General features: G+C 37.8%; 49 protein-coding genes and 1 pseudogene (1 of these 50 running past the window's edge). 28 read left to right on the top strand and 22 right to left on the bottom strand.

Going from position 1 to position 57,671, the window contains the following annotated elements; all coding sequences use genetic code 11:
• Positions 1–98 carry the end of a hypothetical protein gene (locus F6K40_RS04080; RefSeq protein WP_293131744.1) on the top strand. It extends 115 nt beyond the left edge of the window, so 98 of the gene's 213 nt are visible here — the last part of the coding sequence; its start codon lies beyond the left edge, outside the window; its stop codon occupies positions 96–98.
• Between the two features lie 177 nt (positions 99–275).
• On the opposite strand, the gene F6K40_RS04075 is transcribed toward F6K40_RS04080, so the two are convergent.
• The 3 genes from F6K40_RS04075 to F6K40_RS04065 form a co-directional block, all read right to left on the bottom strand.
• Positions 276–455, bottom strand: coding sequence for a hypothetical protein (locus tag F6K40_RS04075; RefSeq protein WP_293131741.1), 180 nt, complete (start codon positions 453–455; stop codon positions 276–278).
• A 92-nt stretch (positions 456–547) separates the two neighbouring features.
• A complete protein-coding gene (locus F6K40_RS04070) occupies positions 548–847 on the bottom strand; it encodes a hypothetical protein (protein ID WP_293131738.1) in 300 nt (99 codons plus the stop codon).
• A complete protein-coding gene (locus tag F6K40_RS04065) occupies positions 847–984 on the bottom strand; it encodes a hypothetical protein (RefSeq protein ID WP_293131735.1) in 138 nt (45 codons plus the stop codon). Before F6K40_RS04065 ends, F6K40_RS04070 begins: the two co-directional genes overlap by 1 nt.
• Before the next feature lie 37 nt (positions 985–1,021).
• Between F6K40_RS04065 and F6K40_RS04060 the strand changes: the two genes are divergently transcribed.
• Both F6K40_RS04060 and F6K40_RS04055 read left to right on the top strand, forming a co-directional pair.
• A complete protein-coding gene (locus F6K40_RS04060; protein WP_293131732.1) occupies positions 1,022–1,273 on the top strand; it encodes a type II toxin-antitoxin system ParD family antitoxin in 252 nt (83 codons plus the stop codon).
• Positions 1,270–1,527 (top strand): type II toxin-antitoxin system RelE/ParE family toxin, encoded by a 258-nt coding sequence (locus F6K40_RS04055; RefSeq protein WP_293131729.1) that lies wholly within the window; start codon positions 1,270–1,272, stop codon positions 1,525–1,527. Before F6K40_RS04060 ends, F6K40_RS04055 begins: the two co-directional genes overlap by 4 nt.
• A gap of 55 nt (positions 1,528–1,582) precedes the next feature.
• On the opposite strand, the gene F6K40_RS04050 is transcribed toward F6K40_RS04055, so the two are convergent.
• Positions 1,583–1,741 carry a hypothetical protein gene (locus tag F6K40_RS04050; protein WP_293131726.1) on the bottom strand — a complete coding sequence of 53 codons (159 nt, stop codon included), beginning with the start codon at positions 1,739–1,741 and terminating at the stop codon, positions 1,583–1,585.
• Between the two features lie 92 nt (positions 1,742–1,833).
• On the opposite strand from F6K40_RS04050, the gene F6K40_RS04045 reads away from it, so the two are divergent.
• Positions 1,834–2,121 (top strand): type II toxin-antitoxin system HicB family antitoxin, encoded by a 288-nt coding sequence (locus F6K40_RS04045; RefSeq protein WP_293131723.1) that lies wholly within the window; start codon positions 1,834–1,836, stop codon positions 2,119–2,121.
• Between the two features lie 10 nt (positions 2,122–2,131).
• Here the strand turns inward: F6K40_RS04045 and F6K40_RS04040 are convergent, their stop codons facing one another.
• From F6K40_RS04040 to glgB, 6 genes and pseudogenes are all read right to left on the bottom strand, one after another.
• Entirely contained in the window at positions 2,132–2,512 is a 381-nt protein-coding gene (locus F6K40_RS04040) for a helix-turn-helix domain-containing protein (RefSeq protein WP_293131720.1), read from the bottom strand.
• Positions 2,502–2,669: pseudogene (locus F6K40_RS40625) on the bottom strand (type II toxin-antitoxin system RelE/ParE family toxin); the annotation flags it as partial. The pseudogene F6K40_RS40625 and the gene F6K40_RS04040, both read right to left, overlap by 11 nt.
• 12 nt (positions 2,670–2,681) lie before the next feature.
• Positions 2,682–2,858: a hypothetical protein gene (locus F6K40_RS04035; RefSeq protein ID WP_293131717.1), complete on the bottom strand. Its 177-nt coding sequence runs from the start codon at positions 2,856–2,858 to the stop codon at positions 2,682–2,684.
• Between the two features lie 236 nt (positions 2,859–3,094).
• Positions 3,095–3,730: a peptidase gene (locus F6K40_RS04030; protein WP_293131714.1), complete on the bottom strand. Its 636-nt coding sequence runs from the start codon at positions 3,728–3,730 to the stop codon at positions 3,095–3,097.
• Entirely contained in the window at positions 3,696–4,322 is a 627-nt protein-coding gene (locus F6K40_RS04025) for a hypothetical protein (protein ID WP_293131711.1), read from the bottom strand. Before F6K40_RS04025 ends, F6K40_RS04030 begins: the two co-directional genes overlap by 35 nt.
• A 186-nt stretch (positions 4,323–4,508) precedes the next feature.
• Entirely contained in the window at positions 4,509–6,839 is a 2,331-nt protein-coding gene (glgB, locus tag F6K40_RS04020) for a 1,4-alpha-glucan branching enzyme (protein ID WP_293131751.1), read from the bottom strand.
• A gap of 1,452 nt (positions 6,840–8,291) precedes the next feature.
• Here glgB and F6K40_RS04015 point away from each other — a divergent pair.
• The 3 genes from F6K40_RS04015 to F6K40_RS04005 all read left to right on the top strand — a co-directional run bounded on the left by F6K40_RS04015 (position 8,292) and on the right by F6K40_RS04005 (position 12,564).
• Positions 8,292–8,864 (top strand): hypothetical protein, encoded by a 573-nt coding sequence (locus F6K40_RS04015; protein ID WP_293131708.1) that lies wholly within the window; start codon positions 8,292–8,294, stop codon positions 8,862–8,864.
• Positions 8,865–9,513: 649 nt separating this feature from the next.
• On the top strand, positions 9,514–11,397 hold the full coding sequence (locus F6K40_RS04010; RefSeq protein WP_293131705.1) for a peptidoglycan D,D-transpeptidase FtsI family protein: 1,884 nt from the start codon (positions 9,514–9,516) through the stop codon (positions 11,395–11,397).
• A 726-nt stretch (positions 11,398–12,123) separates the two neighbouring features.
• Positions 12,124–12,564 carry a riboflavin biosynthesis intermediates N-glycosidase gene (locus F6K40_RS04005; protein ID WP_293131702.1) on the top strand — a complete coding sequence of 147 codons (441 nt, stop codon included), beginning with the start codon at positions 12,124–12,126 and terminating at the stop codon, positions 12,562–12,564.
• Here the strand turns inward: F6K40_RS04005 and F6K40_RS04000 are convergent.
• Together F6K40_RS04000 and F6K40_RS03995 are read right to left on the bottom strand one after the other, a co-directional pair.
• Positions 12,526–12,849, bottom strand: a complete 324-nt coding sequence (locus F6K40_RS04000) for a hypothetical protein (protein WP_293131700.1) — start codon at positions 12,847–12,849, stop codon at positions 12,526–12,528. The genes F6K40_RS04005 and F6K40_RS04000 overlap by 39 nt on opposite strands.
• A gap of 338 nt (positions 12,850–13,187) precedes the next feature.
• Positions 13,188–14,681, bottom strand: a complete 1,494-nt coding sequence (locus F6K40_RS03995; protein ID WP_293131697.1) for a DEAD/DEAH box helicase — start codon at positions 14,679–14,681, stop codon at positions 13,188–13,190.
• A 969-nt stretch (positions 14,682–15,650) separates the two neighbouring features.
• On the opposite strand from F6K40_RS03995, the gene F6K40_RS03990 reads away from it, so the two are divergent.
• Positions 15,651–15,794 (top strand): hypothetical protein, encoded by a 144-nt coding sequence (locus F6K40_RS03990; protein WP_293131694.1) that lies wholly within the window; start codon positions 15,651–15,653, stop codon positions 15,792–15,794.
• Positions 15,795–16,963: 1,169 nt separating this feature from the next.
• Here the strand turns inward: F6K40_RS03990 and F6K40_RS03985 are convergent.
• The 3 genes from F6K40_RS03985 to F6K40_RS03975 all read right to left on the bottom strand — a co-directional run bounded on the left by F6K40_RS03985 (position 16,964) and on the right by F6K40_RS03975 (position 24,311).
• Positions 16,964–17,350 carry a Lin0512 family protein gene (locus tag F6K40_RS03985; RefSeq protein WP_293131691.1) on the bottom strand — a complete coding sequence of 129 codons (387 nt, stop codon included), beginning with the start codon at positions 17,348–17,350 and terminating at the stop codon, positions 16,964–16,966.
• Between the two features lie 1,014 nt (positions 17,351–18,364).
• Positions 18,365–23,596 carry a calcium-binding protein gene (locus tag F6K40_RS03980; protein WP_293131688.1) on the bottom strand — a complete coding sequence of 1,744 codons (5,232 nt, stop codon included), beginning with the start codon at positions 23,594–23,596 and terminating at the stop codon, positions 18,365–18,367.
• Between the two features lie 571 nt (positions 23,597–24,167).
• Entirely contained in the window at positions 24,168–24,311 is a 144-nt protein-coding gene (locus F6K40_RS03975) for a hypothetical protein (RefSeq protein ID WP_293131685.1), read from the bottom strand.
• A 302-nt stretch (positions 24,312–24,613) separates the two neighbouring features.
• On the opposite strand from F6K40_RS03975, the gene F6K40_RS03970 reads away from it, so the two are divergent.
• The 4 genes from F6K40_RS03970 to F6K40_RS03955 all read left to right on the top strand — a co-directional run bounded on the left by F6K40_RS03970 (position 24,614) and on the right by F6K40_RS03955 (position 29,545).
• Positions 24,614–25,501 (top strand): sugar phosphate nucleotidyltransferase, encoded by an 888-nt coding sequence (locus tag F6K40_RS03970; RefSeq protein ID WP_293131682.1) that lies wholly within the window; start codon positions 24,614–24,616, stop codon positions 25,499–25,501.
• A gap of 153 nt (positions 25,502–25,654) precedes the next feature.
• A complete protein-coding gene (locus F6K40_RS03965; protein WP_293131680.1) occupies positions 25,655–26,932 on the top strand; it encodes a glycosyltransferase in 1,278 nt (425 codons plus the stop codon).
• A gap of 16 nt (positions 26,933–26,948) precedes the next feature.
• A complete protein-coding gene (locus F6K40_RS03960) occupies positions 26,949–28,241 on the top strand; it encodes a glycosyltransferase (protein ID WP_293131677.1) in 1,293 nt (430 codons plus the stop codon).
• 17 nt (positions 28,242–28,258) lie between these two features.
• Positions 28,259–29,545: a glycosyltransferase gene (locus tag F6K40_RS03955; protein WP_293131675.1), complete on the top strand. Its 1,287-nt coding sequence runs from the start codon at positions 28,259–28,261 to the stop codon at positions 29,543–29,545.
• A 618-nt stretch (positions 29,546–30,163) separates the two neighbouring features.
• Here F6K40_RS03955 and F6K40_RS03950 read toward each other — a convergent pair.
• Positions 30,164–31,573, bottom strand: coding sequence for a cytochrome P450 (locus F6K40_RS03950; RefSeq protein WP_293131674.1), 1,410 nt, complete (start codon positions 31,571–31,573; stop codon positions 30,164–30,166).
• 257 nt (positions 31,574–31,830) lie between these two features.
• Between F6K40_RS03950 and F6K40_RS03945 the strand changes: the two genes are divergently transcribed.
• Entirely contained in the window at positions 31,831–32,154 is a 324-nt protein-coding gene (locus tag F6K40_RS03945) for a hypothetical protein (RefSeq protein WP_293131673.1), read from the top strand.
• A gap of 83 nt (positions 32,155–32,237) precedes the next feature.
• Here F6K40_RS03945 and F6K40_RS03940 read toward each other — a convergent pair whose 3' ends face one another.
• Positions 32,238–33,374, bottom strand: coding sequence for a sulfotransferase family protein (locus tag F6K40_RS03940; protein ID WP_293131671.1), 1,137 nt, complete (start codon positions 33,372–33,374; stop codon positions 32,238–32,240).
• A 250-nt stretch (positions 33,375–33,624) separates the two neighbouring features.
• Here F6K40_RS03940 and F6K40_RS03935 point away from each other — a divergent pair, with 250 nt between their 5' ends.
• The 3 genes from F6K40_RS03935 to F6K40_RS03925 all read left to right on the top strand — a co-directional run bounded on the left by F6K40_RS03935 (position 33,625) and on the right by F6K40_RS03925 (position 36,789).
• Positions 33,625–34,599 carry a sulfotransferase family protein gene (locus tag F6K40_RS03935; protein ID WP_293131669.1) on the top strand — a complete coding sequence of 325 codons (975 nt, stop codon included), beginning with the start codon at positions 33,625–33,627 and terminating at the stop codon, positions 34,597–34,599.
• A gap of 46 nt (positions 34,600–34,645) precedes the next feature.
• Complete coding sequence (locus tag F6K40_RS03930; protein ID WP_293131667.1) at positions 34,646–34,849, top strand: hypothetical protein; 204 nt, start codon at positions 34,646–34,648, stop codon at positions 34,847–34,849.
• A 317-nt stretch (positions 34,850–35,166) separates the two neighbouring features.
• On the top strand, positions 35,167–36,789 hold the full coding sequence (locus F6K40_RS03925) for an SUMF1/EgtB/PvdO family nonheme iron enzyme (protein ID WP_293131665.1): 1,623 nt from the start codon (positions 35,167–35,169) through the stop codon (positions 36,787–36,789).
• Between the two features lie 305 nt (positions 36,790–37,094).
• On the opposite strand, the gene F6K40_RS03920 is transcribed toward F6K40_RS03925, so the two are convergent.
• Both F6K40_RS03920 and F6K40_RS03915 read right to left on the bottom strand, forming a co-directional pair.
• A complete protein-coding gene (locus F6K40_RS03920) occupies positions 37,095–37,460 on the bottom strand; it encodes a clan AA aspartic protease (protein WP_293131663.1) in 366 nt (121 codons plus the stop codon).
• Positions 37,457–37,729 carry a hypothetical protein gene (locus tag F6K40_RS03915; RefSeq protein ID WP_293131661.1) on the bottom strand — a complete coding sequence of 91 codons (273 nt, stop codon included), beginning with the start codon at positions 37,727–37,729 and terminating at the stop codon, positions 37,457–37,459. Before F6K40_RS03915 ends, F6K40_RS03920 begins: the two co-directional genes overlap by 4 nt.
• Positions 37,730–38,120: 391 nt before the next feature.
• On the opposite strand from F6K40_RS03915, the gene F6K40_RS03910 reads away from it, so the two are divergent.
• Positions 38,121–38,354, top strand: coding sequence for a DUF433 domain-containing protein (locus F6K40_RS03910; protein ID WP_293131659.1), 234 nt, complete (start codon positions 38,121–38,123; stop codon positions 38,352–38,354).
• A 1,259-nt stretch (positions 38,355–39,613) separates the two neighbouring features.
• Here F6K40_RS03910 and F6K40_RS03905 read toward each other — a convergent pair.
• The gene (locus F6K40_RS03905) at positions 39,614–41,218 is read right to left on the bottom strand and encodes a nickel-dependent hydrogenase large subunit (protein ID WP_293131657.1); all 1,605 of its coding nucleotides are present in this window, start codon (positions 41,216–41,218) and stop codon (positions 39,614–39,616) included.
• A gap of 844 nt (positions 41,219–42,062) precedes the next feature.
• Positions 42,063–43,025 carry a hydrogenase small subunit gene (locus tag F6K40_RS03900; protein ID WP_293131655.1) on the bottom strand — a complete coding sequence of 321 codons (963 nt, stop codon included), beginning with the start codon at positions 43,023–43,025 and terminating at the stop codon, positions 42,063–42,065.
• A gap of 1,217 nt (positions 43,026–44,242) precedes the next feature.
• Between F6K40_RS03900 and F6K40_RS03895 the strand changes: the two genes are divergently transcribed.
• The 3 genes from F6K40_RS03895 to F6K40_RS03885 all read left to right on the top strand — a co-directional run bounded on the left by F6K40_RS03895 (position 44,243) and on the right by F6K40_RS03885 (position 47,828).
• Complete coding sequence (locus F6K40_RS03895) at positions 44,243–45,466, top strand: RNA-guided endonuclease InsQ/TnpB family protein (RefSeq protein WP_293131653.1); 1,224 nt, start codon at positions 44,243–44,245, stop codon at positions 45,464–45,466.
• Positions 45,467–45,601: 135 nt separating this feature from the next.
• Positions 45,602–46,096 (top strand): YbjN domain-containing protein, encoded by a 495-nt coding sequence (locus tag F6K40_RS03890; protein WP_293131651.1) that lies wholly within the window; start codon positions 45,602–45,604, stop codon positions 46,094–46,096.
• A gap of 967 nt (positions 46,097–47,063) precedes the next feature.
• Complete coding sequence (locus F6K40_RS03885; RefSeq protein WP_293131649.1) at positions 47,064–47,828, top strand: lipoate--protein ligase family protein; 765 nt, start codon at positions 47,064–47,066, stop codon at positions 47,826–47,828.
• A gap of 196 nt (positions 47,829–48,024) precedes the next feature.
• Here the strand turns inward: F6K40_RS03885 and F6K40_RS03880 are convergent, their stop codons facing one another.
• Positions 48,025–48,219 (bottom strand): hypothetical protein, encoded by a 195-nt coding sequence (locus F6K40_RS03880; RefSeq protein ID WP_293131647.1) that lies wholly within the window; start codon positions 48,217–48,219, stop codon positions 48,025–48,027.
• Between the two features lie 939 nt (positions 48,220–49,158).
• On the opposite strand from F6K40_RS03880, the gene F6K40_RS03875 reads away from it, so the two are divergent.
• The 8 genes from F6K40_RS03875 (at position 49,159) to speD (ending at position 57,371) form a co-directional block, all read left to right on the top strand.
• Positions 49,159–49,308 carry a hypothetical protein gene (locus F6K40_RS03875; RefSeq protein ID WP_293131645.1) on the top strand — a complete coding sequence of 50 codons (150 nt, stop codon included), beginning with the start codon at positions 49,159–49,161 and terminating at the stop codon, positions 49,306–49,308.
• A gap of 178 nt (positions 49,309–49,486) precedes the next feature.
• On the top strand, positions 49,487–50,491 hold the full coding sequence (locus F6K40_RS03870) for an RNA-guided endonuclease InsQ/TnpB family protein (RefSeq protein WP_293131643.1): 1,005 nt from the start codon (positions 49,487–49,489) through the stop codon (positions 50,489–50,491).
• Positions 50,445–50,606: a zinc ribbon domain-containing protein gene (locus F6K40_RS40615; protein WP_365670057.1), complete on the top strand. Its 162-nt coding sequence runs from the start codon at positions 50,445–50,447 to the stop codon at positions 50,604–50,606. Before F6K40_RS03870 ends, F6K40_RS40615 begins: the two co-directional genes overlap by 47 nt.
• A gap of 698 nt (positions 50,607–51,304) precedes the next feature.
• A complete protein-coding gene (locus F6K40_RS03865) occupies positions 51,305–51,799 on the top strand; it encodes a tellurite resistance TerB family protein (RefSeq protein WP_293131641.1) in 495 nt (164 codons plus the stop codon).
• An 87-nt stretch (positions 51,800–51,886) separates the two neighbouring features.
• Positions 51,887–53,128, top strand: a complete 1,242-nt coding sequence (argJ, locus tag F6K40_RS03860; protein WP_293131639.1) for a bifunctional ornithine acetyltransferase/N-acetylglutamate synthase — start codon at positions 51,887–51,889, stop codon at positions 53,126–53,128.
• Between the two features lie 473 nt (positions 53,129–53,601).
• On the top strand, positions 53,602–54,891 hold the full coding sequence (locus tag F6K40_RS03855) for an RNA-guided endonuclease InsQ/TnpB family protein (protein WP_293131637.1): 1,290 nt from the start codon (positions 53,602–53,604) through the stop codon (positions 54,889–54,891).
• A 515-nt stretch (positions 54,892–55,406) separates the two neighbouring features.
• Positions 55,407–56,462 carry a pentapeptide repeat-containing protein gene (locus tag F6K40_RS03850; RefSeq protein WP_293131635.1) on the top strand — a complete coding sequence of 352 codons (1,056 nt, stop codon included), beginning with the start codon at positions 55,407–55,409 and terminating at the stop codon, positions 56,460–56,462.
• Positions 56,463–56,954: 492 nt separating this feature from the next.
• Entirely contained in the window at positions 56,955–57,371 is a 417-nt protein-coding gene (speD, locus tag F6K40_RS03845; RefSeq protein ID WP_293131633.1) for an adenosylmethionine decarboxylase, read from the top strand.
• Positions 57,372–57,671: the final 300 nt, after the last annotated feature.

Raw genomic sequence — 57,671 nt, 5'->3', positions numbered from 1 at the left:
CACAGTCGATAGATTATTTAGAGTTAAAAGAAAAAATGTTTGGAGAAAAAACAGCCAGGGAAATTTACGAGAAAATTAAAAAGAATCAACAGAGATAGAACTGAGAAAAAGCGATGTTGCATCCGCAACGCTTCGCGAACGCCTTTTGCCTTCCGTCAATATTCAGGACTTACGCAAATTCTTAGACAGTAAGCTATCCGTAGAGGGAAGAATGCCATAGAGGGCGAATGCCATTCGCCCCTACGAAATATGGCGGTTCTGCGTAAGTCCTGATATTAAAAAAGCGATCGCCCAATGCAACCATCGGAACCCACCACCAACCGTCTACCACTAAAGTTGTTACTACGAACTAGCGATCGCTCCTCCAAAAACAACCACGTTAGAGGAGCGATGTTGCATCCGCAACGCTTCGCGAACGCTTTTTTTGTAGATCGGGACTTACGCAGAACTACCATATTTTAGAGGGCGAATGCCATTCGCCCCTACATAAGGTGTATGATTTGTAATTTTGCGTAAGTCCTGGTAGATATTAAAATAGCGATCGCCCTCAAGGACTTACCAGAATATAGTTACTAACAATCCTTTTTAGTTCTTGTGGAGCTTCAAGAGCAATAGCTGCTCCCATATCTGGACGAACCACCCACCACCAAACCAATTTTTCCAAATAACTTGGCGGTTCCTCGTTCGGACACCACTCAATAGAACCATCATTCACACCAACGATATTAGGAGAAAAATTATTAGCTATGGCAACGCGATCGTCTAGTTTATCCAACTGCACAACATCTTCCCAAGCAACCTCATTGGGAATCGAATTTAAAATTTTTTCTACATCTAAAGTCAACATTAAATTGTACCTCCAAAAGCTCTAACTACTCTAACACCAAAGTCTTGTTGTTCTTCAAAAGATTGTTTGCCAATCCATTTCCTTCTGGAGATATTAAAAGAGCGATCGCCAACAACCCCAACTTGACAAAATTCCAATTATTTTTTACCATCTACACTAGGAGGTAAATACACCATGAAAACCCTTAACATCTCAATCCCCGAATCCATGCAAGAATTTGTTAACCAACAAGTTGCTTCTGGCAACTACAACAATGCCAGCGAATACATCTTGCATTTAATATATAGACACCAGCAGGAAACCAACGAATTAGAAACCATGTTGTTAGAAGGTATCAACAGCGGCCCGCCTACTGAAGTCATAGAAAGTTGGTGGGAAGAAAAACGTAGTGCGCTTGTCGAAAAATTCAGCAATAGAGAAAGATGACACGAAAAATTGTAATTAGACCAAAAGCAAACGAGGAATTAGACGAGCAATTTGCTTATATTGCTCAAGATAACATAGATGCAGCATTGCGATTTTTTGATGCCACCAGGGAGACTATTTCACAACTGGCAAAGATGCCTGGTATAGGTAGTCCAGTACAAAACTCTAGTTTAGGAGGTTTGCGGAAACTGGCAGTTAAAGGATTTAACAACCACTTAATTTTTATCTCACTCAAGATGACTGTATTGAAGTGATACGAATACTCTATGGTGCCCGCGATATTCCTGCCATTCTCGACAGCGAAGTAACCTAAAAATCGAAACACATCGCCAACCCTATACGATTACAGTTCTTACTACCACAAGGCGATCGCTCCTCCCAAACCAACCACGTTTCAGGAGCGATCGCTCTTGCATGAAGTTTTTTTTGTTTTCCATTGACAAATTGATAAATCTGTGCTAGCAACATCCACTGCCAACTCCTGTATTCTCTGCTATAACTAAAATTGTATTTATCTCTCAAAAACAACCAATGGATATTCCCAGGATCGGCACAAAACCATGAGCGTCAATTATATTTTAAGCCAATACATCGATGAAGCAATGTCCCAAGCAGTTTACGACAAACTTGAAGACAGCACTTTCGTGGGTCGAATTCCATCATGCAAAGGCGTTATCGCATTTGCATCCACTCTGCGTCAGTGCGAAAACGAGTTACACTCAACCCTAGAAGATTGGATTCTAATAGGGTTGAAACTCGGTCATACCCTGCCAGTTATCAACAACATCAATCTGAACGAGGAACCAAGTCGTGAGCCGGTGGACACCCTTTCAACAATTAATAATTAATAATGAATAATTAATAGACCTCTCCGGAAAAGAGGGAACAGGGAACATATAACAGGCAATAGTGAGAAGTAATTGATAATTTCTGGATAAGAATTGATTCTATTTTTAATTTTCGGAGATGTCTAATAATTAATTGTTGAACTACCTCTCGGGCATATTTTTCCAGAATAGAAATGCTAACATCAGAACTATTATTTTCTATTTGAAAAATAGTTGACTTATTCCAATTCAACCGACTAGCTAGCTCTTCTATTGTCATACCAGTTTCTTCCCTTGCTTGGGCTAAAATCACCCCGATCTTAAAACTGGCATATCCCGACTCAAATCCTTCAGTAAATTCAGGATCGATTTGTTTCCGTTTCTCAATATATTTCTTGACATCACTCATCATTTTGCTTCCTACTTAAATAATCTTGTTTTCGCTTTTCAGCTAACTCAATTTCTCCAACTGGTGTTTTCTGGGTTTTTTTAGCAAATCCATTAGTTAAAATAATTAAGTTTCCGTTCTCAAAAAAACCTAGCAAACGAAAAATATCGTTGCCAAATCCAACTCTTACTTCCTAAATATCATTAGTATTCACTAATTTTTTCAAATACTGACTTGGGACAGAATCAAGCTCCTCAACTAAGCGTAACACCCAAAGCACTTTTTGAGCTTGTTTCCCCGAAAGAGAATCAATAAAATCTTCTACGGGGCAATATCCAGAATCAGTTTTATAGAAGAGAATTTCTCTCATAAAAATAGATTATAACTAAAGCAAGAATTATTTTTTTGATCGTAAGCGATCGCTACCCCCTCATTTTCTAAAGTCAAGGGTGGATATTCTTTGACAATCTCTTCTCGTGTCATATCATCTTCGGATAATTAGTGATAAAAAACTATACCTTCTTTTGCCCTTGTTCCCTGCTGACTGGTGACTCCTTTCTCTTTATGTAAAATATTCAAGCAACCAGGTTTCTGCTTAAGTTCTGACTATATTTTTTTTGAAGCTAGTCTAGTGCTTTGCAAATAAATTCGCTTCAAAGTATTAACATCTCTAGATGAAATTGGAGGAGGTTCTGCCACCTGAGAATAATACATAACATCAGTTTTCTCAGGACTATGACCCCAAATACCCAAAGCATGACCAAACTCGTGACGAGCAGCAGCAGGCAAATATTTACCTACTTGCATAGGACTCAACCAAATTACAAAATTATGAGATAAAACACCATTCTCATCTTGATACAACTGATAGCGAGCTTCTGCTGAACGCGCTCTTAATTTTCCTGGTATCAAAGGAGGTCGCTTCTTAAAAATTTTAACATCAGCAACTTCTGGGTTATCTACTACTTGCAAAGGTAAATAAATGTTCCATTCCCAAATAGCATCTACTACAGTCTTAACCCATTCACGAGACCGAGACTCATCGCGATCGGAAGATTCCAGATAAACTTTAATAGGAAACTGCGACCAAATTAGATAACCTACATCCTGAACTTCAATTTGCTCGAAATAATCACCACTATTATTGGGGTCTTGCCATTGTGCCAAAGTTTCTGGTAGAGGATAAGATTTCAGAGGAGGTAAATCTTCAGGAGTAACTGCCGTAGTCGGAGTTGAAAACAAAAAATAGAAAGCTACTATCCAAATAGCAAAACCGAAAAAAAAGAACCGCAAATAAACCGATATTGTTCTGTTGATAAACATTAGACCAAGTAGAAGTAAGGAAGAAGCAAGAAGAAATAAATATACTAATCCTAGAAGAATTTATGAAAAAAACTGTAGGGGTTTGGTCTCCAAATCCCTTTTTTATTCGGAAACCCCTAGGATAAAATATGACAATTTTATCCCATTTTTGCTGAGGTTTTTCAACCAAACTCCTAGGATAAAATATGACAATTTCATCCCATTTTTGCTGAAGTTTTTCAACCAAAACCCTAGGATAAAATATGACAATTTTATCCCATTTTTGCTGAAGTTTTTCAACCAAAACCCTAGGATAAAATATGACAATTTCATCCCATTTTTGCTGAAGTTTTTCAACCAAATTCCTCTGATAAAATATGACAATTTCATCCCATTTTTGCTGAGGTTTTTCAACCAAACCCCTACGATAAAACATGACAATTTCATCCCATTTTTGCTGAGGTTTTTCAACCAAACCCCTACGATAAAACATGACAATTTCATCCCATTTTTGCTGAGGTTTTTCAACCAAACCCCTACAATAAAACATGACAATCTATTCAATTCCGTTACGGTTTTAACCAGAGCTAATTATCCATTATCCATTATCCATTAATGAAAATCTCATCCCATTTTCCTACAAGCAAAGGTTGGTAGTATTAATTCAAAATTCAACTACCAACCTTCTCAATTTTGCCTTGGTTTTTATTGAGCGAATTTATCCTTCAGATACAGTTTCAACTTCCACAGTTGCAACATCCTCAGATTCTTGTGTCGCTGCTAAAGTTTTTTCCTTGTCTAACTTAAACACCAAAATACCCAAAGGAGGCAAACATAAATCCAAAGAATATTGATAATTATGGAAGTACCAATCATCAGTCCACTTACCACCCAAATTACCCATATTGCTGCCACCATAATTACCAGCATCACTATTAAATATTTCAGTATAGAACCCTGGTTCAGGTACACCGATGCGATAGTGACTATGGGGTTGAGGAGTAAAATTACAAACCGCTACCACAAACTCTTTCCCTTCCTTAGAGCGACGAATAAACGACACCACACTATGATTATTATCATTACAATCTATCCACTGGAAACCTTCCTCGTTACAATCTTGTTCATATAAAGCAGGTTCAGAACGATATAACTGATTCAAATCCCGGAAAAATCGTTTCATTCCTTGGTGAGCATCATGTTGGAGCAAATGCCATTCTAGATCGCCCCAAACATCCCATTCACCCCACTGAGGAAACTCCATCCCCATAAACATAGTTTTCTTACCAGGGTGAGTAAACATATAAGCAAACAACGCCCGGACATTAGCAAACTTCTGCCAATCATCCCCAGGCATCTTACCCAACATATTACTCTTGCAATGTACCACCTCATCGTGAGACAGAGCTAACATATAGTTCTCACTGTGGTGATACCAAATACTGAAAGTAACATTATTCTGGTGGAACTGTCGGAACCAGGGGTCCATTTCAAAATAGTCCAACATATCATGCATCCAACCCATGTTCCATTTGAGGTTAAAACCCAAACCGCCAACATAGGTAGGCCAAGTCACCATTGGCCAAGCAGTAGATTCTTCAGCAATAGAAAGAACACCTGGATAATAACTAAAAAGTAAATGATTGAATTGACGGAGAAAATCAGCAGCTTCGATGTATTCTACCCCTCCATATTTATTAGCAACCCATTCACCATCAGGTCTCATATAGTTGTGGTAGACCATAGAAGCAACCGCATCTACCCTAACACCGTCAATGTGATATTTGTCAAACCAGAAAAGAGCATTAGAAACTAAGAAGTTACGAACTTCATTACGACCATAGTCAAATACTAAAGTACCCCATTGCTTGTGTTCCCCTTTCCGGACGTCTGAATGTTCATAGAGGTGAGTACCATCAAAGAAAGCTAAACCATGTCCATCTTTCGGAAAATGTCCTGGTACCCAGTCTACAATTACGCCTATACCATTTTCATGGCATTTATCAACAAAATACATGAAATCTTCAGCATTACCGTAGCGAGAGGTAGGGGCAAAAAATCCTGTAACTTGATAACCCCAAGAACCATCAAAAGGATGTTCTGCCACAGGCAACATTTCGATGTGAGTATAGCCCAAATCTTTAACGTAGGAAACCATACGGTCTGCTAATTCTCGGTAGGTAAGAAAACGAGCGTCTGTTTTGAGTTCCGAGACTTGAACTACACGCTCAGTTTCTCCATTAGGTAGTTTAGCTGGTTCATCAGGAGAAGCATGAATCCAAGAACCCAAGTGGCATTCATAGACGGAAATAGGTTGAGTGAGAGGGTCGGTATGACGACGTTTTTCCATCCATTCTTGGTCGTTCCAAGTATAGGAGTCTAGGTCAACAACTATGGAAGCTGTTTTGGGCCTTACTTCTTGTTGGTATCCATAAGGGTCACTTTTTTCGTAGATGTGTCCTTCCCAGTTTTTAACCTCATATTTGTAATGTTCTCCAGGGCCAATATCAGGAATAAATAATTCCCAAACTCCGGAGTGTCCTTTACGCATTTGGTGTTTACGACCGTCCCAATGGTTAAAGTCTCCTAAAAGTGAAACATTACGAGCATTAGGTGCCCAAACAGCAAAGTAGACTCCCTTAACTCCATCAATTTCGGCGATATGCGCTCCTAGTTTTTCATAGACGCGGTGATGGTTTCCTTCTCCAAATAGTTGAAGGTCGAAGTCTGTGAGTTTGGGAGAGCGGAAAGCGTAGGGGTCATAGATGACTCGTTCGTGTTCTCCTTCTTTGATTTTAAGTTGATAGTTGGCCAGTTCCGGGGTGTCGATGATACATTCAAAGAAATTAGGATTATGGACTGACTGCATTGGGTATTCTTGCCGGTCTATCGGGGATATGACTGAGACAGCTTCGGCCTTTGGTTCGTAAACTCGGATTACTGTCAAAGTTTTGCCATCTTGTTCTATCTGATGGGCACCGAGGATTTCAAAGGGGTCGTGATGATGATTCCAAACTATTTGGTTAACTTGATCTACAGAAATTGTCATTTTTGTCAATATATTTTTCTTAACTAATTAAGAATGTCACAATATGGGGAAGGTCTGCTAGTCGATAACGCCTGACTAGGATAACTTCTCCAAATATTCAGTTTACCATGATGGGAAAAATGGTTCTCAAGTCTCGCCCTTTTAGGGCGACTTTTTAGTTGATTTTATTTGAACAAATGTTTTATTATATTATTAGTTTAGTTAGCAAATGATGAAAGCTAGATTTAAGTACCGTATCTATCTAACACGCCAACACAAATACTTATTAGCGAAGCTATTTAGTTGGGTTTATATTGTTGGGAATGATAGTCTAGTTTTCTGCAAATAAAAGTATAAATTAGGAGAGAATAAACCCACTAATTTAGAGTTACACAAACAGTTTATTACCTAAGCAAAAAAGACTGAAGATATAGAATGGTTATCGGAAGTTTATAATATACTATTGCAGCAATCTCTGAATGATTTAAACCAAGCTTATCAAAATTTTTTTAACGTACGGATGTTGTATGCAACTAGGCTAAAGAAAAGTTAAACCTGTTATAGTTACTAAATTCAAAACCAAGAACTCACTCGCAACTGCAAGGTTTAGAAAGGGGGGCATTTCAGTTAGTAGTGACACAACGCGCGAAGTGTCACTAGATCAGTTATCAGTACCTCCTACTGTTTGCGCAGCATTACCTAGGAAACCAGGAGGCTTGAAAATACGGAAAGCTCAAGATTGTCTGGTCAAGACAATTACCTGCTGCTCGATCATCAATCACTGTTATCAAAGACTATGCTAATATAGCAATCCTAAATAGGTTGCGGGTAATCAAAAACTACAAATCAACTCCGAAACTCCTACCTATTGCCCATTGCCTATTGCCTAATTCCCTAAAAGCAGTGAGATTATTATACGCAAATCAAATAGGATTCCTATAGATATTTCTTAAGTTTTGTAGGATAAATAAATTCAGAAACTTTTTATCAAACTGATAACCCTAATATATCCAAATGCTTTTGATTTTTTGTATGGGATATGTCTTTCTACTAATCTCATAAATCAAAGGGTTAAAATTACTAAATGCTCTGAAAATTTCGGAATTTTTATGATTATTGAATCGGGAATTCTGAGCCAATTTCATTGTACCATTAAACATCAGGTCAAACGTTATTAAATTTTCTCAAATATTTAATAGCTCTCTTGTCCCAATAAACGAAGATATTTGTCATTATTTGACTATATAGCAATCCTATTTTATTTGTGTATAAAAATCTTACCGCTTTTAGGGAAAAAGCAACAGGCAACAGGCAAAAAATGGGAATTTCGGCTTTTTTATCTACTTTTTGATTACCTGCAACCTATTTAGGATTGCTACATAAGACTAGATTTTTGTATAACTTTTACTATACTTAAGAGTAAAGACTATTGTATTTTGTAATTATTATAGATGTCAGTATAGGTAAATCATAATGGTAGCAGTTAGAAGTACATTTTCAACCCCAAGGAATAAGTCCACAAAAACTAATTTTTCTGTTATCTCAAAAAAATCAGTTCGCCGACAGAAACCAACAGAAAAAAAATTATCTGATGGCAACTATACCTCTGAAGAGGATACAGACTTACAAACAACTCAAGCACAGAACCTAGCTCAAGTCATCTCTCTACCCCAGTCTAAACCACTCTGGTTAAAATCTTTGATGGCAACACAATTCACTTCATCTATTGTCACAGTATTATTAGCAAGCACAAGTGTGGCCTTTTATGGCTTAACAATTTATGGCCAGTCTAAATGGACGACAGAATATCAAGAATTACAAAAACTTAGACAAAAAGAACAGGAGATAAGTGTTGCTAATGAACTATTAAAAAATCATATAGCTGAACAAGCATCAACTTCTGACAGTGGTTTAGCTTCACGAGATTCTGTCAATAAAATATTTTTAGAACCAGCACCTCCACGTCCTGCTCCTAATCCTCCTCAACCTTATCTAGAATCTAGTTCAGGATATAAACATCTCTTCAAAACACCAGTGGGATATTGAAAAATTCAAAATTCAAAATTCAAAATTTAAAAGTAAGAATTGATCAAAATTCAAAATTCAAAATTCAAAATTCAAAAGTAAGAATTGATCAAAGTCAAAAGTGAAAAATCAAAAGTATAGCGTTCCTCAAACTTGTGAGGTACAGTTATATTTTTGTATTTTTATTCCCTTTCTCTATTCCGTAAAATAATTGAAAAAGTCAAAAGTGAAAAATCGAAAGTATAGCGTTTCTCAACCTTATGAGGTCAAGTTATATTTTTGTATTTTTATTCCCTTTCTCTATTCCCTAAAACAATTGAAAAATTCAAAATTCAAAAGTAAGAATTAATCAAAGTGAAAAATTCAAAATTTAAAAGTAAGAATTGATCAAAGTCAAAAGTGAAAAATCAAAAGTATAGCGTTCCTCAAACTTGTGAGGTACAGTTATATTTTTGTATTTTTATTCCCTTTCTCTATTCCGTAAAATAATTGAAAAAGTCAAAAGTGAAAAACAATTGAAAAATTCAAAATTCAAAAGTAAGAATTAATCAAAGTGAAAAGTGAAAAATCAAAAGTATAGCATTTCTCAACCTCGTGAGGTCAAGTTATATTTTTGTATTTTTATTCCCTATTCCCTATTCCCTATTCCCTATTCCCTAAAATAACCGAAATGGCTACTTCTGACTATCGTTTAAATTCTCAACTTCGTCGTAGGTCTTTTAACCGCAAACAAAGAGAAAAATCTACTTATAATCTCAAAAATCAAAAGCCTCAATACGAAACAGATTATGTCAAAAATAATGGTCAAAAATCACTCTCAACATCCTCTAATGAAAACCCTGAAAAATGTCAAAATTCTAGACTTTACCAAGTCTGGATACTTATGATTTTAAGCTCAATAGGATTAATAATTAACATATTTCGTTTACAAATTGTGCAGGGCAAAGCATTACAAAAAATAGCCCAACAGCAGCAAACTATACAATCAAATCCTTTTATTCCCAGACGCCCAATAGTTGATAGAAATGGCAATGTTTTAGCCATTGATAAACTAGCATATACTCTCTATGCTCACCCCAAAATTTTTAACCGCTCAAAACAAGAAGTTGCTTACGAATTATCAACTATTCTAGAAGGAGCAAATTTAGAAAAAACCCTAACTTCCAATGACTTACTCCAAATCTTTAATCAAAGAGAAACAGGTATAAAAATTGCCGAATTAATACCCCAAGAAACTGCGAATAAAATTACCGATTTATTTGTTGATGGCTTAGAATTAATTCAACACCCACAACGCCTTTATCCTCAAAAAGAATTAGTAGCTGAAGTAATAGGATATGTAGATGGAGAAAGCAAAGGTCAAGCGGGAATTGAATATAGTCAACAAAATCTCTTAGAACGCTCTATAGAAACAATCCAATTTCGGCGCTTAATTAAAGGCGCTCTAGTACCCGATCAATTAACCACAGGTTTTTTACAGTTAGATGACCTTTCCTTACATCTCACTATTGACTCTCGCTTGCAACGAGCAGTACGAACAATACTTGAAAAACAGTTAGAAGAATATAAGGCCAAGCGAGGCACTGTTATAGTAATGGACGCTACTGATGGTTCTATATTATCTCTGGTATCGGCACCTTCTTATGACCCTAATCAATACTATAAATATAATGTGAAATTGTTCAAAAATTGGGCCGTAACAGATGTTTATGAACCAGGTTCGACTTTTAAACCAATAAATGTGGCCTTAGCTTTAGAGGTGGGAGCGATCGCAGAAGATAGTGTATTTTATGACACAGGTAGGATCAGGATCGGTACTTGGTCTATATTTAATGCTGGTGGTGGGGGTGGTGCCCGGACTGTGACTGAGATTATTCAACATTCTAGTAATATCGGTATGGTGAAAATTATTGAACAAATGCCACGAGCTGTTTTTTATGATGGTCTCAAACGTTTAGGATTAGAGGATACTACTGGCGCAGACTTACCTTTTGAGGCAGCTAACATTTTGAAGGAGAGAAACCAATTTTTAATGGTGCCGGTCGAAGCGGCGACTACTGCTTTTGGTCAGGGGTTTTCTTTGACTCCTCTGAAATTGGCACAACTAAATGCAGCTTTAGCAAATGGTGGGAAGTTGGTGACGCCTCATGTTGTACGTGGGTTGTTTGATAGCAAGGGGCAACCATATTGGCAGTTACCTTTGCCACAACCTAAACAGGTTTTTTCTGCTGACACTACGACAAAAGTTTTAGCAATGATGGAAAAGGTGGTTGAGAGTGGTACTGGTAAAAGAGCGAGACTGCCTGGATATCGAATTGCTGGCAAAACTGGTACGGCGCAAAAAGCTTCTGAAACAGGAGGTTATTCTAAGAGTGCTAAAGTTACAAGTTTTGTGGGTATTTTACCAGTGGAGTCTCCCCGTTATGTGGTTTTAGCTGTTATTGATGAACCTGTTAGGGGTAGTGGGGGAAGGGTTGCTGCTCCTGTTGTTAAGTCGGTAATTAAGTCTTTGATTAATATTGAACAAATTCCTCCTTCTTATAAGAGGGAGTAGGGAGTAGGGTTGGGATCATGGTGCGCCAGATGGTCTGAGAAAGCTAGTTGAGTATTATGGGTAAAAACCTCCCTTATAGTCGCAGATTTAGAAATTAATCTGCGAATTCTTGGAGCTTTCGAGAAACCCTGCGAAATTACAATGAATGGAGCAACGATCAGATAGAATCTGCAACCACATTTTGCTTGCATCGAATTTCAAGGTAATATCATGTCCGGTTAAATAGTTATAAATAACGAGGGAGGAGTCAGGAGACAGGAGACAGGAGACAGGAGATAGGAGTTAACCCACCGCTAACCCCTCCCAGGAGGAAGGAGAAAGAAGTTTTTGATCTCTAATTATCCGGACATGATATAACTTCTTCCTCTTTAAAGAGCGATCGCTCTTTGAAGTTTTATTATACCTAATTATCCGGACATGATATAAGACAAAAAAACAGTAATAATACTCAAAACGTTTAGTATTGAGCAAAATTATTTAATTCTTTCCCCCTACTCCCTACTCCCTACTCCCTCTTTTCCGGAGAGGTCTAATAGTTAGGCGATCGCCATTAAAGCACAATCATAGCCAAAATTACCAACACCAGTTATATAATATCCGGTTGAATAATTGTTATATAGTTGGGGGGATGGGGAGATGGGGAGTAGAAAGTGTAGATAGAATTATGAACATATATTATATAACCGGATTCTATATTATTTGTTTATATTAGGATTTATAGAAATTATGGTAATTTCATTTTATAGCACTCTTAGTAGATATGGTTGTTTCTCCAATTGTTCCGCTCACGGTTTTGAATTAGACGGTTATTTGTGGGCAACCAGCGAACATTATTTTCAAGCCCAAAAATTTCCTGATACTCCTGATGCTGAAGAAATTCGTCTAGCAGCAACACCAGGAGAAGCAGCAAATCTGGGAAGCGATCGCAACCGCTCATTACGTTTAGACTGGGAAGAGGTCAAATATGAAATTATGCGAACAGCAGTATTCAACAAATTTGTGACTAATTCTGAAATTCAGGAAATATTGCTGTCTACTGGAGATGAGGAAATAGTCTATAAGTCTCCCGTAGATTTGTATTGGGGTCAGAGAAAAGATGGTAGTGGAGAAAATAAATTAGGCAAAATTTTAATGGAGGTCCGAAGTATGTTGAGACAGCAAAGTTAATAGACATCCGATGAAGTAGTACAACTGACAGGGTGAATATTTTTTGCTTATATCATGTCTGGTAGGATCGGTACAATTCAATGCCGTAGGGGTTTGGTCACAAAACCCCCTACTACTTGGAGCTTTTGCCAATACTGATAGGAGAACTTTATTCTCCAAAGCAAGCGAATTTGATATTATTCCCTGGTAGTCCTGCATAGTAATGGCGAAGACTAAATACATAAGTTTTGTAATTTCTTCCCACACCTCCCACACTTCCCACACCTCCCACACTCTCTCTACCATTACTATGCACCACCACTTATATCATGTCCGGATAAGAGCGTGATAGAACTCCGTTCCGCTTTCGCTGCGCGACATGAAACGCGATCAAAAAACTTTCTCTTCTTTATAGCTTAAAATTCCCTCTTCTTCCCTCCCTCTTCTTCCCTCCTGACTCATTACTCATTACTCATTACTCATTACTCATTACTCCTCCATTTTTATTTATAACTATTCAACCGGACATGATATTATTCCCTATCCTACTCCCTACTCCCTCTTAAAAAAAATTAGAGACGCGATCGCTCACGTCTCTAAAATTCCTATTTCTCCCTACTCCCTACTCCCTACTACCTAATTATCTAATTATTCTGTGAAACAGATGCCTCTTCTACTTCTACATAAGTCTCATCCTTGACATTCTGCTTTTTATCAGAATTACCTTGATTACGAGACTTCTTAGGCGCCGACTTTTTCAACCTTGGTTTGGGAGTTTCATACCCAGGTTCATCTTCCTCCATAGCATAATCAGCTCCCATCCAAGCAGGACGAGTTTCATCATAAGCTATCTGTAAAGCTGCAGCAGCGATCGCATGGGGGTCATATTCTTCTCCTAACTGAGAAATTAAAGGCAAGAAAGAAGCCATCCGCTCTCCACTCAGAGCATCTCGCACCTTATCCTGTAACTTCTGTAGCTGCCTTGCTTCAATTTGAGACCGCTTAGGAATTGAACGAGTATCCAAACGTTGACGCAAATGACGTTCTATCAACCGCAACTTTCGCTTATCTGCAGGATGAATCAAAGAAATTGCTGTTCCTTCGCGACCTGCACGACCTGTACGACCAATGCGGTGAACATAACTATCTACACTATCAGGTAAATCGTAGTTAATCACATGAGTTAAATGATCCACATCTAAACCACGAGCTGCAATATCAGTTGCCACAACCCAACGTACTTGTTGATTCCGGAAGCGAGATAACAACCGTTCCCGTTGAGATTGGTTCAAGTTCCCGTGATACTCATCAACACTATGACCTGCTGTTTGTAATTGATTTGTCAGTTCCGCTGCAGCTTGTCTTGTCCGCACAAATATCAAAGCTGCTTCTGGGTCTTCTAATTCTAGAATTGGCTGTAGAGCTTTTCCTTTAGACCAACCACGAGGTACGACGTAAGCGGTTTGAGCAATGCGCTTCGGAGTAGTTTTTTGTTGAGCTACTTTGACTGTTACTGGCGAGCGCAAATACTTATTCACCAGTTTCCGGATTGAATAATCCATAGTAGCGGAAAAGAAAGCTGTTTGACGTTCAATAGGTGCTGCTTCCAGAATTTTTTCCACATCCTGAATGAAACCCATACTCAACATTTCATCAGCTTCGTCTAAAACCATAACTTTCAACTGATCTAGTTTCAAACTATTCCGATTCAGCATATCTATAATTCGTCCTGGTGTTCCCACTACAATATGAACACCTTTTTGTAAACGTTGAACCTGACGTTCGATAGACTGACCGCCATAAACAGTTAGAACAAATAATCGCCGTTTAGTAGGACCTTTACTATCTAAACCAGTAAATTGACGAATCGCTTCTGTAACTTGCAGTGCCAACTCACGAGTGGGAGTTAAAATTAACGCTTGAACTGCGTTTGTATTTAGCTCGATCCGCTCCAATATGGGTAAAGAAAATGCTGCTGTTTTACCGGTTCCTGTTTGAGCTTGACCTACAATATCCGTTCCTTCCAGCAAATGTGGTATTGCTTGAGCTTGAATCGGAGTAGGTTCAGTAAAACCAATTGTTTCCAGATGATTTGCACGCTCCTCTGAAATTCCTAAACTTGCGAACGATAAATCCATTAATTCTCCTATGTAAACTATTTACATCTGGTTCCTTTTTCACCCAACTTGGAGGCGGATTTATGGTCAACCATAGCTGCTCATAAGCCCTTGCTAGCCATAAATTCTCAGCTTATTTGCTGTAGTTATAGCTAGTTTATTGGTAGGGCAGTATGCCTTCGCCACTCACAATTTACACTCAACTGATAGCACTAGAGTTTACTACTAAGAGTTAAGCAATGTCTGGGTTTTCTCAACGGTTAAGTTTTAACCTGAAGAGATAACGATAGATTTAGATCCTCCCAACGATACTCTAATGCAAGAGCGGGGGATTTACAAACCTGACGGCAATGATTTCTGTCTCTTGAGACCTCCCTTCAGAGGTTGAGACAATTTGTGAATTACCACTACTCCCTTCTGGTTTTACAGTGGCTCCACAATACATCACCAATCTTAAGGCTTTCTTTGTCACCGCTAGCCCAGCGGCCATCTATATTTGTAAGTAAGCAACATGGCCCGGCGTTACCATATAAGACTCTCTTATAGGAGAACCCTGGTCTTCTGCCGAGATTTTGATAAAGGCTAAATGCCCTGTTCCTTTTCTCCCTAGTTGGGTACGTTAAGGCAGGTTGGAGCCTTTGTTTAAAAGTAATAAGCTGTGATGGATCTTATATACCCATTGAATAAACTAAAGGAAAATTTCCTTTTTCTGTTAGCCTCAAAGCGCCTCCGCTCTTCAACAGTTAGTCTCAACAAGCAGTTTAGATAATCTACAGTTTGTTACTCTTATTGGCCCCTATTCAACTTCATAATCATTTACATAATAACAAATCACTTAACATTTGCTGTCTTTATTACACATTTTTCGCATTTTAGATACTAGATTTTACGATAATTTTTTACTGCATCATTTGTTGTATAGGAAAAGGCATTTATGCTGAGGGCATCTTCCCTACCCCCCTTTGAAAGCCTATCCCTGATAAGGAACTCTTGAAACCCTTGTGGGAGGATGGGGAGGATGGGGAGGATGGGGAGGAAGAATTCTGTCTACAGTCTTCACTTCGCATGTGTCTAATTCAATACATTTTTCTCCCGAAAAAGCCGAACCCAGACCTACTTATAACTTGTCAATAATGCCCAAGTTTTATGTTAAGAAAGATGTTTATAAAAAAAAGCTTTGAAAGGGCAGGACTGTTTCAAAGTATTGTGAGTTAACGATTTAAGGAGAACGAGAGATGTTTAGGATTAGATTATAGAAAAATTAGCCACGCAGAAAGCCGATTTTTCAGCTTCGGAGTGTCATTAAACTCTGTCTAACTTTAGTCGGAGGTACTGATAAGTGATAACTTGATAACTGATAATTGAAATGGCCTCACTTCAGAATTATTGTTGATTACCCAAAAAATCTAATGTACACAACCATACAAATCATAGGATTAATGAGTAAGGAGTAATGAGTAAGGAGTAATGAGTAAGAAAGGAAATGAAAATGCATAAATTTTTAAATTCGTATTTATGCTTAACATATTTTAGTTGAGGAAGTAATTTTGCGATTACTGTATAAACGGATTTTATATCAGGAGTCAGGAGAAAAGAGGAGGGAGTTTTAAGCTATAAAGAAGAGAAAGTTTTTTGATCGCGAAGCGGAACGGAGTTCTATCGCGTTTTCTTATAGGGAATGCTACGCAAACATGTCGCGCAGCGAAAGCGGAACGGAGTTCTATCACGCTCTGATCCGGACATGATATTAATTATTTCTGGGGTTGATAAAATTTGAAGATCGGGTGCTTCCTGCTCAATAAACAATATTGCTCTCTTATCATCAGTATCGGAAACGTAAGTCTGATATAACTTGAGCAGACTACTTTGCATATCAGTAATGGATATATTTTCTGTTTCAGCACTCCGAGCTACTATATCGTCTAATATTAGAAATTCTGGCGTTGGTGAAGCGCGTGTATGATATTAATCTTAATTATTTAGGAGTCAGGAGTCAGGAGGAAAGAAAGAAGAAGAAAGATATAGTAGAGGGAGAAAGTTTTTTTTTGCGCTCTTATCCAGACAAGAAATCATACCTCAAATCATCAACGCCGAAATTCTCTAGTCAGATTTTCCCACTGAATTTCGCTGGTAGGGGCGATTCGCTTGCTCGCCCCTACTTATTCCTTACCTTCTCTATACAATACTGATGCTACCGGACATGATATCATTCCTAATTGTGCAACGCCAATTATTTATATTTATATCTGCTATATGTTTTGTAGTCAACCATAGCAGATTTTTATTTTGATCGTATCCTATATTTATTGAGAGACAAATACAGTAACTGCGGCCACCGCAATTAACATCTCATCATTTTTATCGTCCAACTCAGCGATGTAGCTGCCGCTAGACTCCGCCAACGCTCTACCCTGCACCACCATCCCTCCATCTTCGACACTTATAGTTTTCTGACCAAAAGGCAATACAGCTAAAACCTCCTCTACCCGTACCTGTTCTGGGTAAGGTACAGCTACCTGTACTTCTACAATCATTTCATTAGGATGACTTAAACCTGCTACTTCCCACACACCAGGCAAAGCATTGTGGGCAATGGCATTCCTGACAGCTCTAGCTGCAGCAACTGTTGGTTCCTGGCCATGTTGATCTACACCCATTCCCATTTCAATAATTAAACGTTTTCTAGTCATAAATACAATATATTAGTAGTCAATAGTCAGTGGTCAGTAGTTAGTAGAAGAAACTAAACCACTTATTTCTACTATTGTTAATAATTTAACACTCAAGTGCCTACACACTTCATGTATAACCGTGTAGATATTTAGATTATATGTGCAATTAACCGGACTTGATATCGCGTCAGATCAAATCCGCTTGGCAACGGAAGTGTTATAAGAAACCGGGTTTGTGGGAGGTAGATTGTTATATAGCGGAGCATTTAAAACAAACCCGGTTTCTACGCTTTTTTATACCGATACTACCGGATTTGATATTATCAGGACTTATATCATGTTCGGGTAATCAGTTCTAAATAAAATTTTAGGTCTGAGAGTAGGGAAAAGATATTATACTTCTACTTTTCTCCTGACTCCTTTCTCCAGAAATTCTGAATCCTGACTCCTGACTCCTGACTCCTTGATAATTATTTATAAGTATTCAACCGAACATGATATTACGCAAATTATTAGATAATACGCTATCCCTAGAGGGCGAATACCATTCGCCCCTACTACATAATATAGAATCCGGTTATATAGTATATGTTCATTATTAAATCGGACAATCGGACCATCTCCCCCAACAATACACTCTTGTATTCAACCGGATTTGATATTACTCCTTACTCCTTACTCATTACTCATTACTCCTTACTCCTTACTCATTACTCATTACTCATTACTCATTACTCATTACTCATTACTCATTACTCATTACTCATTACTCATTACTCCTTACTCCTTACTCATTACTCATTACTCATTACTCCTTACTCCTTACTCCTTACTCCTTACTCCTTACTCATTACTCATTACTCATTACTCATTACTCCTCAGTAATACGATAACTAATTACCCGGATTCTATATAAGGCGTCTGTGCGTAAGTCCTGATTATACCAAAAACCAAGTAGGGACGTTCCATGGAACGTCCCTACTTCGATAGAGGTTTAAGAATAACCTCTATGGTTTTTTGTTGGTTGCTTTCTTAACGTAGGAAGAAATCATCAGCACTAATTTGTGCGTTATTAGTTAAGGTGGCAAAATTAGCACCTGTACCTAAACCAGCAGCACTACCATTAGCATTATAGAACAAGTTACCGTTTTCACTGTTGTAGACAATAAACGCAGTGGAATTTGCTGCCGCTGCATTAGTCGTAACTACTGCAAATTCTGTTGCCACACTGAAACCATCACCTTGAACACTCGTAAGAGCAGCAAAAGTTCTTCGATCCAACAGAATAATATCTTGATCTACAACAAAATCAGTAATTTCGTCTGTACCCACATCTGCTTGAGCAAACTCTTCATTGGTGTTGAAAATAAAGTGATCGATACTTGCTCCACCTGTGAGTACGTCGTTACCTGCACCACCATTCATGCGATCGCGACCGATACCAGCACGGAGCGTATCATCACCAGCACCCCCAAGCATTGTATCAAATCCAGGACGACCGATCAAGAGATCGTCATCAGCACCTCCGAGAATAAAGTCGTCACCAAAACCACCGTTGAGAATGTCTTCTCCATCACCACCATTTAGGCGATCGTTACCACCGTTACCTGTAATAGAATCATTATCATCACCACCACGGAGGGTATCATTTCCACCAAGACCTTGTATGGTATCATCTCCTCCAAAACCATTGAGGATATCTTGACGTTGATTACCAACAATAAAGTCGTCCGTATCACCTGCTGCGATACCAACAAAAGTAAAGTTACTCACATCTAGGTTGATTTCGGCATCAAAGGTAGCGACTATTTCTAAACTGTCTCCTTGGAAGAAAGTCAGCACAGTTTCGTTTTGTGCATTAACGTAAGTAGCAAATACACCACTGTTGTTAACATTAAGTTGCTCTAGACGTGTTTCTACTTCTGCTAGAGAAGCAAATTCTTGAGTTAATTCAATCAGACCTACGTTACGAGCAACATTTGTGCTTGACTCATCTACAGTCACCTGAGTGAAGCTACCGTTTTGGAAATTTCCAAATATTCCTCTTTGAAACTGAAGTACATTTGTCTCTATATTAAAGTTGCTAATAATGCTATCTTCTACCAGTGAATTGAAGAAAATAGTCTCAAGTAAATTAGCATCAATTTCTCTTCCCGCACTTGCCGTGGTTACTTCAGTAAAGTTAAAGTTAGTTTGAGTTAGCTCGACTTGAGATGCAAACTGACTGACAACTTCTACTTGAGTGCTACTTTCTGCAAACGCTACTACAGTATTACCTACGGAATTAGTGTATTGAACAAATACCGGGTTATTTACTTGTAAATTAGCTAGCAGTGCTTGTACTTCTTGTATTGAGTTAATCTGTTGTTCAACAACCAGTAAAGTTTGGTTCTGGATATCAACATTGGTGGTTGACTCATTAACAATTGTACTACTGAATGTTGAATTGCTAAAACCGCCGAACTGTAAAGAATTGAGCGATAATGAGTCTGACTGACTAAAGCCAACAATAGTAGCACCCGCTTCCTCTATGGAATTGATCTGAATTACGTTTTGAATTGCATTGTTGACTACAATTGTTGTATTTGAGTTACTGATGACAAGATTTACATCTGGGGTATCATCGTCTCCATCATCACCATCATCACCATCGTCTCCATCATCACCATCATCTATTTCTTCATTGACAAAGAAAAAGTTATCCGAGGTAACATTAACATTAGCTTCCAGATTAGCTAGAAGATTAATTTCTGCACCAGTCCAGTAACCTACTACAGTTTGCTGTTGTTCATTCTGGTATACAACTAACCTGGGAATATCACCAACCTGTAAAGTTTGCAACCGCACAAGTAATTGTTGTTGTGTGAAACTACCCTCGAATGATAGTAAATTGGCATTTCCTACAGAGGTTGTCGTTTGGGTTACTGTCAATTCTTGTAGGGTGTCATTTGTGATTCCCCCAAAGATTTGAGAATCACATTCAAAAACGTCTTCCTCACTATAGTCTGTAATTGTCACCCCAGTTTCTGTCAGGGAGTTGAATACAAATTCATCCACTACACCAACGGTAGCAGTCACTTCTGTTTGGTTCGTAATGTTGACGGTGTTGGTAAACTGTAAATTGTTCTCAAAAGTGAACTGACTAATATCTTCTAGTTCTATTTCAAAGTCTTCAATGACTTCAAACTCGCTGCCATCGAATAAAACTAACTGAGTGGTACCTTCGATATTAACTAATATGAGAGCTGAACGATCTACCACAAGTTCTGCCAGACGTTGTTCCAGAATTTCTAAACTGGTAAAAGACTCTTCCTCGAAAATCAAGAAAGTTTGTTCAACTTGTTGAGTCAAATCAGCAGTGACATTGATACTTGTGAAATCTTCTATTGTGACATCTAGTGACTCTAATATCTCAGCACTAATTTCTAACTGATCTACTGTTACATCAAAGTCCTCGTCATCATCCTCGTCATCCTCGTCATCCTCATCATCCTCGTCATCATCCTCGTCATCCTCGTCATCCTCGTCATCCTCGTCATCCTCGTCATCCTCATCATCCTCATCATCCTCGTCCTCGTCCTCGTCATCATCGTCCTCAAATTCCTCAAACTCTAAGTTATCAACATCAAAATCACCAATATTTTCCAACTCCACTTCAAAGTCTTCGACAATCTCAAACTCAGTACCATCGAACAATACTAACTGGGTGCGACCATCAATATTAGCTAATACCAGCACTGAACGATCTACCACAAGTTCTGCCAGACGTTCTTCTAGCACTTCTAAACTCGCAAAAGTTTCTGATTCAAAAATCAAGAAACTTTCTTCAACTTCTTCGTTCAAGTTAGCTGCAATATTGATGCTCGTGAAACTTTCTAATTCAATATCTAGCTCTGTTAGTATTTCCTGGTCAATTTCTAGCTGCTGTGTTGTGATATCAAATGGTGTAAATAAGTCTAAACTCTCAATAGAGAAATCACTAATATTTTCGATCTCTATTTCTGTAACTACCTCAAATTCACTACCATCGAAAAATACTAACTCAGTCGTACCTTCAATCTCAGCGAGTATTAGAACTGAACGATCGACTACTAGCGCTGCCAGACGTTCTTCTAGCACTTCTAAACTCGCAAAAGTCTCTGACTCAAAAATCAAGAAACTTTCTTGCACTTCTTCGTTAAAGTTAGCTGCAATATTGAAACTGCTAAAAGTTTCTGCGGTGACACCTAATGATTGTAAGACGCTAGCATTAATTTCTATTAGATCGTCTAGATCGCCATCATCCTCGTCCTCGTTGCCACCTATGATAAAGATATTATCTGTATCAATTTCCACATCCGTTTCTTCATCAGTAGGGAAGTTAGCAATAACTTCAACTATACCCTCTTGTGAAAAAGCGAAAACAGTATTGTCTGATTCATCGGTGTAAGTCAATAAAACAGAGTCAGTTATCCCCAACTCAGTTAATCGTATTTCGACTTCTTCTATAGAAGCAAATATTTGGTCAATAACTAGAAAATTAGCATCTTCTACCTGTTCAGCAGTGGTAAATACGGAAACTAATGCTCTTGTTAAATCTTCATTTGTCAGATCGCCAAAATCTTCGGACCGTAATTTGATAATGTCTGTCTCATCGTCAAAGTCTTCAATTGTAAATCCGCCTTCAATTGTTTCCAGAATGAAGAATTCATCAGGATTATCTGTAGCAGAAATAGTATCATTATCCGCCGTTATTTGGATTTCATTTAAGATACTCAGATTAACACTACTAAATAATTCTAAATTAGATAGAATTACATCAAATTCTTCAATAGTAGTAATTCCTTCTTGACTCCCATCAGAGAATAGTAAAACAGTTTGACCACCGATATTAGCAACAGCTAGAACAGCATTATTACCAGCAAGAACGCTTAATCTTTGAGCAAAAACATCTAAGTTGTCAAATTGTTCCGCTGAAAAAATCAGTAATTGTTCTGTTACTGGAGCGACATTATCAGCAGTTATAACAATCCTGTTTAGAGTCTCTAAAGTCACTCCTAATTCTTCAAGTGTAGATACACTAATTGATACTTGATTTTCATTACTAATGAAGTCATCTGTACTAATATTCAGGTTGTCATCAATGGTAAATGCTTCCAGATTAGATACCGTTTCATACTCAGTAATAATCTCAACTTCATTGCCATTGAAGGATGCTAAAAATGTGTTCTCTGCTGTACTGAATAAAAATAAAGCTGTGGTGCTAAATTCAATATCTTCTAACAGTTGTTGTAGCACTGTAATATCAGTTATTTCTTGTGAAATAACGAAGAAATTAGCATCAATATCTAGAGTATTTCCATCAGTTATTGATACTTCAATATCTTCTTGATTAATGCCTAGCAATTCCAGTATAGATGATTCAATACTGATAAGTCCTCCGTCGCTAAAATCAATTCCTGTACCACCATCATCACTGAATTCCGGAGTGTTAACTGTTACATACTTAAAATTATCAGAACTTAGTTCCCCTTTTTTAACTGAAACTCTGGCCAGAACATCAGTTACATCATCTCGAACGTAAGCTAATGTACCTTTTTTACCATTGTCGTCTTCATCAAAAAAGATAATAGTTGGGAAGTTTCCAATGTTAGCACCATCTAATAAATTTGGATTACTTAGTTGAGTAGCTACTTCATCGCGATCGACATTAGTAAATGTCACAAAATTTATCCCGTTAGTGTCATTGGGGTCAAATACTTCTTCCAGAAGACCAATGGTATCATCGTCAGCTTCTAGATCGCTAATTTCATCTATACCTTCACCAAGAGCTGTATAAAGAAAGATATCATCACCGGAACCTCCGCGAAGTTTATCATTACCAAGACCTCCAACCAGAGTATCTTCATCTTTCTTACCTTCTATATCGTCATCACCCTCATCACCAAAAATCAAGTCATTACCGTCATCACCCTTGATTTTATCTTCACCAGTACCACCAGAAATAGTATCATTATTTTTTCCACCTTTAATATCGTCATCATCTTCCTGACCAAAAATCAAGTCATCATTATCTTTACCTTCAAGCTTATCTTCACCAGTACCACCAAGTATGGTATCATTCCCATCATCCCCATCTATATCATCATCGTCTGCTCCACCATCAATAAAGTCATCACCATCTTTACCATCAAGTTTATCCTCTTCTCCAAAACCACGGATAATATCATTTTCATCCGTACCTTTGATTTTATCTCTTCCGTTTGAACCAAAGAATTGAGCCATTTGTTTTTTTCTCCTTACTGATAATTTTAGCTACAGTATTTAGCTGTACTTAGCCATGTAGATTTTGATTGTTTTTTGACAGTTTATTAAGTCTTGAGCAAAAAAATATTAATCAAGATTAGAGCAATTTTTCAGGATATTTATAGTTCTTTTATGAAGCAATATAAATTTTCCTTGATATTACTGTTTCAATCGATGACCCTAAGAATGGATATAAGTATAAACTGTCAGATAATTTTGCACTTAATTATCTGTTCAATGCACCTCTAAATTTTTTTTCCTATATTATTTTACCTATTGCAGTCTAAAATGCCAACTTTTTTAGAGAATTTCATACTTTTATATTATAAAAGAGGGAGTAGGGGCGATTTCCGTTTTTCATGCTCCTAATTACGCTTGCTCGCCCGTACAGAAGTAGGGAGTAGGGGGGAAATAATTGATGAATAAGAGTGCCATAATTGATTTGATTTTTTATTAGTGGAGTTGCCCTGTAATTAAAAATTTAAAACTCGTAAAATTCTTAAAACCCTTAACTTAGTCTAATACGATCATTTTTCCGTTCTAAATTTATTTAATCAAATTTTGGTAGTCCTGCTGAGGAATGGCGAAGATACATAAGTTTTGTAATTTCTTCCCACACGAACCACACGAACCACACCTCCCGCACCTCCCACACCTCCCGCACCTCCCACACCTCCCACACTCTCTCTACCATTACTCAGTACCACCACCCAAATTTTTTAAAAAAATTGACGCAATGTCAAAATATTTGTTCCCATTCCAACAATAAATATTAATAATCAAATTATAAAGTTTAATCATAACACAATATTGACTTAATGAATGATTGATGATATTATACTTTTTCAAAAAGATAGATATATGGCTGAAAGGAAAAAACTTTATAGCTTTGAGCAAGACGAAAAAACACTAAATAAAGTTTCTGAAAAATTTAATTTATACAACTGTAAAAACTAGCAAAATATTGATTTTTATTTCTTAGTTAATCAAAAAGATATGACAGAATCAACAGCTAAAGTCAGAAAAGCAGTAATTCCAGCAGCGGGTTTTGGTACACGGATGTTTCCAGTTACTAAAGTTGTAAAAAAAGAACTATTTCCCATTATTGACAAGGATGGTAGGGCAAAACCAATAATTCAAATAATTATTGAAGAGGCTATAAGTAGTGGAATAGAACAGGTTGGATTAGTGGTACAGGAAAGTGATAGCCAAATTTTTACAGACTATTTCCAAGCTATTCCTAGTTATTATGAAAAACTCTCTCCTGAAAAACAAGAATATTGCCAATATTTACAAAATTTAGGTAATAAAATTACTCTCTTAAGTCAATCAGAACAAGTAGGTTATGGTCATGCAGTTTTCTGTGCTAAAGATTGGGTAAGAGACGAACCTTTTTTGCTATTACTGGGAGATCATATTTATGCTTCAGAGGTAACAAAATCCTGTGCAAGTCAAATTTTGCAAGTCTATGAACAGACTTATAAAAGTGTAATTGGCGTGAGGATTATCCCAGGAACAGAAATACATCATTATGGTTGTATTAGTGGAAATTTAGTTGCTGATAGTCTAATTAATATTGAGACAATTTATGAAAAACCAGACCTAAATTATGCCAGAGAAAAACTTCATGTAGCAGGGATGAAAGAAGATGAATTTTTAGGAGTATTTGGGATGTATATATTAACCTCAAAAATATTTGATTATCTAGAAGAAAATATTAAACAAAATGCTAGGGACAAAGGAGAATTTCAACTGACATCTTGTTTAGATAAATTGCAAAAAACAGAAGGAATGACAGGGTATTTAGTTAAAGGGCGATGTTTTGATACAGGAATGCCAGAAGTGTATCGGCAGACAATGATTGATTTTCGTAATATAATATAGCAGTCGAAGCAAAGGTTAGGAGATTTATAAATCCTGAAACCCTTTGACAGTTTACTATTCTCTATTCCCTACTCCCTATTCCCGTTTCGCGTAGCGCTATACTTGAAAGTATGATTGTAGAGGAAAATCTGAAGATTAGGGGAAAAACTTACTATGACTCATTTTGGTCTGATATGTCCTGCTATGGCAGGACATCTAAATCCAATACTTCCCTTGGGGCAGGAATTGAAAAGGCGCGGTCATAATGTCACCATGATCGGGATGCTTGATGCTGAAGCTAAAACACTAAGAGCAGGACTAGAGTTTCTTGCCTATGGCACAGAAGAATTTCCCAAAGGGGCAATGGCAGAACATTTAAGTCGCTTGAGTAAACTCAGTGGGTTAACAGCATTTCACTATGGGCCTAAACTGTTTCAGGAAATAGAAAATGTTTTGCTTCGGAATGCTCCCCAAATTATCAAAAATGCTGGTATAGATGCTTTGGTAATTGACCAAGCTTCATCAGGGGGATTGATCGCAGATTTTCTAGATATTCCCTCCATTACTTTTTGTGGTGCATTACCATTGAATCCAGATGAGAGTGTCCCCCCCCATTTTACCAATTGGAAATATAACCTTGCCTGGTGGGCAAAACTACGTAATAGGGCTGCTTGGAATTTATATAGACTCTTGACGAAACCTATTCTAGAGGTAATACTTGAGTATTGTCATCAATGGAATTTACCTTTGTACTCTAACTTGGATGATAGTTATTCTCAGCTAGCTCAAATTAGTCAGCAACCTCCTGAGTTAGAATTTCCTAGGGAAAATTTGCCTCAGTGCTTTCATTTTACAGGACCTTATCATGATTCAGAGAGTAGAGAACCTGTTCCCTTCCCTTGGGATCAATTGACAGAAAAACCTTTGATTTACGCTTCTCTCGGAACCATCGTCAATAGTTTTCCTGATGTCTTTGATAAAATTGCAGCAGCTTGTGAAGGTTTGGATGCTCAGTTAGTAATTTCTCTGGGAGGTTCTGCTCCTCCAGAATCTCTACCCAACTTACCCGGAAATCCCCTAATTGTCAAATATGCACCCCAGTTAGAACTATTGCAAAAAGCTGCTCTGACTATTACTCATGCAGGTATGAACACAACTCTAGAATCTTTAAACAATGCAGTACCAATGGTTGCTATTCCTATTGCTTTCGATCAACCAGGTGTAGCAGCGCGAATAGCTTGGAGTGGCACAGGGGAAGCTATACCACTGAAGCGCTTGACTGTAGATCAATTAAGAAAAGCTATTTCTCAGGTACTAACACAACCGTCATATAAACAAAATGCTGTGAGATTACAGGAAGCAATTAAGCGATCGGGTGGAGTAACTCGTGCTGCTGATATTATTGAACGGGCAGTATCTACAGGAAAACCAGTCTTAACAGGAACTATATAACTAGGAGAAACAAATTATGACTCATTTTGGTCTGATATGTCCTGCCGTAGCAGGACATCTAAATCCGATGCTTCCCTTGGGACAGGAATTGAAAAGGCGTGGTCATCGTGTTACTATGATAGGGATGCTTGATGCTGAAGCTAAGACACTAGCAGCAGGATTAGAATTTCTGGCCTATGGTACAGAAGAATATCCTCAAGGGGCGATCGCAAAATCCTTAAATAACCTAAGTAAACTCAGCGGGTTAGCAGCATTTCGCTATACCATGAAACTATTTACAGAAGGAGCAAATGTTCTACTTCGGGATGCTCCCAAAATTATCAAAGATGCTGGTATAGATGCTTTGCTAATCGACCAAACTTCATCAGGAGGCTTGATCGCTGATTTTCTAGAGATTCCCTTTATTACTATTTGTAGTGCAGTGGTACTCAATCAAGATGAAAGTGTTCCCCCACATCTTACTAATTGGCAATATAACCCCGCCTGGTGGGCAAAACTGCGTAATAAAGCTACTTGGAATTTATATAGACGACTGACAAAACCTATTCGAGAGGTAGTAGCTGAATATCGGCGTCAATGGAATTTACCTTTGTACTCTCACCCTAAAAATGTTTATTCTCAATTAGCTCAAATCAGTCAACAACCGGCTGAGTTAGAATTTCCCAGAAAAAATTTGCCTCAGTGGTTTCATTTTACAGGACCATATCATTATTCAGGTACTAGAGAACCTGTTTCCTTTCCATGGGATAAATTGACAGACAAACCTTTGATTTATGCTTCTATGGGAACCGTGCAGAATCGTTTGATCAACGTTTTTTATAAGATTGCAGCAGCTTGTGAGGAGTTAGATGCTCAATTAGTAATTTCTTTAGGGGGTTCCGCAACTCCAGAATCTCTACCCAACTTATCCGGAAATCCTTTAGTTGTTGAATATGCACCGCAATTAGAAATACTGCAAAAAGCTACTCTCACTATTACTCATGCAGGTATGAATACAACTCTAGAATGCTTGACAAATGGAGTACCAATGGTTGCTATTCCCATCGCTAACGATCAGCCAGGTGTAGCCGCAAGAATAGCTTGGAGTGGCGCAGGGGAGGCTATACCTGTGAAGCGCTTGACTGCGCCTCGCTTACGAACAGCAATTTCTCAGGTGCTAACACAACCGTCATATAAACAAAATGCTTTGAGATTACAGGAAGCAATTAATAGAGCAGGTGGAGTAACTCGTGCCGCTGATATTATTGAACGGGCAGTATCAACAGGAAAACCAGTCTTAACAGGAACTATCTTAACAGGAACTATATAACTAGGAAAAAACTAATTATGACTCATTTTGGTGCTATCTGTCCTACACATTTTACAGGACATCTAAACACGATGCTACCTTTGGCACAAGAATTAAAAAGGCGCAGTCATCGTGTCACCTTTATTGGAATAGTTGGTTATGAAGCTAAGATACGAGCAGCAGGATTGGAATTTATTAGCTATGGCCAAGAAGAATTTCCCCAAGGGGCAATGACAGAATATTTGGATCATCTGAGTCAACTCAGCGGGATACCTGCTTTTCGCTATAGTGTAGTTGGGATTTTAAAAAAAGATGCAAATGCTTTGCTTCAGGAAACTCCACAACTTATCAAAGATGCTGGCATAGATGCTCTACTTATTGACTCAGCTTCAATAGGAGGGGTAGCGATCGCCGATTTTCTGAAAATTCCTTTTATTACTATTCATAGCATAGTGGTATCTCATCAAGAAAATAACATTCCTCCTCTTTTCACTAACTGGAAATATAACCCTGCCTGGTGGGCAAAACTGCGTAACAAATTTGAATACCGTAGATTTCAACCCTGGATCAAACCTTTGATAGAAGTGGTGAGTAAATATCGTGCTCAATGGAATTTACCTTTGCAACCCCAACCTGATACCCCTAATTATCAACTGGCTGAAATTAGTCAACAACCGGCTTTGTTAGAATTTCCCAGGGAAAATTTGCCTGAGTGGTTTCATTTTACAGGACCATATCATTATTCAGGTACTAGAGAACCTGTTCCCTTCCCTTGGGATAAATTGACAGGGAAACCTTTGATTTACGCTTCTCTGGGAAGCTTAGTAAATCGTTTTTTTGATGTCTTTTATAAAATTGCAGCAGCTTGTGAAGGGTTAGATGCTCAGTTAGTTATTTCTCTGGGAGGTTCGACAACTCTAGAATCTCTACCCAACTTACCCGGAAATCCCCTAGTTGTCAAATATGCACCCCAGTTAGAACTATTGCAAAAAGCTGCTCTCACTATTACTCATGCAGGTATGAACACAACTCTAGAATCTTTAAACAATGGAGTACCAATGGTTGCTATTCCTATTGCTTTCGATCAACCAGGAGTAGCAGCGCGAATAGCTTGGAGTGGAGTCGGGGAAATTATACCTCTCAAGCGTTTGACTGTACCTCGGTTACGAAGAGCAATTTCCAAAGTGCTAACACAACCGTCATATAAACAAAATGCTTTGAGATTACAGGAAGCAATTAATAGAGCAGGTGGAGTAACTCGTGCTGCTGATATTATTGAACGGGGAGTATCTACAGGGAAACCAGTCTTAACAGGAACTATATAACTAGGAAAAAATTTGCCATTACTTTCTAGGTATTCCTGAAATAGTAAGGACATCAAAACTATTAGACATAGGCGTGAAAATTAAAAATTAAATCAACTCTCATCCATAAATTATATAGAATCCGGGTAATTATATCATGTCCGGTTGAATAGTTATAAATAACGAGGGAGGAGTCAGGAGATAGGAGACAGGAGACAGGAGACAGGAGGGAAGAGGAGAAAATTTTGGGATATGAAGGAGGAGCAAGTTTTTTTATCACGCTCTTATCCGGACATGATATTAGTTATCGTATCGCGCACTTGAGTCAGGAGTCAGGAGGTAGGGACGTTGCTTGAGCATTAATGCGTTTTCCGTTCGGGAATGCTCCTATTCCATGTCGCTCCGCGTTAACGGAGTTGTGATGCAAGCTAAACGTCCGTACGGAGAAAAAAAAGATTTGAATAGCATAAAATTTTAAATTTCTATTCATGCTTAACATCTGTATTAAGATGAAGTAATTTTGCGATTACTGTATAACCAGATTTTATATTATCTATTCTTTCTTCCTGTTCCCTGATCCGTTTTTCCCTGTTCCCTCTTTTCTGGAGATGTCTATTGAGTAATTCCCAATTCAGTTAATCATAGAGTAGTAGCTAAGGAATTTTCACGACTATCACTGTCAATTTTAATAGGTTTTCGTTTTCCCTTAACTACCATTCTTACTCCATCTGAGGGAGCAATCAACAAACCGCGACGCACTGCTTTAACAGGCTTTTCGTCAGCTAATTTCAATTCCCAATTAGATAGTATCGTTGCCAATACCAGTTTCATCTCAAATAAAGCAAAAGCCATACCAATACACCGACGGTTACCCCCACCAAAAGGCATATATTCATAAGGAGAATATTGACGCTCTAGAAAACGTTCTGGTCTAAATTGCTTTGGTTGAGGATATAAATCTTCCCGATGATGAGTGAGATAAATACAAGGACTCAGAAAAATTCCTGGTTCAAACTGATAACCCATAATTTCTAGGGGTGACTTTACTTGTCGTTGCATTGCCAAGATTACTACCGGATAGATCCGTAGAGTTTCTTTGCAAACAGCATCCAAATAGGGCAACTTGAAAATTTCCATCGGATCGGGCGAATTTCCAAGTGCATCCAGTTCTTGCAGTAGTTTTTCCCGAACCTCTGGTTGACGGTGAATCCAGTAAAATGCCCATGCTAAAGTCGTTGCTGTAGTCTCGTGACCAGCAAGCAATAGAGTAATTAATTCATCCCTTAATTCCACATCAGTCATTGGTTGCCCCTCTTCATCTCGCGCTGCCATCATCAAAGACAAAATATCAGTGCGAGTCGGGTCAGGATTTTCGCGACGTTCGGCAATTTCAGCATAGATTAGTTTGTCAATATCTCGTTCGTTCTGCATTAGGCGTCCCCAAGGACTTAGAGGACCCCAATCTTTTTGTAGTGCACGAAAAACTAATAAAATTGACCTGAAAATAGATTTTTGTCCATCAAATCTAAGAGTGAGTAATCTGTCTATTTCTTGTAAGCGTTGCCCTTCCTCTAAACCGAATACAGCTTTCAAAATCACGTGAAAGGAGATTCTTTGAGTAGAGGAGCGAATGGGAAAAATTTTGTCTGTTGTCCATTGAGATGTTACTTGCTCAATAATTTCACGAATTAGCTCTCCGTAAGCTATCATCCGTTGACCGTGAAATGGTGGGATTAAAAGTTTCCGTTGTCTTTTGTGGCGATCGCCTGAAAGTGCTAGTAGAGAATGTTCTCCCAAAAAAGGCAATCTTGCACCATTTCCACCAGCATCTAATTTTTCTGGATCTGTGCTAAAAATCTCTTGAATTCCTTTGGGGTTACTAACGATTACCATTGACTGTTTGCTAGAACCTAGTAAATCAGGGAAGGTAAAAATATCACCATACTTTCTAGCACAGTTTTCTAGAAATTCTAAGGGATTGACAATTTGTTGCAGTTTATTTAGCAGTGATAGGTTTTGGGGACCATTTGGGAGTTTTGATGTTACCATTTATTTTTTTCTGAGTTTGACTAACACTAATATAGTATATGTATTTGTACTTAGCAACTGCAGTAAGTCATTAGACTTGTGGCTAAATAGAGGGAAAAATCGCTAAAACTCAGGCAGAGTAATAATTACAGGCATTTTAGGGTATTTGTGGCGATAATCCTTACATATCAAGAGTTTTGAGGATTTTTTAAGTTATAAAGCGACAAGTCTATTTTATAGAACCCATTTGGGATCTATTATTGGGAGGTGTGGGAGGTATGGGAGGTGTGGGAGGTGTGGGAGGTGTGGGAGGTGTGGGAGGTATGGGAGGTGTGGGAGGTGTGGGAGGTTTGGGAGGTTTGGGAGGTGTGGGAGGTGTGGGACTCAAAAAATGTAGGGTTGTAAATATTCTAGCTCAGACAATGAATGAGCAATGCTTACACAAGCGCTCCCCTACTCCCCCGCTCCCCTACTCCCCCGCTCCCCTACTCCCCTACTCTCCTACTGGACTGTTTCATCTTAAATGGTGCAATAGGCTTTTTTCTCCCTTACCAGCTTGTCTTCCTTGTCCTCCTTGTCTTCCTTGTCTTCCCACAACCTAAAATCTAATGCACAGTTTTAGCTGAAACATTCCACTACTCCCCTACTCCCTACTCCCTCTTTTCTAGAGATACACACTTGGCTTCTATATGTTATGACCTAGAGTACCAGGAATAATATAGTCTGGCGTTCTAATTTCTGGATGTTTTTCTAATAACCGATAAATTTTTTGATTTACTTCAATCATTTCTGACTCTGTAAGTTGATGTTTCCTTGTGCGCTCGCGGGACAAGTGTGAACCACCCTGAGAGTCTTGCTCAAATACCTTACAAGCATTAGTTACTTCAGAATTTGGCAAACCACAATATTCAAAAATTGAAGCAATCATCTGCTGTGGAGATTTGACTAAATCTTCGTAACGTAAGGCTAACATCGGCACACCTTTTTGATAAAGTTCTAAGTAGCGTTCCATGGCAGACAACCAAAGAATCGAATAAATGTCAACTGCATTTGGATCGCTGAAGTCTATAAAATCTGAATAACTTTTAATCAATGGAAAAAACCTACTGTAATAATCAAGGTTGTCTTCTAATCCTTGAATCAAAGGACGTACATCTTCGTGAGCGCGGATAAATGATGGTATTACATCTGCTGCACTTCTATACAAGAAAATTACTTTAGCATGAGGAAATAATTCGTACATTAGGTCAGCAATCTCAATACAAAAGCTTCTAGGTTTAATGACACACCATGAAGGTTTAATTTTAGGAGTAGGTTGACAAGTTAATCTAGTGCAAATGTTGAGAAGTTCTCTTATTTGAGTGTCTAAACTACCATCCGGAGTTCGCAAACCAACTAAATAGCAAAAAACATCTGGTTCTGATAGACTAAGAACATAATCTAACTGATTAAATACTTTACTAAGTAGAGTAGAACCACAACGTCCTACGGAATAGATAAGTATTAGATTCTGAGTGTAATTTCTTATACTCTTTGCTAAATCAAATAAATCTTGATAAGGTACAGCAATTAATCTCTCAGCATATTCAAACTGAGTATTGTAAACAAAAGGATAATCTGAAATTTCTACATCTAATGGAGTTTCTACAAAAATACCCTGTTGACTAGCAGGTTCTAGGCAATACAAACTAATATTTGGACTATTAATAATAATTTGTGAATCAATATTTTCTCCTTCTAAATACTGAAAATCTTCCAACTTTGCAAGTGCCCTTGGATTTGTTCTGGGTTTATTTTGAATGTTAAGAAATTTGGCAGTCATGGTAAATTTTAACTCTAATTACAAGTTGAGATATATTAGTTTAAATATCTCAACAAGTCAGGGGCAAGAATTAGAACATTGACAGTTGAATGCCCTAACCTATTTGCCTAGCGCTATAATATCATAAATGTTATTCTTATATTATATGTAGAGATCGATTATATTAAACTTATTTTATATAATCTTTTACTAATAGTATTGTAGAACAGATTGTGTTATAATAAAAACTTATATTACAATCATCAATAATATGCCATCTGAAGTAATGAATAAGTTTGTCGATAAACCATACCTAGATTTATGCTCAAAAATTGATTTCAACCCTATTTTTATCATGGGAGAACATCGTTCGGGAACTACTTTATTGTACCAAACCTTGGTTGCTACTGAGTGCTTTAATTGTGTTAGAGCCTATCACATTATTAAATATAATGAAATTCTCTCCAACTATATCAATCAAACTGAGAATCAGGTTCGCCAAGAATTGGAAGAACTATTCAAGTCTTTGGGTATAAGCGATCGAATGATAGATAATGTCGTCGCAACTCCAGATTCGCCAACAGAATATGGATTCATTTTAAGAAATGCTGGTTATCAGTCTCACCTGAACCCTGAAAATCTTTCTTTATTTATAGAATTATGCAGGAAAATTCAATTTATTTCCAACCCCAATAGACCACTTTTATTAAAAAATCCTTGGTGCTTTTCACACTTCAAGTATGTTAAAGATACTTTTCCCAAAGCTAAATTTATATTTATTCATAGACATCCTATTCATGTGATTAATTCAAAGTTGAAAGCTATTCGCCTTCTATTTTCTACTAAGAATTCCTATACTACTCTCATTTTTCAAGAGTATAGTAAAATATTAAACAACCCTTTAAAAAATTTGCTCTATCGGTTTTTATATTCTAATTACTTCGATATAGGATTACGCCGATTCACTAAATCTTCCGTTGAATCAACTACTTACTTCTTAGAGAATATTAATTCATTGCTGAAAACAGATTATATTTCTTTGGGATATGAAGAACTATGTCAATTTCCAGAGTCTACTATTTTCAAAATTTTAAACTTTCTAGGATTAGAAGCCAAAGCAGTCTTAGAATATGATAAGTTGATTGAAAAACGTCCTATTCAATTATTACCAGAGGTCTCAAGAAAGTATAGTGAAATATGCCAGAAGTTAGAACCATATTTGAACTATTATGGATATGATTCTTAAATTGGAATAAAATTCGACCAGGTTTTAAATTTACGAATAATTATATATGGCCACCAGATTAATTGAACTAATTGAACTAGAAGATGGTATTTTAGTTGAGGCAGAACTCCCAGAAGATAAAGCCCAAGCTATTTCTACTAATGGTATTAAAGGAGTTAAATCTACTTTTGCTAAAGCGAAACCTATATTAATTAGTATTAGTCGCCCTATTGCTGAAGCTTGGCAAGAAATTAATAGACATCTCCGATAATTACAAATCAAATCAATTATCGTGTATAAATTATCAATTATTTTCCCCTACTCCCTACTCCCTACTTCCTACCTTCCTCTTTTTCGGAGAGGTCGAATAAAGATATGGAAATTCAACAAGCTGAGGTCATTTGAGTTATCAGTTATCAGTTATCAGTACCTCTTGGAATAGGGAGGCTTGAAACACTGAATTTTCTTTTTTATCCCCTTTAAAGGGAAGGCTTTAGACCTGATTTTCTGGTAATCTTTATATTACTAAAGCAAAGGTTGGTAGGAATTTAAAGGTTAAGTTTGTTCTGAAACCTAAAAAGTTAGAGAATGGGTAATTTAGAAGAATCTATTGTTTTAATTACCAGTGCTAGTGACAACTCTCGCAAAGCGGATGTTATTGGTACTGGGTTTGCTTTTTATCAACAGGATAATTATACTTATTTGCTAACTTGCGCTCATGTTGTTGAGGATGTAGGTGGTAAGGAAAATGTATTGGTAAATAATATTCCGGCAAAAGTTTTAGCAATAGGAGATGTTAAGGGTTTTGATTTGGCAGTGTTGGGAGTTGAAAAGCTAAATGTGCCACTTTTCCAGCTAATAAGTTTATCTGAAACAAAAAATCGAAAGTTTCAGACAGCAGGTCATTTTCTCTATGGTGAAGAGAAAAAAATCTTGCTGGAAACTGTTGGTGGAACTTTAGGGAAAAAGCGCCTCGCTCGTCAAAATGATGAGAGGGTGGCAGTTTGGAATTTGTTGGTTGATGAAGGCGATGTAGCTGCCGCTAGGCTCCGCCAACGCCTTCGTAAAGGTTATAGTGGCGCACCTGTAGTTGACTTGGAAACTGGTTATGTGTTGGGTGTAGCTACGAATATGGAGAAAGATGGAACGGAGGGGTTAGCTATTTCGGTAGAAGCTTTGAAGAAAATTTGGTCTGGAATGCCTCCTGCTGTTTCTCAACAAATTATACGAGAATCATTAGAAACTTCTGATAATTTATCTGTTGAAGAAGTTATAGCACTAAAACAATTAGACATTCCTAATAATTCACCTGCTCAAGAAATTACACAACCATTTGATGTAATAAAAGTAAACAGCAAAGGTGAAGAAATTGAGCGTCGTTCCCATGAAGCAGTATTTTTTACTGAAGATTTGGGTAATGGTGTGAGATTAGAAATGGTTTATATTCCTGGGGGTACTTTTATTATGGGTTCGCCAGAAAATGAAGAGGGAAGATATGGCAATGAAAGTGAAAGTCCTCAACATGAAGTTACTCTGGAAGCTTTTTATATGAGTAAATATCCTATTACTCAAAACCAATATCAAGCCATTAGACTTCTCCAGAAAAGATTTTCAAACCTTTATCCTCCCGTTGCGAAATTAGAGTTTTTGGAGAGGTTTATTATAAGAAAAAATCCCTCTCACTTTAAAGGGGGAAACCGCCCAGTAGAATGTGTGTCATGGTACGATGCTGTAGAATTTTGTCAAAAGCTATCTCAGAAAACTGGGAAAAGATATAAATTACCGAGTGAGAGTCAGTGGGAATATGCTTGTCGCGCTGGTACAACTACACCATTTTATTTTGGAGAAACTATAACGTCTGAGTTAGTTAACTATAATGGTAACTTTACTTACGGCAACGCGCCTAAAGGAAAATATCCAGGGGAGACAAGCGATGTAGGAAGCTTTCCTCCTAATGCCTTTGGTTTATACGATATGCACGGCAATGTTTGGGAATGGTGTTTAGATATTTGGCATAATAACTACGAAGACGCCCCTACTGATGGTAGTGCTTGGGAAAGTGAGAGAGAGAGTAATATAAGATTGCTCCGTGGCGGTAGCTGGAACGACATTTCTAGGTATTGCCGTTGTGCTGGGCGTAACTATAACTTTGCGGGCAACCTCAACTACTATTGGGGTTTTCGTGTCGTCTTGCCTGTCTCTCGTTCCTAGGATTCTTCCCCTTTGCTCTTTTCCCCTTTTTCTCTTTGCTCTTTTTTTCTCTTTCCTTTGAGTCCCGCGTTAGCGCGTCGAAATTTTTTTTAGATTCCCTTACTGTCATTTGGTTAAAGAAACTAACAGGACTTACGCAAAACCGCCATATCTAGTAAGGGCGAATGGCATTCGCCCCTACAAATGGTGTGTAATTCCATATTTTGCGTAAGTCCTGACTAAGAGACATTTTCAGAAAAGAGAGAGGTAGGGAGTCAGGGGAAATAATTGAGTTTACGTCACATAAGATTCTATCTTCTTCTTTTTCATAAGTCTTCAATAGTTACCAACCCACCTTCAGTAAACTGAATTACCAGTTCAGATTCTTCTAACATCGCCGTTCCCAATAAAGGTCTTCTCCCACTTCCCAAAACTCGAACTGTTCTTTCTTCTCCATTCCAGAGAATAATTGCTTCATAAATTGGTAACAGAACTTCTGTATTATCAGCTAAATTGGCACGGGTAGCCAACTTGAAAGGTAAATCTAACAAGGCAACAACTTCACTTGGTAAGCATAGTTGACCTGTAAATCCAGTATCAACCACAAACTGAATGGAAAAATCAGGATGATTAGGGAGACGGAATGTTATTGATACTGTAGGACGTCCATTATTGACAATACCAGAAATCATTCGCTAACTCTCTCCATAGTACCACCAAAAGAGACAGCCACATTATATCCAATACGAATGCCGAATAATCTAGCTAGGTGATTTTTCTCATAGAGATAGTTTGCTGCTTCTAAAGGATCTTTACTAACAGAGTAATCCCCCGTTCCAATATCAATAACCACCATTTTGCCTATATTTTCTGGTGTTTCAACAATAGCGCGGATGCTATCTTGATAAAGCTGTTCGGCAATTTTCCCAACTTCTTCATAACTTAATAAGAGTGTTTCCATCAATATTAGGCTCCAAAAAAAGGATTGTTTATATATCAGGACTTACGTAGAACCACTATATATAGTAGGGGGCGAATGCCATTCGCCCCTACATAAGGTGTATGATTTCGTATTTTGCGTAAGTCCTGTATATTATAGCAGAAGTTAAGAACAAACTAGCTAATTCATATCAAATCTGGTTTATTGGTAAAATTCAATATTGTCAGGGTTTGGAGACCAAACCCCTACCAAACTAACAATAAAAGATAAATGAGCGATCGCCAACTCCTAGAAAGAATCATTATAGTGAAGAATAAACTAGCTATCTCATATCAAATCTGGTTTATTGGTAAAATTCAATATTGTCAGGGTTTGGAGACCAAACCCCTACCAAACTAACAATAAAAGATAAATGAGCGATCGCCAACTTCTAGAAAGAATCACTATCAACCCAAAAATCTGTCACGGTAAACCCTGCTTCCAGGGATTGTGCTATCCAGTAGAATTTATACTAGAATTGCTGAGTAGTGGCATGACTATAGAGGAAATTCTTGAAGACTATGATGATTTAGAAAGAGAGGATATCCTCGCTGCTTTACAGTTTGCTACTCGCTTAGGCTTTATAGATAAGGGATTTGCTACTTAATAAAGTAGCAATTTTAGTTTAGAAAAAAGCCAGTGACTGTCCGAAACGAGGCGGTGATATTAAACTTAACCTCAATCAGAAATAGTTAAGGCAGCCGTAGGCGTTTGCGATAGCATTCCGTAAGGAAAGCCTTCTCGCAAAGTAGCAATCCCTATTCTATTACAGCGCTTTTCATTTGAGTAAACCACAAAGTAGGGACGTTTTTGCTGGCGCAAAGCGAGCTAACGCTACGCGACATGAAACTTATAGCGACATGAAACGCATTTTTGTTATGCAACGTCCCTACGGGGGAATAATTTTTTTATGTGGTTCATTAACCTGAAAACTGCTGTAATTAGCTGGTAGTCTATTTTTGGGGTAGTCCCTAAATAGAACATTAATCATAGATAAAAAAGGACTTAAACCTTTACCTGTCAAGGCTTTCAGTCATTTAACTATTGGCCAACAAATGAATAGAACATCAATCAAGGAAATAAAAAGGTTGAAACCTTTACAGATAAAGGCTTTTAGCTTAATTGCTATTATCCAATAAATAAATAGAATATCAATCTATAGTTACACTTCGTTAATGCACCGCAAATCTAGGATGTTTCGGTGGGTTACGCTGACGCTTTTCATGTTGGCGACAGACGTTTTCGCTCGTGACATAAAAAGCGTCAGCTCTGCGTTAGCAAAACGAACCCTACTGCGGAAACTGCTGTAACTATTGTCCAATAAATAAATAGACATCTCCAGAAAAGAGGGAACAGGGAACAGAGAACAGGGAACCCACCCCTAACCCCTCCCAGGAGGGGAAATAATTGATGATTTATAGATAATAATTGATTTTAATGAGTGATTTTTGGAGATGTCTAATAGAACATCAATCATAGATAAAAAAAGGCTTAAATCTTTACCTGTCAAGGCTTTCAGCTATTTAACTATTGGCCAATAAATGAATAGAACATCAATCATAGATAAAAAAAGGCTAAAAGCTTTACCTGTAAAGGTTTTCAGCCATTTAACTATTGGCCAATAAATGAATAGAATATCAACCTATAGTTACACTTCGTTAATGCACGGCAAATCTAGGATGTTTCGGTGGGTTACGCTGACGCTTTTCATGTTGGCGACAGACGTTTTCGCTCGCGACATAAAAAGCGGAACCTCTGCGTTAGCAAAACCCACCCTACTACTGTAAAAAAGCTAGGGACGCTCGCATTTTTGTTATGCAACGTCCCTTTTTAGCTGACTGCTGATAGCTGACTGCTGACTGCTAATTACGAAGTCCGAAACCGCGCTAACTCTTCCCCAGTCTTCGCATCGTGAGCGTGAACAGTACACACCAAACAAGAATCAAAAGACCGAGCAACATGACCGACTTCCACCGGGTCATTCACATCAGCAATAGGAATACCTACTAACGCCTCCTCAATAGGTCCGCGCACACCTTCACCATCGCGGGGTCCGACATTCCAAGTAGTCGGCGCAATAACCTGATAATTCTTAATCTTACCCCCTTCTATTTCCACCCAATGACAGAGGGAACCACGACTAGCATTAGTGGCACCCCAACCGCGACCGTCTTTTTCTTCAGGCTTAATATACCAAGGATCGCGCAATTGAAACTCCCGCAAACAACGTTCTGTTTCTCGGTACAATTTAGTTAATTCGTGCATTCTGGCAAACACGCGCAAATGTGCGTTCGGTCCGCCCATTTTCTTAAACATATCCAAAACTAAACCGTCTTTGTACTGCCAACTTTCCCCATGATCGCCACCTGCTATCAATTCCCGCGCCAAAGCACCAACTTCCATCCGACCTAAATCTTGGTGAGATACAGCAGTTGACCAAGAATAAGCACCATCAAAGTCAATATCATTATTAGCAATAGGTACAGTAGTCCGGTCAAAAGGATGTATATCCCCATCACCCTCGTTGTACCAAGCGTGGGAAGTATTCTCCCGCGTAAAAGTATGCTCCATCAATTGATGAATATCTGTAGTGCTATCGTAGACACCACTTTTCATAATCATCGCAGCATTCCGACCTTCAATAGTCGGGCGTTGATATTTGTCTTCGTGAGGCAAATATCCCCAACTCATATATTTACCAACACCCGCACCAATTTTATCCAAACCAATATTCAGACCCATGCGCCAATAGAAACCAAGGTCGGAACTAGCGTGATTAGGACTTTCATCCAACCATGCCATGAAATCTTCATAAGTTTGAATTTGTTCAAACCTCTCAATAGAACAACCCAACCATATCGGTTCTAACCAGTTAGTGCGGAAATATTCCAACATTGCCCAGGCGCGGGTAACATCGGTGAGAGTGGGAGCGCACATAACGCCACCGGGAACCATGAAACTAGAGTGAGGCCATTGACCCCCGAATAGAGCATATATTTCTACGGGTTTTGCAGAAACGGTAATACCTGGTTCGTAGGAAGTACCTGTGAATGCTGTGAAACGCTTGCAAGCTTCTTCGTAGAAAGGACTATTTTGGTATTTTTTGTTTGTTAAGTCGATCGCGTATAACCCGTAAAAGAAGCGCGGATGACTTTGGAGTGTTTCCACAAGTTGACCGAGGTTACGAGCAAGGATAGCGTTACGAGGTACTTCTGTTTGCCAAGCTGTATCTAACGCCCAGGATGCACAGGTGAGGTGAGAAGCACCGCAAATTCCACAAATTCTGGGAGTGACAATGAGACCAGCTTTAGGGTCTTTACCTTTGAGGATGACTTCAAAACCCCGAAACATTTGAGCTTGAGTCCAAGCGTTGGTTACATATCCGTCTTGAATGTCAACTCTTACATCTAGGTCGCCTTCAACGCGCCCCACGGGAGAAATGTCTAATGTTTGTACTTTAGTTTGAACCATTTTTTCAGTTATCAGTTATTAGTTATTCAGTTTCTGTAGGGTGCGTTACGCTGACGCTAACGCACCATCATCCAGTAACGTAACGCTAAAAATCTAAAATACTGCCTAGCGAAGGATTGTTTAATCCCTTTTATAGTCTAGATTTTTGCCGTAAATACGCACCCTACAAATTTTAAAATTGTAGGTTGGGTTAAGCGGCAGCACAACCCAACACCCAATATTGAAGTAGCTAGTCCGGTAGGGTGTGTTACCGCCAGCGTAACGCACCATCATCTAGTAACGTAACGCTAAAAATCTAAAATGATGCCCTGCGAAGGATTGTTTAATCCCTTTCATAGTCTAGATTTTTGCCGTAAATAGGCACCCTACAAATTTTAAAACTGTAGGTTGGGTTAAGCGGCAGCGCAACCCAACACCCAATATTGAAGTAGCTAGTCCGGTAGGGTGTGTTACCGCCAGCGTAACGCACCATCATCTAGTAACGTAACGCTAAAAATCTAAAATGATGCCCTGCGAAGGATTGTTTAATCCCTTTCATAGTCTAGATTTTTGCCGTAAATACGCACCCTACAAATTTTAAAACTGTAGGTTGGGTTAAGCGGCAGCGCAACCCAACACCCAATATTGAAGTAGCTAGTCCGGTAGGGTGTGTTACCGCCAGCGTAACGCACCATCACCCAGTCACGTAAGGCTGACATATCTAAAATGGTGCGTTACGACGAATTGTTTAATCCCTTTAATATTCTAAATTTTTGCCGTCTAACGCACCCTACTAGACCTACTACTTCTTAATCCGTATATCCGTGGCATAATCCGTGTGAGCTGCCATCAACTAAACCTACTTTTAGACTGTAAAGAAATCTTCCTCAGCCCATGCTGGGGTTGAATCTTTAGCCACCATAGTCAGCACAGCATAATCTTTACGGTTAACCCCCGTTGGTAATTCTTTGGGAACACCCATGACTGTTTGAGTCTTAAATACCGTTCCCGGCATCAGATCGTGGAATGGAAATTCTGGTTCCGTACAACCCAAACATGGCATTCCCGCGCGAGTCTTAGAAGAAACCCGGTTCCATAAAATGCGGTTACAGGAAGAACGAGTCATCGGTCCGCGACAACCCAAATCATAGAATAGACATCCTTGACGCTGCCCAAAATCTGAGGTTGAAGCTTTGTAAGCAAAATGAACATTGCGAGTACAACCTGTTTGAGTGAAGCTTTTGAAAAATGTTTCAGGGCGGTGAAATTCGTCTAAGGTAATGTCATCAAGTCTGCCAGTCGCAACCGCTACCAATATTTGCGAAATCCAATCTGGGTGTGCAGGGCAACCTGGAATATTAATAACAGGATATCCAGCTTTACTCTTGAAGTCTTCTCCTAAAAATCCGCCTTTTTTCCGTTTCAGAAATTGCAAACCTTCAGACTCACTGGGGTTTGGTGCCATTGCTGGAATACCGCCATAAGTAGCGCAGTCTCCCACCGCAACAACGAAACCTGCAACTTCCGATAATTCTTTTACCCAATCTTTCATCGGGCGATCGGCAAAACGGTTCCATTCTCCCGTACCATTGGGCGCGTTAATTATAGTTCCTTCGTATACTAAAATATCTAAATGTATTTTTCCCGAAAGACAATCTTTTAATAATTGTTGAAGGTTTGTACCAAGTTCCATTCCTAGGGAAGGATGCCAGAGTACATTAATGCCGAAGTCTGTAATTAAGTCACAAATATTTGGTTCTTCAGCATTGAGAAATGATATGGTATTGCCAGAACAAGCTCCACCTTGAAGCCACAGTAGATTTATCATTGTTCCCTGATTCTTCTCTCTGTTATCTGAGGTTGAGATGGGATTCACGATAGAATTTGTCGTACCCTACTTCAACCTTTATGAAATTGTAAAGGATAAATAATGATGACTTTCTATATTTTATGAAATTTTTTATTATTGATTAATTGTTATTTTTATCGGGAGTTTTGTTGTTTTTGATACTTTATTTTCAATATTTGATTGGTAATAAAATAAAAAAAAATATAAAATAACTTATTTTAGATTTTCAGTTAGTGAAGAGTAATAAAAATATGAATAATTAACACGCTCAACTACTAATAATTATCAAAAAGGTTCCATGCATCTGTGTTAATTACTGAATAACTGAAGTACCAACTAAGTATAATATTAATACATAGTATTAGTATAAATCTTAAAGCTTGAATAAGGCCAGGGATTAAGATAGTAGGAGGAAATCCTGATACTAAGGTACAAGAATCTCGTCGGCTGTTGCTCAATATAGCACTACCCATTCAGGTTAGGACATTTTTCAATTCTGAAAGCCTTTAACAGTCTGCTATTCCCTGTTTCCTGTTCCCTGTTCCCTCGGTATTGTAAGGTATTGTAAAGTTTTAACACAAATATAGTCAAATATAGTCATTCATGTTAATCTATAGACATGAAACTCTCAGACTATGCCAAAAAAGCAGGAATAAGTTATCGAACAGCCGTATGGGTGGTGGAAACAAGGGAATTTAACAGGTTATCAATTGCCTTCTGGTACAATTATCATCACCGATGAGTACAATTGCTTGCCCAGATGTGATAGCTTGCATTTATGCAAGAGTGAGAGAGTGCAGAAAACAAAAATAATCTGGATAGAGAAGCTGAACGCTTAACAAATTATGCCATTGCCAGAGGGTATAAAATCTATAAAATAGTGAAAGAGATTGGCAGTGGTTTAAACGATCATCGAAAACAATTGGCGAAGATCCTAGTCGATCCCAACTATAATGTTTGAAAAGTCGAACATAAAGAGCGTTTAGCCAGATTTGGTACGAATTATATAGATATTCTGTTAAAAGAACTAGGTAAAGAAGTTGAGATTGTTAATTCAAGTGAAGACAAACACTTCTGGAGTTAATGGAAGACTTAATCGCTATTATTACATCTTTTTGCTCTCGAATTTACGGATTAAGAAGATCGAAACGAAAAACAGAAAATATCATAGCTGAGTTAAAATCTCAGGGAGGCAGATGAAGCTAGCTGAAAGACATATTATTAAGAGAGGACATCGATTTTGGACGGAGATCGATGATTTATCATGGTACTCCAAAAACCTGTATAACTCAGCTAATTATATCATCCGTCAAAACTGGCTCTATGGTCATGGCTATCTTAGTTATAATCAGATGGCATCTGTGATGAAAGAGACTGAGCAATATCAAGCAATGCCAGCCAAAGTAGCACAGCAAGTTTTAAGAGGATTAGACCGCAACTGGAAATCTTTTTTCCAGGCAATGTCTGGGTGGAAAAATCATCCGGAAAAATTTTTAGTCAGACCAAAAATACCTCAGTATAAAGATACAAAAAAAGGAAGAAACCTGCTAGTTTATACAATTCAAGCTATTAGTAAAGTAGCTCTTAGAAGAGGAAGGATCAAACTTTCAGGGACGGCAATTGAGTTCGCGACTCAAGTTGCTGAAACAGTTGCAGAAGTGAGAATAGTTCCTAAATGTGATTTTTATGTAATTGAGGTAATTTATGAAAAATCTGAACAGTTCTTAACTCCAACTGAAAAGATAGCGGCGGTAGATTTAGGTGTAGATAATTTAATGGCTGTAACTTCAAATCAACCGGAATTTATTCCTTTGTTGATTAATGGCAGACCGTTAAAAAGCATAAATCAATTTTACAACAAACGTGTAGCTCAGTTAAAATCTTTGCTCAAAGGAACTTCAAAAAGTTCGAGGCGAATCAGTAGGTTAACTCGATGTCGGTTACATAAGATAGATAATTATCTTCATCGTGCCAGCCGTTATTTAGTAAACCTGTTAGTAGAACTTGAAATAACGACTTTAGTGATTGGCAAAAATCAGGGATGGAAACAAAGGGTAAACTTAGGGAAAGTAAATAATCAATCATTTGTGACTATTCCCCACTCAAGATTAATTGACATGATAACTTATAAATGTCAATTAGTTGGAATCAAGGTGATTCTTCAAGAAGAATCCTATACGTCTGCTGCTAATTTTTTGAATGAAGATCCGATCCCAGTATACGGAAAAACAAGCGAAAAACCCCAGTTTTCAGGAAAAAGAATTAGGCGAGGTTTATATCGAACTGATGGAGGAATTCTTTGTCAGTCTGATGTGAATGGTTCTTACAACATTTTGCGAAAAGCATTCCCAAATGCGTTTAACCGCTATGGGATAGAGAGGTGCGTAGTTCACCCCAGGAGAATTAATCTCTCAAAGTAAAAGTGAAGGGAATTTCTGTGCCGGAAATCAAGTCTGTCTATATTTGACTATACTTTTACTAACTATTGTTCTTAATTAGAATAGGTTCAAGGTTGGCCCTACTGATAGATTATTTTCCTATAGGTGTAAGTAATTATGACTACTAACGATCCAAAAACAGTTTCTTTGGACAACCCTTCTACTGAAGAAGCGAATATTGACGAACTAACCGAAGATGAAACAACTCTTAGTTATATAGAAGAAATTGAGACTGTTATTGCCAATATGGCAGAAGAGCAAAAGGTAATGGTGGCTCAAAATGAAGCAGGCCATTTGTGGAAGTTTAAATATGGCACTGTGGATGTATATGTCAGACTGACTGGAGAAACTGATGATGATACTCTAACGGTTTGGTCTTATGTATTGAAGTTACCAGCCAAAAATGAACCAGAGTTGATGCGTAGGTTGTTACAAATGAATTGGTTATCAACTATGGAATCTCATTTTGCTATTGTGGATAATCAAATTGTAGTTGTGGCAACTCGTACTGTAGCAGAATTATCTCCAGGAGAAATTTCGCGGGCAATTACTATTGTTGCGACTCTTGCTGATGATAATGATGAACCTTTAGCTGAAGAGTTTGGGCAATGAAGTTTGGGCAATGAAGAAGATGATAGGGGCAAAAACAGAAGTTGATATCTTATCGGGAGCGAGAATGTCCAAAAAGTAATGGCGACTGCTATACAAGAAGAGAGGAGAAAATTTTTTCCCTCTTCAGTCCCTATCTTTCAAAGCTATCCCTTATAAGGAACTACTGAAAACCTTGTGGGGAGCAGGGGAGAAGGGATAAAGAGTATAGAAGCTAGGCAAAACTATTTATAATTCTCAAAAAAATGTATTTTTCTTTATACTTTTTCTTCTAAAAAAATTCTCAAATACCTACATATAACTTATCTCTTTTGTTGACATACTCCCAACGTTGCGCTTATGCGACAACGCGGAATTGTTCAGCCATAGAAACCCTGGCCGCTGGACATGACAGAGGTGATGTCCTCCCCCTGTGTTCGTTGAACTTACGCTCAATCACAAGGATTGTAATAAAATACCTCCTCGAAAGTCAAGGGGAGCCGAACATTTTATTTGTGGAGACGTCTAAGGCCAGTTTGGCCTGCCTTTCATCCCGACGCTCCCCTCCCCCCTTTCCAAGCTATGCTTTATAAACATCTTTCCTAACATAAAATTTGACACGCATAGACAAGTTATGTAGAAGTAACTCAAAGGCTTTTTTGGGAGAAAAGTATATTGAAAAGTACATTTTTTTGATAACTGCAGACAGAATTCTTCCTCCCCATCCTCCCCATTCTCCCCATCCTCCCCACAAGGTTTTCAGGAGTTCCTTATCAGGGATAGCTTTCCAAGGAGGATTCAGGAATGATCAACTATATTACATTTCTGTTAGGTTTTTTACCAAAAAATTAGGTCTAAAGTCTCCCCTTTCAAGGGGATGAAAAAAATATTTAGTTCAGTATTTCAAGCCTACGACTTGAGTCAGAGGTACTGATAACTGATAACTGATAACTGAAATGACCCACAATTTTAGTCTAGACACGCTAATATCATGTTTTGGCGACTCATCCCACTACTAACAACAACCGGAAAATTACAAATGGCAATAGATGAATGGTTACTACACCAACATCTCCAAGGAAAAATTCCACCAACTTTGCGCTTTTATACTTGGCAACCAGTCGCCATTTCTCTCGGTTATCATCAAAAACCCTATCCCGAATATTGGCAGAACTTAACTTGGCAAGGTACATCTGTAGATATTGTCCGTCGTCCTACTGGTGGGAGAGCAGTTTTACATCAGGGAGATTTAACTTATAGTCTAATAACTTCTGGTTTTCCTGGCAGTCGTATTGAGTCTTATCAAGCTATTTGTGAATTTTTAATCCAGGGGTGGCGATCGCTTGGCATTGAGTTAGTTTATGGCAGTGCGGGAAGAGGCTATATTAATAACCCAAACTGTTTTGGAACATCTACAGGTGCAGATTTAATCTTGCCTAATGGGACAAAATTAATCGGTAGTGCCCAACTGAGAAAAAAAGGGGCAATTTTACAACATGGTTCTATGATTTTAACACCCGATGTTGAATTTTTTAGTTATGTTTTTAAATCTGAAGCATCCCCCGGAGTTTCTGATGTTTCTACATCTTTTTCATCTGCTTTATCTGCAAATAATATGGGAGAAAATTTGATTAATCAGATTATTGAAGCGTTAATTAGAGCAGCTAGTGAATGTTTTAAAATTCAGTTAATTACTGAACCTTTATCAGAACAAGAATGGTTAGAAATCCGTAATTTTGCCAATACTAATTTATGATTGCTTTCCAACTTTTTATAACAGTGTAATTCATTTAACTAGACCACAAAATTATTTTACGGTAGGGAGTAGGAAGTAAGGAGCAGGAGAATACTTTTGTGTTGCTTGTACTGACTGCAGTCTATGTATAGTGAAAAGCACTGTAATTTATATTATTTCTATATTGGAAGTTGGAGAAAGAATAATAGGCCAAAATTTATCTTAATTGCACCCGTCCTTTAACAACAGAACGTAACAATCTATTAACACTACAACGCTCCTCTTCACTTATAGAATCATCCAACACAGCAGCCATAAGGCCATAACGGTCTGATTCAGTGAGAAAAGAATTTTCAGCAACAGAGGCCATAATTTCGTTAATTGCGCCTGGGAGTAATTGAACTTGAAACATAGGATGTACCTTGAACTCTATATTTATAATCATCTTAGATTTTTTGCCTTATAGTAGTGACTTATAGTTGAAGTCTAAGTGATTTTTCGATATTAGGAGAGTGAGTTGTTCTACAACCGCATAGTGAACTAGATAAGCAATTTTTGTGACTCATATCACCTTCCGTAGATGAGATTAAATACTATTTCTATCAAAAGTAAGCAATATCAGGATACTCAGTGATTCTACAACCGCATAGTGAACTAGATAAGCAATTTTTGTGCTCCATATCACCCTCCGTAGACTAGATGAAATATTACTTCTATCAAGAGTAATACCAAATTTATAAATGTTTGCTACAAATAGCTAGGGGACTTCTTAGGAGTCAGGAGTCAGGAGTCAGGAGTCTTATGGGAATGGGTTCAATACCATTTTTTAGGTGGTAAATTATCTTTTTTATCCAAGGGACATCTCCTGTAAAATCTTTTTATGACCCTTATCATTCGTAACATTCTTTTTTCATGCATGGTATAAGCAATTGCCTCAGTATTATAGAAAATTTTGTTCTTGCTTCATTTTGAGAATAAAGGAATTTTTCTCACAGACACTAATCACTAATATAGTAGTCGAAGCAAAGGTTAGGACAGTTATAACTCCTGTTTGCGGAGCATTTCCCTATAAGAAAAACCCTTTGATAGTCTCGTGTTCCCTGTTCCCTATTCCCTAGCCCTATACTTTATGACTTGAATCTCCAGGGACAACTTCTAGTGCATGAGAAAAAGCTCTTGAAGGGACATCTAGTCTGATGTTGCTTTGTAATGCGACATGATGAAGATTTTATGCTAACTACGATGCACTAGAGTGAAGTTGACAACTATTTATTAATATAATAAATCTATCTGTGGTGGAAAATTTGTTCATCGCAAGTCTAGCTGCTGCCCAAAAGTTATTTAAAAATGAGTGTGGGAAACAGTAAACTGGAATAATACAAATTTGAACAATTCCTTCTTGACAAATCTATTTAGAACTGCTATTGTAGCTGAGATTATTAAAGGCTTGCACCATAGCTCTATACCTGTAGAGCTAGTAACTATTGGCTATAATCTGTAATCTGGTATAATCTATAACTTACTCTAACTGTGGTCAGGTTAAAGAGTCTCTGCCCCTTAAGGAGCTGATTGCTAGTCTTAAAATCCCTGGTAATTTCAGGTAAATACTTACAAAAAAAGACTCTTGAATTGATACATTTCAAAAAATAGTTGATCATAAGAAAAAGGAAGTGATGAAAATGTATGCAATTAAGTTAGAGTTAAAGCTTAATAACAAGGAAAAAACCTTAATGTCTCAGTGTGCAGGTTATGCTCGCTTTGTCTATAATTATGGCCTTAATATGGTCAATGGAACCAAGGGAATGACCAAAGTAAATAAGCGAGGCCAAAAGGTTAATTTGAGTTATAACCAACGCATAAACGAGGCGAAAAAAGTCTTTACTAATTATGTGAAGAAACAGCCAGAATATGCCTGGAAAAATAACTACTCGTCTCGAATTTATCAAAGCGCTTTTCAGCATTTGGCTGAAGCATTTAAACGGTATAAAGAAGATACCAGCAAATATCCCAGATTTAAACGCAAAAAAGATCAGCAATCTTTTAATGTTTATGACGGTAATGGAAAGACTATAATAAAAGCTGGTAACTGTATTAAAATACCAACATTAGGGACTTTCCGATTACGATTACCAGTTCCTTATACAATAGCAAGTCAGACTTTTACTATTAGTAAAACAGCAGAAAGATGGTTTGTAAGTTTTGCAATAGAAGCCGAAAAACTACCAGTTCATCCACTATTAGATCAACGTCATCAAGAAGTTTTTGGTATTGATGTAGGCATTAAACAATTTGGAACAGTAGCTTCATTAAAAGAAAATAGCGTGATTGCTCTCCCCGATTCAATTAAAAAAGATCAATTAAAGCTGGCAATGTTTCAATGGCGTAATCGCAATAAACAGTTAGGCGGTAAGGGTAAAAAACCTTCTAAAAATGCGATTAAATATTACAAAAAGTTAGCAAAATATCATGCTCGTATCGCTAATATTCGCTCTGATTTTATTGAAAAGACTACGACGGATTTAGCAAATAATATTAAGCACGTTTGTCTGGAAGACTTAAACGTTAAAGGCATGATGCATTCTCGAAAGTTAGCAGCCAACAACAGACGGCCAGGGATTCTATCAATTCAGGGAACGATTGACAACCAAAATCGTTACCAATGGGGGAACTGTTGTATTAGCTGACAAGTGGTTTCCATCCTCTAAAACTTGTCATCATTGCGGTCATATTCATCAAGAGTTAACATTAAGCGATCGCATCTATAATTGTCCTCCGAAAAGACACAACAATAGACCGTGATTTGAATGCAGCGATTGTACTATCTCAATATGGGGAAGTTAACCAAAAAACTAGGGTAGGCTGTACCCGAATTTACGCTTGTGAACTAGAAGGAGCCGACTCCCTAGGTTGAAGCAAGAAGCAAGCATCAAAACTGGTAATTGCAAGGTTTATCCTACTGCAGGCCGGAATTGAGTAGGTATTGTACAGCAGTGTGTGTTTAACTGTGAACACTGCGGTTTCAGTAGGGAAGCGAGACCTAAATGCTAGGATATTCTCTACCTTAGGCGGTCAGTTCGACCGCGTGTGCTTGCGAACTGTATAACGCCGACGTTGTCAGGTTGAGGCAGGAATAGAACTGATTATAAGCACGAAAATCTTATGTTTATGTAGATAATCGTAGGTTTCTAAGAACGGTAATTAATGAATTGTGACACACAAGACAATTTATACATGGTTTGTGTAATACCAATTCACTTTAAAAATGTTACAAATAGTTTCAAACACCATAAGTGAAATAATTTCCTGAAACTATTGTAGCGTCAAAGTGGTGGAACCTATAAAATCATAATGCATGAATTTTGACTGTTAGATATGGGTCTTACATTCGTTCGAGGCTCGTTGCCTGCTGAAATGGAGACCTCAGAATTACGCACTTAATGCATGAATTCCGTGAAACGGTATAAGTTTTATTGTTGTTTTTACAGGAAAAATAAAATATGAGTAATGAAAATGCCCTAATGATTTCCCGTTGGGCTAACAAAGAGCAATGGGGATGGTCTTATGATTCCTATATCAGTTACGAAAATGGATTGGATTTTTTAAAGGCAATCTTAGTGTGTACCAAAGGCGATGGTGTTATTAGCGAAGCAGAACGTGAGTGGGTGTTAGGTTTTGCAGTTTCTCGGGAAATGCCTGAGTCGGTAATTAAGGAAGCGCAGGCGTACGATGCTAATGAAGACATTGCAGATATTCTATCCCGTAATCCAGTAGTTAAAAAAGGGAAAAAAGGCACGATCTATTGGGCAATAAAAGCATGTTCTGCAGATGCAGACTATAATGCAGAGGAAAAAGCTGCTATTAGAAAAATGGCAGGTTTAATGGAAATTTCTGAAGAGATAGTAGAAGAAATTGAGCAAGTAATTATTGAAGAACAGAAACTCAAGGAAAAACGAAACGCTCTAATTTATGATAGTAAGGTATTTTGGGAGTAGCTATAGCGAACATAAAGAATAAACTTCTAACCTCTACCTTTTGCTATAATTGCCAGTCAGTACAATTATCCAATAAAGGAAAAAAAAATGTCAGACTGGCAAATAATAACTGGTGGAGTAACAGCTCCCAAAGGATATCAGGCAACCGGAATAATTGCCGGATTAAAACCCTCTGGGGCACCAGATTTGGCCTTAATTTTATCAGATGTAGATGCGATCGCTGCTGGAGTCTTCACAACAACTCAAGTAAGAGCTGCTTGTGTAGATTATTGTCGCCAACGTTTAGAAGAGAAACCAAGTGCTAGAGCAATTTTGTGTAATGCTGGCCAAGCAAATGCTGCCACGGGAGATTTAGGTTGGCAGGATGCCGTGGAAAGTGCGACAGAATTGGGTAAAGCACTCAATATTTCTCCAGAGTCAGTTTTACTAGCATCCACGGGAGTCATTGGCAAACGAATTAAAATGGATGCTCTCAAAGCAGCTATTCCCGAGTTAGTCTCTACAGTTTCTACAGAAGGGGGGGAAGCAGCAGCAAAAGCTATTGTTACCACAGACTTAGTTACAAAGTCAATAGCTTTGGAAACTATGATGGGCGATCGCCCGGTTCGTATTGGTGGTATTGCTAAAGGTTCTGGCATGATCCATCCGAATATGGCAACAATGTTATCATTTGTTACCTGTGATGCAGCAGTTTCTCCTCAATTATGGCAAGAGATGTTAACTAGAGCTGTAGATCGCAGTTTCAATCAAATTACTGTTGATGGGGATACCAGTACCAATGATACGGTTATTGCTTTGGCAAATGGTCAGTCTCGGACATCTGCTATTACTAATATGGGAGCAGAAGCAGAAAAGTTGGAGGGAATGTTAACAGAAGTTTGTATTTATTTAGCCAAAGCGATCGCTCGTGATGGTGAGGGAGCAACTTGTTTAATAGAAGTTCAAGTGACTGGAGCATCTGATGAAACATCTGCCAATAAAATTGCCAAAACTATTGCAGGATCTTCTCTGGTGAAATCAGCTATTTTTGGTCGCGATCCTAATTGGGGAAGAATAGCAGCAGCAGCAGGCCGCGCTGGAGTCAAGTTTGAGCAGGATCAGTTACAGGTAAAGTTGGGAGACTTTTTGCTGATGGAGAAGGGGCAACCTTTAGATTTTGACCGAGCTGCTGCTAGGGAATATTTGCAGCAAAGGGCAAATGGAGAATATCTCAAGGATGATACTGTATTAATTACTGTTAAAGTTGGGGATGGTGTTGGCAGTGGTAAAGCTTGGGGATGCGACCTTAGTTATGACTATGTAAAGATTAACGCTGAATATACGACCTGATAAAGCAGAGTGTGGGGAGGATGGGGAATGTGGGGAGTCTCAGACATGGGAAACTGTGCATACAGCGATCATTAATTGCCATTGCTGCCATTTTATGCTTTTTGAATTTCCCGGCTTTTCTGCTTCCTTGTCCACTTTCCCCCCTTGTTTACCTTGTCTTACCCTATTATCTATTGTCAAAAACATACATATACAAGCTATTTGGTATCTTTAGCCTTTATCCGAAATTTTAAACATAAATCGCTTATCATAAAAAAATATCTTTGTCAAAAAATATCCTCGGTTAAAGATTTAGAGTAAGTCATCTAACAAAAATTTGTCTTATTTAATTTCAATAAAAATATAGACATTTACAGATAATTATGTTATTATACGCACATTTGAGGATATATTCTATTTCTTTCAGTGCGAGAATGTATGGAATTCGTAGGGTAACAAAGAAAAACATAGAAGCAGGACTCAGGAGTTGCTAAATGAAACTGGTTGAAAAACATATAATTAACTCTAGTCATTCTAGTTATCAAGAAATTGATAAATTATGCTTTTTATCAAAGAATTTATTTAATACAGTTAATTATATTGTCAGACAAGAATTTATCTTTAACCAGAAGTATTTAAACTCTGCCCAAATTTATCATTTAATTAAAGATTCTGTTGACTATAAAGCAATACCAAGTAAAGTAAGTTGTCAAATAATTAGATTAGTAGACAGGTGCTGGAGTTCGTTTTTTGCCTCTATCAAAGACTACTCAAAAAATCCTCATAAATATCTGGGAAAACCAAAATTACCAAGATACAAAGATAAGTTAAAAGGTAGGTGTGTGACGATTTATCCAGCCCAAGCTATTAGTAAAAAAGGTTTAAAAAAAGGATTCTTAGAACCTTCGGGAACAAAAATATCAATACCAACTAAAATTCAAGGAAAAGTCAATGAAATTAGATTAGTACCTCGTAACGGTTATTATATATTCGAGGCAGTCTATGAAGTTGAATCAGGAAAACCCCTCAATAATAATCGAGTGGCAGCTATTGATTTAGGATTGTCAAATTTAGCAACAGTTTCCTCAAATTTGAAGGAATTTCAACCATTTATAGTAAATGGGAAACCTTTAAAGTCAATTAATCAATTTTATAATCAAAAGAAAGCAGAACTACAGAGGAAATCACAAAAACAAGCGGTCGAATGTTTCAATTCAAATAAAATCCAGAAATTAACTACCAAACGTAATTTTAAGGTAGAGACATATTTACACCAAGCAAGTAGGATAATAATTAATAATCTTCGAGAAAACCAGATTGGAACTTTAGTAATAGGGAATAATAAACAATGGAAACAAGAGATTAATATAGGGAAAATAAACAACCAAAATTTTGTGCAAATCCCTCATCATAAATTTATAGAACAATTGAAATATAAAGCCGAATTAGAAGGCATTAAAGTAATTATCAACGAAGAAAGTTACACATCAAAAGCCAGCTTTCTTGATCTTGATAATATCCCTAATTATAGTCAGGGAGTCAAACATAAATTTAGTGGTCAAAGGATAAAAAGAGGTTTATACAAATCAAAAAATGGTTTGTTAATCAATGCTGACCTCAATGGCAGTTACAATATACTACGAAAGGCAGTTCCAAATGCTATAGCCGATGGAATAGAGGGACCTTTGAGTAATTCCATTCAGGATAACACCTGGAAAAGTGAGTTAAGTCATAAATATTTGTCTATAAACTTACAAACTCTAATAGTCAATTGTCAGCTATAATCTCTATCGATAGGGCAGCCAATTTCAACAAAAATTAGGCACTGATGGATAAAGTAGGTATAAGCAATAGTAGTATAAAAACATCAGATACTCAAGGTTCAGCTTCAGACGAACCGAGTAGCCTTCTCATTGTGCAGCTCAATAACAACTTGCAATCTAGTTCTCCCGTTAACTATCAGGGGGGTGACACTAGCTGAACAGACCCGCAGCCACATAAGGGTCTCTAGAGTGCAAGGATATTGCCAGCATAATCCTAATAATTTTTTGGTAAATATAACAACTGGTAATTAGTCATTGGATCAGAAGATTTCTAATCCAAAACTTATGATTATAAACCTATGCAAACTAGGACATCCCAGATCGAGGCTGTACTGATAAGCCTTGTTTAGCATTAACAAAACATAATTTTTTTTGAAAGTTTAAGTCAACACGGAATCCTTAGAACTTAATTTTTTGCAGTTCCGAGGAAATTAAATATATCAACAGAAATTCAGGTCAAATTACAGATTTATTTTATGAATGCTAGTCAGCTTTTAAGTGCGAATGAACTATTAGTTAGACACTCTAAAGGAGAAAGAAATTTTCAGGGAGCAAACCTAATTGCCGTTAATTTAGGTGCAGCTAACCTCAATCGTAGCAATTTAAGTAATGCTAATTTGAAAGATTCATATTTAGCAAAAATAAAACTAATCGGAGCCAATTTAAATGGTGCAGATTTTAGTCATGCTAATCTGTCTGAAGCCAAATTAATAGAAGCTAATTTGAGTGTTGCTAGCTTTACTAAAACCACACTTATTGCAGCCGATCTTAGTGGAGTAATTTTGAGTGGAGCAATTTTTTCAGAAGCTGATTTAACAAGAGCTATTCTAATCGGTACTAGCATGGTAGAAACTTGTTTACTCAATTGCTCAAAATTGACTAAAGCTAATCTAACAGGAGCTACTCTCAGTCGTGCTATTCTTAGTGGTGCCGACTTAACACAGGCAACTTTGAATCGGGCAATTATGAGTGAAGTGGACCTAAGTGGCGCTTTGCTAAATCAGACAAGTCTAATTCGAGCCTATTTACAACGGGGTAATCTCAGTGGTGCAAAACTGATCGAGGCAGATTTAACAGAAGCAACTTTAGTAGAAGCCAATCTTTGTGCTGCTGACTTAACTGGAGCAGACTTGCAAGGTGCAAATCTCAGTGGGGCCAATCTGAGTGGGGCAAATTTGATGGGAGCTAATCTACAGGGAGCAAATCTCAGCAATACTAATCTTAATGGTGTTGTTCTCCAAGAGGCAGACTTACAAGCTGCTGACTTAAGCAAGGCTAACTTACGAGGTGCTAATTTAAAAGCTGCCAATCTTTCAGGAGTAAGTTTATTAGAAGCTGACTTGCGGGGTGCTAACTTACAGAAGGCTAATCTTTATGGCGCTGGTTTATTATTAGTATCTCTCAAAGGTGCAGACTTAAAAGAAGCCTGTCTCTGTCGTGCTAACTTAATAGGGTCTAGTTTAAATCTTTCTAGTCTTCAGGATGTTTGCCTAAAAGAAGCAATTATGCCCAATGGTTCAACTCACCAATAGAACTAGAATAATTGTTAGGGCTAACTATGGCTAGTTAGCCTCAACAGCTAGATTTCAAAAAAGTGGTTAATTATTGCTCTGCTGATTAAATATAAAAGCATTTACAGATAAAGATTTTAGGCTTTTTAGAGTGAAAAAAGGTGCGACTTTTTAAGCAAGAGTCACCAAAAAGTTAGGATCAAAGGCAGAATAATTGCAGAAAAATCAAGGGATAAAATATCTATAGTCATTCTGAATAAGACTGGGACGAGTGTTTCTTTCCTTGAAAGGGTTTCAGCCAAAAAAGTGTTTCGTCCTTATTTGAAATGACTATAACTACCTTCCTCTAAATTCCCAGTTCCTCCTGACTCCTGACTCCTGACTTCTGACTCCTGCCATACATACTTTTTCAGCAAGCCCTAATTAGAAATTACTCATACTTCACAAATTCCAAAATTTTGTGATATAGTAATGAACTGGAGACCTTATCGGGTGGAGGTATAACCGCGCAGAATGAAACAATTGGGAACCCATCTAGTCGTTGATGCTTGGCATTCTCCCGCAGAACTGCTCAACGACCCTGAATGTATACGTCGCTCTTTAATTGATGCAATCTCGGCAGGAGGAGCAACTCTGATAGATTTATGTGTTCATCAGTTTAGTCCTCATGGAGTGACGGCAACGGCAACATTAGCAGAATCTCATATTGCCATTCACACATGGCCTGAGTTAGGTTACTTTGCTGCTGACTTATTCTTTTGTGGCCATGGTAATCCACACAAAGCTATAGAGATTCTACAAACCGCTCTCCAAGCTAAAGAGATGAAATTGACAGAGCTAAAGCGCGGTTTTGAACCTGGGATGGGAGTCCAAGATACTGCTACAACAAATCATCATGCTCAAAGTTTGACGCAAATTAACTTTAGCTAGTGGATAAACAACTAACTGAAGTTAATATCTAATCTTGTCATCCTAATATCTAAAAGCTGAAGGCAAGGCTAAGTTCTTACTTGTAGTCCTCTTCATAATAACTAGATTCGTGAGAAGAGAATCTAATTCCCACGGCTTCGGTCGTGGGATTATAATTATATTTCAGCTTAGTTTATTAGCTTTACACATTATTATATTTAACTTTCCTGGCGGGAAGTCCCGCGCTCTCCATCCCCCCTAACCCCCCTTTCCAAGGGGGGAGGGGGAGCGTCGGGATGAAAGCCAGGGCCAGGATTCGGA

The organism is Okeania sp. SIO3I5 (assembly GCF_010672085.1).
Taxonomy (GTDB): Bacteria; Cyanobacteriota; Cyanobacteriia; order Cyanobacteriales; family Microcoleaceae; genus Trichodesmium.
Note: the sequence above shows the minus strand (reverse complement) of the source record. Positions and strands in the feature narration are given on the sequence as shown.

Coding starts and splice junctions, on each gene's coding strand:
- F6K40_RS04075 (WP_293131741.1), bottom strand. CDS start 455: ATGGTAGTTCTGCGTAAGTCCCGATCTACAAAAAAAGCGTTCGCGAAG.
- F6K40_RS04070 (WP_293131738.1), bottom strand. CDS start 847: ATGTTGACTTTAGATGTAGAAAAAATTTTAAATTCGATTCCCAATGAG.
- F6K40_RS04060 (WP_293131732.1), top strand. CDS start 1,022: ATGAAAACCCTTAACATCTCAATCCCCGAATCCATGCAAGAATTTGTT.
- F6K40_RS04055 (WP_293131729.1), top strand. CDS start 1,270: ATGACACGAAAAATTGTAATTAGACCAAAAGCAAACGAGGAATTAGAC.
- F6K40_RS04050 (WP_293131726.1), bottom strand. CDS start 1,741: ATGTTGCTAGCACAGATTTATCAATTTGTCAATGGAAAACAAAAAAAA.
- F6K40_RS04045 (WP_293131723.1), top strand. CDS start 1,834: ATGAGCGTCAATTATATTTTAAGCCAATACATCGATGAAGCAATGTCC.
- F6K40_RS04040 (WP_293131720.1), bottom strand. CDS start 2,512: ATGATGAGTGATGTCAAGAAATATATTGAGAAACGGAAACAAATCGAT.
- F6K40_RS04035 (WP_293131717.1), bottom strand. CDS start 2,858: ATGAGAGAAATTCTCTTCTATAAAACTGATTCTGGATATTGCCCCGTA.
- glgB (WP_293131751.1), bottom strand. CDS start 6,839: ATGACAATTTCTGTAGATCAAGTTAACCAAATAGTTTGGAATCATCAT.
- F6K40_RS04015 (WP_293131708.1), top strand. CDS start 8,292: ATGGTAGCAGTTAGAAGTACATTTTCAACCCCAAGGAATAAGTCCACA.
- F6K40_RS04010 (WP_293131705.1), top strand. CDS start 9,514: ATGGCTACTTCTGACTATCGTTTAAATTCTCAACTTCGTCGTAGGTCT.
- F6K40_RS04005 (WP_293131702.1), top strand. CDS start 12,124: ATGGTAATTTCATTTTATAGCACTCTTAGTAGATATGGTTGTTTCTCC.
- F6K40_RS04000 (WP_293131700.1), bottom strand. CDS start 12,849: ATGGTAGAGAGAGTGTGGGAGGTGTGGGAAGTGTGGGAGGTGTGGGAA.
- F6K40_RS03995 (WP_293131697.1), bottom strand. CDS start 14,681: ATGGATTTATCGTTCGCAAGTTTAGGAATTTCAGAGGAGCGTGCAAAT.
- F6K40_RS03985 (WP_293131691.1), bottom strand. CDS start 17,350: ATGACTAGAAAACGTTTAATTATTGAAATGGGAATGGGTGTAGATCAA.
- F6K40_RS03980 (WP_293131688.1), bottom strand. CDS start 23,596: ATGGCTCAATTCTTTGGTTCAAACGGAAGAGATAAAATCAAAGGTACG.
- F6K40_RS03975 (WP_293131685.1), bottom strand. CDS start 24,311: ATGGTAGAGAGAGTGTGGGAGGTGTGGGAGGTGCGGGAGGTGTGGGAG.
- F6K40_RS03970 (WP_293131682.1), top strand. CDS start 24,614: ATGACAGAATCAACAGCTAAAGTCAGAAAAGCAGTAATTCCAGCAGCG.
- F6K40_RS03965 (WP_293131680.1), top strand. CDS start 25,655: ATGACTCATTTTGGTCTGATATGTCCTGCTATGGCAGGACATCTAAAT.
- F6K40_RS03960 (WP_293131677.1), top strand. CDS start 26,949: ATGACTCATTTTGGTCTGATATGTCCTGCCGTAGCAGGACATCTAAAT.
- F6K40_RS03955 (WP_293131675.1), top strand. CDS start 28,259: ATGACTCATTTTGGTGCTATCTGTCCTACACATTTTACAGGACATCTA.
- F6K40_RS03950 (WP_293131674.1), bottom strand. CDS start 31,573: ATGGTAACATCAAAACTCCCAAATGGTCCCCAAAACCTATCACTGCTA.
- F6K40_RS03945 (WP_293131673.1), top strand. CDS start 31,831: ATGGGAGGTGTGGGAGGTGTGGGAGGTGTGGGAGGTGTGGGAGGTATG.
- F6K40_RS03940 (WP_293131671.1), bottom strand. CDS start 33,374: ATGACTGCCAAATTTCTTAACATTCAAAATAAACCCAGAACAAATCCA.
- F6K40_RS03935 (WP_293131669.1), top strand. CDS start 33,625: ATGCCATCTGAAGTAATGAATAAGTTTGTCGATAAACCATACCTAGAT.
- F6K40_RS03930 (WP_293131667.1), top strand. CDS start 34,646: ATGGCCACCAGATTAATTGAACTAATTGAACTAGAAGATGGTATTTTA.
- F6K40_RS03925 (WP_293131665.1), top strand. CDS start 35,167: ATGGGTAATTTAGAAGAATCTATTGTTTTAATTACCAGTGCTAGTGAC.
- F6K40_RS03920 (WP_293131663.1), bottom strand. CDS start 37,460: ATGATTTCTGGTATTGTCAATAATGGACGTCCTACAGTATCAATAACA.
- F6K40_RS03915 (WP_293131661.1), bottom strand. CDS start 37,729: ATGGAAACACTCTTATTAAGTTATGAAGAAGTTGGGAAAATTGCCGAA.
- F6K40_RS03910 (WP_293131659.1), top strand. CDS start 38,121: ATGAGCGATCGCCAACTTCTAGAAAGAATCACTATCAACCCAAAAATC.
- F6K40_RS03905 (WP_293131657.1), bottom strand. CDS start 41,218: ATGGTTCAAACTAAAGTACAAACATTAGACATTTCTCCCGTGGGGCGC.
- F6K40_RS03900 (WP_293131655.1), bottom strand. CDS start 43,025: ATGATAAATCTACTGTGGCTTCAAGGTGGAGCTTGTTCTGGCAATACC.
- F6K40_RS03895 (WP_293131653.1), top strand. CDS start 44,243: ATGAAGCTAGCTGAAAGACATATTATTAAGAGAGGACATCGATTTTGG.
- F6K40_RS03890 (WP_293131651.1), top strand. CDS start 45,602: ATGACTACTAACGATCCAAAAACAGTTTCTTTGGACAACCCTTCTACT.
- F6K40_RS03885 (WP_293131649.1), top strand. CDS start 47,064: ATGTTTTGGCGACTCATCCCACTACTAACAACAACCGGAAAATTACAA.
- F6K40_RS03880 (WP_293131647.1), bottom strand. CDS start 48,219: ATGTTTCAAGTTCAATTACTCCCAGGCGCAATTAACGAAATTATGGCC.
- F6K40_RS03870 (WP_293131643.1), top strand. CDS start 49,487: ATGTATGCAATTAAGTTAGAGTTAAAGCTTAATAACAAGGAAAAAACC.
- F6K40_RS03865 (WP_293131641.1), top strand. CDS start 51,305: ATGAGTAATGAAAATGCCCTAATGATTTCCCGTTGGGCTAACAAAGAG.
- argJ (WP_293131639.1), top strand. CDS start 51,887: ATGTCAGACTGGCAAATAATAACTGGTGGAGTAACAGCTCCCAAAGGA.
- F6K40_RS03855 (WP_293131637.1), top strand. CDS start 53,602: ATGAAACTGGTTGAAAAACATATAATTAACTCTAGTCATTCTAGTTAT.
- F6K40_RS03850 (WP_293131635.1), top strand. CDS start 55,407: ATGAATGCTAGTCAGCTTTTAAGTGCGAATGAACTATTAGTTAGACAC.
- speD (WP_293131633.1), top strand. CDS start 56,955: ATGAAACAATTGGGAACCCATCTAGTCGTTGATGCTTGGCATTCTCCC.